The organism is Paenibacillus sp. FSL P4-0081 (assembly GCF_000758565.1).
GTDB classification, from domain to species: domain Bacteria; phylum Bacillota; class Bacilli; order Paenibacillales; family Paenibacillaceae; genus Paenibacillus_AQ; species Paenibacillus_AQ phytohabitans.
Map to the genome: position 1 here is coordinate 7,580,858 of NZ_CP009280.1, position 57,671 is coordinate 7,638,528.

Here is a 57,671-nt window from a genome sequence, read left to right on the forward strand (position 1 = left end):
CTCCTCGTCACTGGACGCAAGCGAATGCTCCAGGAAGCGGCGGGACTCCCCGTACTGCTCCATCTCGAACAGCAGCAGACCGCAGTCCAGGGCCAGATCATATTTCTGCGGCATCGGATAGAAGCCTTTCCACATCAGATCAATCCCGCGCTGCAGGTCCAGCAGCTCATCATCACTGGCATCCGGCAGCAGAGCGGAGATACGCTCCGCACTCTGGATGAACAGCTCGGCATCATATCCGCCCAGCCGCCAGAAGGCCAGGATCTGCTGCATGCCGATCGTATCGTAATTCTTATCGATCCACACCTTCAGACTGAAGAAATCATCCGGTCCGAACCGCTCTACAAACCGCCGGTAGGCCAGACGGGTATGGGGATGGAGCATCGGCTCTTCAAGCATCAGAATGCAGCCGACATTCAGATTCTTATAATGATGCTGCGTGAACTGGGACTGTGCGCCTTTCCGTTCAAAATAATGCACCAGCGCATGGTAATTCGCCGTGAGTGAAATACTGCCGTGATGAATCAGCTTCGGCGGCTCGGCGAATTCCCAGTTCTCCAGCCGGTGGTCGCCTTTGTCTGCGGTAAGCAGCAGGAAGCTCCCCTGGGAGAGCGCCCCGAGCCGCTCCATACAGGAAATGGCAGCCGCCGGGAACAGGATATGCGAATCCTCCAGCTTGTCCAGATAGAATGAAATTACTTCATGGTACTTGTATGAAGGGTCCTCATAGCCTTCGGCCCGCTTGTAATGATATTCCGGCACCAGATCCCGCAGTACTTCGGACGTGCTCATCGAGCCGGATTGCTCGGGATATTTTAACGAAACCTCACATTCATAAATCTTGCCTTCATCAATATAGAGCAGCTCCTGCTGAATACTATCGAAGAAGTAGTTGGCGATCACCATCAGCGGCTGCTGCAGTCCGCCGGGCTTAATCACCATTCCGCTCTGCGTCAGGGACAGCTCTGTATCCTGCACCGCATCAAAGCGGGCGAAATCAAGAATCCCCTGCTCCACAAAAGGCTTCAGCCCTTCATGCTTCTGCCAGCCCTCAATATTCTTCCAGGGCAAATCGCTCATGACGTAGCGGAAAGGGGGCAGCAGCACTCCGGCATACTGAATCAGCTCACACAGCTGCTGCAGGACATGGAATGCCAGGCGTCCGACACCTGCGCCAAGCTCCAGAATAATAACCGGTTCTGTAGTATGCCCCTTCTCTGCACGGTCCTGCAGAAACCCGAAGATCATCTCCGCATACGCTGTTCCGATCATCGGATTGCTTGTAATGTACTGCGGGACCTGGTCATTCGCCCAAGCCTGCAGTCCCAGCTGCTCATAATACCTGCGCTGCAGTTCCCATATTGGCGCTTCACTGAAGCGGTAGCGTTCTTGTCCGTCTATTGTCATTAGTTCAAACCCTGCTCTCTGATTATCGTACGGAAATTTGTCCGGTAGTCAAATATTATCACATTTCGCTCAGCCCTTCATAACTCATAAGTGGCATACTGGCGCATATATTTCTTGGAGTGCTGTACGATCCAGAAAGGAGCTTAAGCCATGAGCCCTGCCGAACCCGGTTCTTCAAGCAAGCCCGTTATCCCCCAGCCTATCCGCAGTGACGGTGCTGGCAATGTCGACCTCGGCCCCCGCGATATTCTGCGCGACCGGGAGAATCCCGATATGTTCGTCCCGCCCTCTACAGATAACGGGCTGATCCCCAATCTGAAATTCTCATTCTCCGACGCCCATATGCAGCTGAACTTCGGCGGCTGGTCCCGGGAGGTTACCGTCAGAGAGCTGCCTATCGCCACCACACTTGCAGGAGTGAACATGAGCCTGACCCCGGGCGGAGTACGCGAGCTGCACTGGCATCAGCAGGCGGAATGGTCCTATATGCTGCTCGGCAGCGCCCGGATTACCGCCGTGGACCAGAATGGCCGGAACTTCATTGCCGATGTCGGCCCGGGCGATCTGTGGTACTTCCCTCCGGGCATCCCGCATTCAATCCAGGGGCTTGCCGAGGGATGCGAGTTCCTGCTTGTTTTTGACGATGGAAGCTTCTCGGATCTGAACACCCTGTCGATCTCCGACTGGTTCGCCCATACGCCGCCCGAGGTCCTGTCCGCCAACTTCGGCGTACCCGAATCTGCATTTGAGTGTATTCCGAAGGAACAAGTGTATATATATCAGGATCAGGTGCCCGGCCCCCTGGAGAGTCAGCGAGTGGAGTCACCTTATGGAGAGATTCCGCTGAGCTTCAAGCATCAGCTGCTGGCCCAGCCGCCGCTTCGGACGCCCGGAGGCAGTGTGCGGATTGTCGACTCCAGTAATTTCCCCATCTCCCGGAATATTGCCGCCGCGCTGGTGGAGATTGAGCCCGGCGGCATGCGGGAGCTGCACTGGCATCCGAATAATGACGAGTGGCAGTATTATCTGACCGGGCAAGGCCGGATGACGGTCTTTGGCGGGGACGGCGCAGCGCGTACATTTAATGTCAGAGCCGGCGATGTCGGCTATGTGCCTTTTGCCCAGGGACATTATATTCAGAATACCGGGACAGACACGCTCTGGTTCCTGGAAATGTTCCGGAGCGACCGGTTCGCCGATGTCTCCCTGAACCAGTGGATGGCGCTTACTCCCCATGAACTGGTCAGCAGCAATCTGAATGTGGGGCCGGAGCTGATGGATGCCCTGCGCAAAGTGAAATGGCCTGTGGTGAAATACCCGGATCAGGGACATGAGCACGGACATGAGCACGGACATGAGCTTGGGCATGAGCTTGGGCATGGGAAGCAGAAGGAGTAGCGCGTGGTTTTGCCCAGTTTGAGTCTGGATTGGGCAGGTCAGTCTGCCCTATGGCCTTATCTTTACCCCAACCAGGCGGCTGAAGTGAAAATCCATAAGGTCAGCTGTATAGACCGGCCTTAATGTTGTACATTCTGCAACTTGAACATCTGAATATCCGGCTGTTTGGGAGAATTGTTGCACAAAATACAATAATATCCTCCATTAAGAAGCTGGAGCAGTAATAATGTTGTAATTCATACAACAATTTTGCTCTAGAAGCAATATCCGGAGAAAATTGTTGTATTTTCTGCAAGATTTTAATGATCGTCCTATAATTAATGGGTAGCTCCAATTGTTCGAACTGCATTCATTCCAGAACAACATAAAAAGCGGTCAGACACCCGTCTGCACCGCTTTTTGTTCTTAATCATCAGTTTGTGTTTCATTCCCGTATAGGAAACCTCTATTCGCCCGTCTCAGCAAACCGCTTGATCCGCTCGCCGACTGCATCTCGGACCCGCTGAAATACCGCCCACTTCTCTTCCTCACTGCCCTGCGCTTTGGCCGGGTCATCGAATCCCCAGTGCTCCCGCCGTACCTGCGGAGGCGTCACCGGACATTTATCGGCGGCATCCCCGCATAATGTGACCACAAGGTCTGCACTGCTGAGCAGCTTCGGATCAATAATATCCGAGGTCTGGGCCGAAATATCGATCCCCACCTCGTTCATTGCCTGTACTGCCTTGGGATTCAAGCCATGGGCCTCAATTCCCGCACTGTACACATTCCAGGCGTCCCCGAGAAATTGTTTTGCCCAGCCCTCCGCCATTTGGCTCCGGCACGAATTCCCCGTGCACAGGAAATAGATCGTCTTTTTGCCCATGTCTGATTTCTCCTTCAGGATTAGATTAGAACAGCTTCAGTTGCAGATACAAACCTAACAATGTGATAAATAACGTCGGAATCGTCAGAATAATTCCTGTTTTGAAATAAGTGCCCCAAGAAATCTTTACACCTTTGCCTGATAGCACATGCAGCCACAGCAGAGTAGCGAGCGAACCGATCGGCGTAATCTTCGGACCCAAATCGGAACCGATGACATTCGCGTAGATCAGAGCCTCATTAATGAGACCTGTCGCCTGCGCGTTATCAATGGCCAGCGCCCCAATCAGCACCGTTGGCAGATTATTCATCACTGAGGAGAGGATCGCAGCGAGGAAGCCCATCCCCATCGTTGCTGCGAACAAACCGTGCTCCGCCACCTCACTGATCATCTCTGCAAGCACATCGGTCAGTCCGGCATTGCGCAAGCCATACACCACGACATACATGCCAATGGAGAAAAAGACAATCGCCCACGGCGCGCCTTTGACCACTTCCATCGTCTTGACGTAGGGACTGCGGCGGGCCATGAGCAGGAAGCAAACCGCGATTACACCTGCCACTACAGAGACCGGAATGTTCAGAAATTCACTGACAAAATACCCGGCCAGCAGAAGCGCCAGCACGCCCCAGGATAACCGGAACATCCGCTTGTCCTTAATCGCCTCCTCCGGGAGCTTCATCCCGGCAGTGTCGTACACTTTGGGTATACTTCTGCGGAAGAACAGGTACAAGACCAGAATACTGGCGGCGAGCGAGAACAGCGTAGGCAGCAGCATACGTCCTGCATACTCCGTGAAGCTGATGCCGAAGAAATCGGCGGATACAATATTGACCAGATTGCTGACGATCAGCGGCAGCGAAGTCGTGTCGGCGATGAAGCCGCTGGCGATAATGAAGGGAAACACTTTTTTCTCATCAAAATTCAGCGCCCGGACCATCGCCAGCACAATCGGTGTCAGGATCAGCGCCGCCCCGTCATTGGCAAACAACGCCGCTACCACTGCGCCCAGCAGGATGACATAGATGAACATCAGCGTACCATTGCCGCGTGCCGCCGCTGCCATATGCAGTGCCGCCCATTCGAAGAATCCAACACGGTCGAGTATCAAAGAAATCAGAATAATAGCTACAAAGGCCAGCGTGGCATTCCACACAATCAGCGTCACATCGCGGACATCCCCGAAGCTGACCACGCCTGCCGCCAGGGCCAGCAGCGCTCCGCCGCAGGCTGACCAGCCAATGGATAACTTACGCGGCTGCCAGATCACAAAGATTAAAGTAATAACAAAAATAAGGCTGGCTAGGACAACCATAATCCCGCCCTCCGTTTGACCCGCAGCAACATTTCCCGCAGCACTCCCCAATAGATAAATTTATATATAAGAGTAACGCCAGCCTGTCCTCCAGACGTTCTCATCGATCTAGTATTATATCAGTCGCAGCAGGCAGTAACCCCTGTCTTATTCAATGACGACAGCAGAGTATGTGAATCCGGCAATCCATGCAGGACGGCCGTGATATGCGGCTTGCCCTCCACATTCAGGGAGTAATGCACCCACTGCCCGCGTTTACTCTCCTTCACCATCCCCTTATCCTTCAGTTTACGCAGATGCTGGCTGATGGCCGGCTGTGAGATCTCAAAGAGTTCGACGAACTCACAGACACACCATTCCCGCTCCTGCAGCAGTCCAAGCATCATCAGGCGGGTCTTGTCCCCCAGAAGCTTCAGGTCATCAGCCACCTCGTTAAGCTTATCCATCGCGGTTCAGCCTCCTTAGTATATAAGCCAATGCTTATATACTAAAACAGTCTTATCAAAAGGACAAGAGGTAATATTTCGATTCTATAGTTGCACTTTACAAATATATAAGCTATAACTGAAATATGAGGTGAACTTCAATGGAAAATGCACGCGAGCTCTTTCAGATCATGACCCGCCGCTTCGGTCTGCTTAACAAAAACTGCTGCACCGTAGGCGGGCATGACATTTCTCTGGCCCAGAGCCATCTGCTCTATGAAGTACAGCGGAGGCATAATCCGTCCATGCAGCAAATTGCGGAAGTGCTCGGAACGGATGTTACAACCTTCAGCCGCCAGGTGCAGGCACTGGTCAAAATGGGACTCGTCCGCAAAAGTCCCGATCCCTCCGACGGCAGGGTGTTTATATTGTCTTTAACAGAGCAAGGCTCATCTGTTGCCGGAACCATCGACCGGCAAATGAATGAATATCTGGAGGAGGTCTTCTCCTACATGTCTGAATTTGAACAGGAAACGGTACTGCGATCCGTAAAGATCTTCAATGAAGCTATGGGGAAATCAAGCAAATGCTGTGCGCCTGTCTCAGGCTGATTTCTTCCGCTACATAGTTGCAATTTGCAATTATTATAAAGGAGTGATGAACTTGAACCAGCCTACTCATGATGGAATCCGCCAAAATGTAAGAACCCGGTATCAGCAAATCGCTGTTACTGGCCGCTCTGCTCCCTCCGTTTGCTGCCCGGAGGAGGCTTCCTCCGCCTGCTGTTCGGCACCAGCCGATTTCAACAGCATTTCCGCAAGTCTTGGTTATTCCGGCGAAGAATTGAACGCTGTACCTGAAGGCGCGAACCTTGGACTTGGCTGCGGCAATCCGCAGGCGATTGCCGGACTGCAGCCTGGAGAAACCGTTCTGGATCTTGGCAGCGGCGGCGGCTTCGACTGTTTCCTGGCTTCCCGCCAGGTGGGAGCGTCCGGTTCTGTCATAGGCATAGACATGACCTCTGAAATGATCAGCCGGGCACGTGATAATGCTGCCCGGGGACATTACGCCAATACCAGCTTCCGGCTGGGAGAAATCGAACATCTGCCTGTCGCCGATGCCATCATAGACGTCATTATCTCCAACTGCGTAATCAACCTCTCTCCTGATAAGCAGCAAGTATTCAATGAAGCGTTCCGGGTGCTGTTGCCTGGCGGAAGGCTGGCAATATCCGACATCGTCACCACTGCCGAGCTGCCTCCTGAAATCGCACAGGATTTGGGCAATCTTTATTCCGGTTGCATCTCAGGAGCCTCCTCTGTGCCTGCCCTGCAGACCATGCTGGCAAACAGCGGTTTCATCCGGATATCAGTCGAACCTAAGGATGAATCCCGCGCCTTCATTAAAGACTGGGTTCCCGGTGCAGACATTGACCAGTATATTGCCTCAGCAGTAATTACTGCTGTGAAGCCATAATTCGCAAGGTACCTTAGGAGGCCGATAATATGCTTTCGACATTCATGATTCGTCCCGCCACCTTCCAAGACCTCACCCACATCCTGCATATCTATAATCAGGGGATTGAAGACCGGATCGCTACACTGGAAAGCTCAGCTAAAGATTTGAATGCGATGTCTGACTGGTTCCAGGAACATCAAGGACGCTTTATTATACTCGTTGCCGAAGCCGAAGACAGTGTTCTGGGCTGGGCTTCGCTCAATCGTTATTCCCACCGCTGCGCTTATGACGGTGTCGCCGATCTCTCCATTTATATTGAACGGGCCTCCCGCGGCCGCGGCATTGGCAATCTATTACTGCATGCCCTGGAGGACAAGGCCGTAGCGGCTGATTTCTATAAAATTGTGCTGTTCACTTTTCCCTTTAACCCAATGGCTCAGGGCTTATACCGCAAAAGCGGTTACCGTGAGGTTGGCGTCTTCGAGAAACAGGGGAAACTGGACGGCCGGATGATTGATGTCATGATTATGGAGAAGCTGCTGCTATAACAATATTTTATATCCTTAAGTACTAACCTTCTCTGCCGGTTCATAGGTTAGATTATGGGGAACGCAGCAGCTTCTTGGAGAGGAGATGCAGGTCCGAAGAGCCATCCTAGCCAGTGGATTGGAGGCCGGACCACCATGAGTACAGATCAGCTCATCGCATTGCTCGTTCTCATCATTATGATCGTACAGCTTGCTGTCAAAAAGGATAAATCCTAAGGACAGCAAACAGCCAAGCGGATCGGGGGGTCATCCCGGTTCGCTTGGCTGTGTTTGGCTGGGCCGCTGATCCGGCCGGTTATTTCACAAAAATGCGAATCTGATGTTCACCCGTACGCTTCATTACCCGGTACCCGGTATCCGCTGCCGTTGCCATGCCGTTATCGTCCGGGCGGCAGTAGCCCCCGGCTACACAGGTACCGTCATCACGGACAAGCAGCTTGCCGACAATTCCTACAGCTACCCATTCTTCCCTGTCCTGGCGGGAAACATATTCCCGGGAGCCATCCCATTCAGGGTTAAGCACCGGTTCTGATTTCTTACCCGCCTCACGGACAATATCGCCGTATTCATTTCTAACCTCAGCGACCTCTACCTCGTGATACAGAATCCGGTCCCACTCATCGGTTACGAACATGCCGTTCCAGCGCAGGTCACTCGAATCGGCAACGATAGCCGGTCTGGCGCTGATGACACCAAGAATATATTCATCCCCTGCCTTGGCTTTGCGGATTCTGTCACTGGCCCCATCAAACGTAACGAAATAACCTGCGTCAATGGTGAGCCCGTCCGAGGTTTCGAACATTTCTGCATAATCTGCTGCACCTGGAGACATCAGCGTACCATCCAGATAAATATTACCCGTAAGCCCTTCAATCACTGCCGAGTTAAAGGTAGGGCCGACCGCCAGCCCGTTGGCCAAATGCCACGAATACGGAAACCGCGTTGAGCCGTTCTGGCCCATGATATGGGCGCCTGTATGCTCCGCGAGAACAATCGTCGCTTCCCCCTCGGCATGGGAGTTCGGAGCAAAAGCCTGGGTCTGGAACCCTTCCGCATGGGAAGCCTGGCCGGAAGCAGTAGTATCCGCACCTTCGGCATGCGCATAAGGCGCATTCGCCAATGTACCGACTCCCTCGGAGTGGGAAAAGGAGCCGCTGGCTTGTGTGTTGGCCCCTTCGGCATGGCCGGAAGCCCCGCTGGCTGTAGTCTGGAAGCCCTCGGCGTGCGAGGCTGTTCCGCTGGCCGTTGTATTCTGCCCTTCAGCGTGCGCACCCACATTGCCGCTGGCCGTTGTTGCTAATCCTTCGGCATGGGAAGCCGAACCGCTGGCCACTGTATTCTGCCCCTCGGCATGCGAGAAGTCGCCAAGAGCTGAGGGCCCGGCGGCTAGGGTGATGTCCGCAGTGCCGCCCTCCGCATGTGAGGCGAAGCCCATGGACGTGGTTCCTACTCCCTCGGCATGCGAGCTGGCGCCGCTGGCAAAGCTTGGTGCCGGATTATCCAGCGGATCGACACCGCCGCCTTCTACGTGGGAGGCCCGGCCGCTGGCTGAATTGCCTTCTCCTTCCGCATGGGCGTTAATGGCTGTCGTCTGCGTCGAAGTATTGAAGCCTTCTGTATGTGAACGTGCGCCCCAGGCCTGTGTGCCGAACCCTTCAGAGTGGGCTTCGAGGCCGGCAGCCAGTGTCGTCGAGCCTTCCGCATGTGAGCTTTCGCCCATTGCGTTGGTTAAATAACCTTCTGCATGTGCTGCTACTCCGCTGGCTATAGTAGAAGATCCTTCTGCATGTGCCGTATCATTCGTTGCCTGGGAGAGATAGCCTTCCGCATGCGATGCGCTTCCGCTGGCAATAGTAGTATTGCCTTCTGCATGCGCGGTATCTCCGCTGGCAAGTGTAGAGAACCCTTCAGAATGAGCGGCTGCACCGCTTGCTGTTGTATTGAGCCCCTCGGCATGCGCAGCAAAGCCGCTCGCCGTATTCCCTACTCCGCTTCCCATCCTGATCACCGCTTTCATCGTATTACAATATATTTATGTCTGCGGACGAGCGGCGGTAACGGCGAACGTGGCCAAGTTATAGATCACTTTCCATCTAAATTTCACTTACTAAAGTTGAGAAACATTATAAAGTATAGTAGAATGAGTACATGAAGAAGGGGGCGGATTGATATGGCCGAGGAGAAACAATTGATGGAAATAGGAATAAGCACGTTTTTGGAGACTACGCCTGATCCGGTAACCGGCAAGGCCATTAGCCATGCGGAGAGACTGCGCGAAGCCGTAGAAGAAATTGTGCTCGCTGACCAGGTGGGCCTGGACGTATATGGCATAGGTGAACATCACCGGGCCGATTATGCAGGCAGTGCTCCGGCTGTAGTTCTTGCCGCAGCGGCAGCTACGACCAAGCGGATCAGACTGACCAGCGCGGTCAGCGTCTTGTCTTCAGATGATCCGGTCCGGGTATACCAGGATTTCGCCACTTTGGACGGAATATCGAATGGCCGGGCAGAGATTATGGCGGGCCGCGGCTCATTCATTGAGTCCTTCCCGCTGTTTGGCTACAGCCTGGATGATTATGATGAATTGTTCGAAGAGAACCTGGAGCTACTGCTGGCGATCCGCGCTTCCGAGAAGGTCACCTGGCGCGGCGGCCATCGTCCGGCGATTAATAATCTTGCCGTCTATCCCCGCGCCGTCCAGGATCCGCTTCCCGTCTGGGTGGCCAGCGGCGGCAATCCTGAATCTGCCGTGCGGGCCGGAACGCTCGGCCTTCCGATCGCTTTCGCGATCATTGGCGGTATGCCGGAACGCTTCGCTCCGCTTGTCGCCTTATACAAGGAGGCCGCTGTCCGGGCGGGACATAATCCCGACAAGCTGCAGATTGCCACGCACTCCCACGGCTTCGTAGGTGAAACTAACGAACAGGCAGCCGCCTTGTTCTACCCGTCCACCGCAGCCCAGATGAATGTCATCGGACGCGAACGGGGCTGGGGCGGAACCTACAACCGTGCGGCCTTTGACGATGCCCGCAGCCTGCGCGGCGCACTCTATGTCGGCGATGCCGAATATGTAGCCGAGAAGATCCTCCTGCTGCGCAAGAATCTTGGCGTGACCCGCTTCTTCCTGCATGTGAATGTAGGCACCATGCCGCACCGCGAGGTGCTGCGCGCCATTGAGCTATTGGGCACCAAGGTTGCCCCTATCGTGCATCAAGAATTAGCCCGTACCGGGGCTAAATAACTGATAATGTGACCCTAATACGCCAAAAACACTTCAGGCGCTTAACTGCTCTTGAAGTGTTTTTGGCGTATTCTTATGCTCTGCTGAATTAAAGAAGCGGTGTTACTGCGGACTTAACAATTTACGCATCACCGCTGCCACATCTGCTGCATTCGTAATCGGGAGGAAGTGATAGCCTCTGCCGATTATTTTCACATCCGCATCAGGGTGGGCAACCTTGAAAAGCTGCATTTTCTCCAGACTGAATTCATCCATACTCTCTTCTGCCAACAGCAATATCAAAGGAATATCAGCCGCTTGCTTCAGGCAATAATCGGTGGCAGTTACTTCCTTGCTCAGACGATCAAGGGCTTGTTCACAGCTATGATGTATGTAAGAATCATCCAACAGGTAGAAGTTATTCATTAAATAGTCCTTGAATAATTGTCGTTCAGATTCAGCAAGCTTATCCATCGCCAGGACGGTTTCATCCACTGTCTGTTCAAGCTCCTCCAGACTATCAATGACGGGTAACGTAATCTCCCCCTCATCCTCATCCCTGTCCGCAAGAAAATAATATCCGCCATCGAGCAAAGTAAGTGATTTCACATCAGCAGGATACTCCGCATAAAAAGCCTCACATATCCATGCGCCGATAGAATTGCCTACGAGATGCGCTGCCGGAATTTGCAGATCATTCAGAATCTTTTTTATCTCCCGTACAAAAGCTCCAATCGACACATCTGCCTGATTGTCCTGGTTATGTCCTGGCAGATCGATTGCTATGAACCTGTAATCTGCCATTTGCGCAGCTAAATGAGCATATATTTCCTTTCGTTCACCAAGCGCCGGAAGCACCACAACCGTTCTATCGTTGTTCTCCGCATTGTAGACAATATACCGTTCCATTGTTCTTCCTCCAGCCCTACGATACTCCCTTACTGCACTAACGCCTCAATCACAGGATACGAGATCAGTTTACGGTCCCTGTAGGTTGCAGGAATCACGTCACTCTTCGAGCTTAGAATCCCATCCTGCAGAAGTACAGCTTTGAACCCTCTTTCCATAGCCCCGTTATAGGTGAACAGTACACAGTGCTCAGCGGCATATCCCGAGAGAATCAGCAGATCAATGCCCTGCTCCAGCACAATCTTTTCCAGATCCGTCTTCCAAAAAGCATTCGAATATTCCTTCATCACTCTAAGATCCGTCTCCTTAATTTCAATGCCCGGAATAATCTTGAATTTCTCCTCATCGGAAGGCTGCATCCCCTCGATGTCCTGGATATGAATCACCGTATGATCTTTGGAGCGCAGCAGCTCCGAGACATAGTTAATGAACTCGCAGGCCTGATCTATTACTTTCTGTTCCACCTTGCCCAAATGCACCTCTTGCAAATCAATAATCAGCAAACCGATTTTCATCCATTCTTCCTCCCTATAAGCTAAATAAAAGGAACTTCACATCATCCCTCCAATTGTACAATAAGCCCTGACTCATCCGATATTTATTTTTTTGACAGCTCCAGTTGCCCTTTTATGAATGCAGCTTTCAAGACAAAGAGACTGCCCGCGGCAGCCTCTATCACTTTCGTTCACAAGTCTTATCTTGTAATCCATCTCTACCTCCGTATGAAATACTGCTCCCGGTCCAAATCTGGAAGGAGTGCCGGATGCACAGGCTTCCATCCAAGCTGCTCTTGGGTCCAGATGCTCGAAGCTGGGATATCCAGCGCCACAAAGTGAGCCAGCCAGCCGAAATGCCCTCCTGCCTCTTCAGGGGGAATGCTGACTACAGGTACCCCGAGCCGGCGGCCGATTACGCCGGCAATATCACGGACCGGCACACCTTCATCGCCGATTGCATGCAGCCGAACTCCGGCAGGAGCTGATTCCAGCGCCAGCCGGTAGAGATGTGCGGCATCCAGCCGGTGCACAGCTGGCCAGCGGTTTGCGCCATCGCCCACATATCCCGAGATTCCTGTAGTACGGGCCATATTGATTAGGCCCGGAACAAAGCCGATGTCGCCATCACCATGCACGGATAGCGGGAGCCGCAGCACCGATACGCGTACGCCCTGCGCTGCCAATGCAAGGGCCGCTTCCTCCGAGGCCGAGCGATGCTTCACAGAGCCAGGATAGGGTGCATCCTCTTCTGTTCCCAGCTGACCCGGCGTTAGATGCCCGATCACAGAGGTTACGACTAACGGCCGGCCGGACTGCGCAAGCTCGGCCCCTATTGCTTCGACCGCAAGCCGGTCTGACTCGCCTGCAGCCGTAATATCCGAGAAGTCGTGAATGAACGCGGCATGGATAACACCATCCGCTCCAGCCGCTCCCCGCCGCAGGCTGTCCAGATCATCCAAAGAACCGCGGTGTATGGCGGCCCCGGCAGCAGCAAGCGCAGCTGCCGCCTCATCCGAACGGGCGAGGCCGAGTACTTCATGCCCCGCATCTATCAATTCACGTACAATGGCAGAGCCGACAAAACCAGTAGCACCTGTGACAAAAACACGCATATTAAATTCCTCCAATAACTATTATGTGGTAGAACTGCCCGGTGCACCCTGGCGGCATAACCGGTTGCCGCCGCGCGTACAAGGCTACACTCATTATAGTCTGCGCATTACCGGAACCTTTGCCTGTTCCCTTTCACTTTTTGCCCGATCCTACAAGAAGGGCGAACTGGTCTTATGACCGCACACAAAAACCCGCAGACCAAGCGGCTGCGGGCTTCCCGAAGGAATGGTTCAGTCGGTTCTGTGGGTTTGCTGACGTAATCTGGCGATATCTCTGCTTGGCGGATTTCCGAAGAACCGGCTGTAATCCCGGCTGAATTGGGAATCACTCACATATCCGACAAGCCGGCAGGCAGTGGTCGCGTCCATGGCACTGGCTAACATCAGACGTCTGGCCTCATGAAGGCGAAGCGCTTTTTGATATTGCAGCGGGCTCATGGAGGTGACGGACTTGAAATGCACATGAAAAGAAGATGGACTCATATGTACCAGCTCTGCCAGCTCAGCAACCTTCATCTGCCGGGAGAAGTTGCCCTGCAGCCAGGTTATGACCTTCGACACCCGCTGCATATCCGACTCCGCGAACCCCATCTCCACAACCTGGGCGCCAATCGGACTGCGCAGAATCCGGATCAGAATTTCATCCAGAACCAGCGGGGCAAGCAATTCAGCATCACCGTCATTGTGGAGGCATTCCACCAGTCTCGCCACTGCGTTAATGATACTCAGATTGACATCAGCAATGTAACCTTTACTCATCTGACGTACCGGGGGCAAACCCTGGGGGTATAGCTTCAGGACCCATTCGCTAATCCGCTGCGGATCAAGCTCCAGCCTCACGGCAAGATAAGGCTCAGATGAACTGGCCTCCATGAGCTGCATGGCTAACGGCAGGGCTACAGGCAACAGAATCATCTGCGATTTGTCAAAATGATAAACCTCCTGCCCGATCATGACATCCTTTGACCCTTGGGCCACGATTATAAACGAGGTGGAATAGAAGGTTTTGATGGTATCCCTATCGGTACGTGAATACCGGCTGACATAGAGCCCGGGTATGCGCTGGCTAAAGGTACCGTCATGAGGAACAAGGGCAGAGATCAGCTGGACCAGTCTGGCTGTTTCTGCCTCAAGCAGCCTCTCTGCATTCCCAGGCTCCGTTGTCACCGCGTATTCATCTTGCAGCCTCATCATGCAGCGGGCAACTCCTTTGTTTTAAGCATGCTATAAAGTACATCCGTATGGACAAGTAACGTTTATTATACACACTAATGGATGGATGTGAAAATAAAAAAACTCCCGATAATGTTGTGCATTATCGGGAGTACGCCTGTTGATTAGCCAAAATAAGTAGCAAAGAAATCGCTCATTCCGTAAATCTTCTACACCTCTGCAGATCTCCGCAATGTGGCGGCCTCAAGAAAAAGTCTACTACGTTTCCATAACCATAATTTAGCTAATCAACAGATCTCAATTTGGGATGATTCTGAGTGGGTTTATTCTTTGACGCCACCCAGTGCTACACCCGCGATAATATACCGGGATAGCAGGAAGTACACCACAAACAGCGGCAGTGCCGTCAAAGCCAGACCCATGTAGATCGAGCCGAACGACGTCTTGTATATATCCCCGCGAAGCAAGCTGACCATGATTGGCATCGTATACTTATCTTTTTGGGTAAGCAGGATCAGCGGCATGAACAGGTTGTTCCAGTTCCCCACGAAAGCAAAGATTGCCTGCGTCGCCACTGCCGGAACCATGAGCGGCAGGATAATCCGGTTAAAGGTTTTGAATTCACCGGACCCGTCTACGCGTGCTGCTTCCACGATCTCTATCGACAGCGTTGCCAGCAGATATTGGCGCATAAAGAACACTACCGCCGGCGCTGCAATCGCAGGCAGAATCAGTGGGAGAAAGCTGTTGGTCCAATGGATTTTATACATGAACTGATAGAATCCGATGGCACTTGCCTGAGAAGGAATCATCATTACGCACAAAATAAAGGTAAAAAATGCCCCGCGCAGCTTCCAGCTATAGGTCACAAGACCATAAGCCGCCAGGGAGGAGAAATAGACCGTTAAGAGAGTTGCTGAAGAAGAGATAATAAATGAATTCATGAACCCCTGAATCGGATCGAAACTCTTTTCGAGCAGTACCCGTAGGTTGTCCATCATATGTGTCGAAGGAAACAGTGAGATACCGCTTTGAATTTCTGCCGAAGAGCGGGTGGCGTTTACAAACATGATCCAAAACGGAAGAACGCTGAGTACCGCCAGACAGATACAGACGATATAGACAATCGTCTTGTTGATCCTCCGGGTGACGTTTCCGTCTTTTTTATTATTGTTCATGTGATACGCCCCCCTTATGGCTGCTCTTGGCGGATTTCCGGTGCATTTTTTCGATTTTTTTAAGTCTTGCCGCGTCACGGTCACGCATTAAATAGAACACAAGTACAGACAATACCCCTGAAATCAAGAACATAATCATACTCGCAGCAGCAGCGCGATTGTATAAATAGCTTCCCTTAAAGGCTTGCCCATAAATGAACATGGACGTGGTAAGCGTAGAGTCATCCGGTCCGCCCGCAAGGAAGAGCTGCGGAATATCAAACATGGTCAAGCCACCGACCATAGATGTAATCAGTGTGAATAGTAGAATTGTACGTAAACTTGGCAGCGTGATCCGGAAGAACGTTTGAACTCCGTTTGCACCGTCAATCGCTGCAGACTCGAAGAGCGCGGGATTGATACCCATAACACCTGCGATCAGAATGATCATGGTGTTCCCGTACCACATCCAGAACTGGATGAACGCCACAATGCCCCGCGCTGTCGTCTTATCCTGAAGGAAGTAGATCGGAGCGTCGGACCAACCCATCATTTCAAAGAAACTGTTTACTGGACCCATTGGATAGCCAAACAGAGTACTGAAAAGCAAGGCGATTGTACCCGCAGTAATAATATTAGGCATATACAGCAGAACCTTGAAGAAACCTTGTCCTTTTATTTTGAGACGCTGGTTCGTAAACCATGCAGTAAGCAAGAGTGCAAGAAGAATTTGGGGAACGAAGTTGACAATCCAGAGTATCCCGGTGTTAATCAGAGATTTTCGGAAAGAGGCGTTACTAAGGATCAAATCTTTGAAATTCTGAAAAGGATTATCCAAAATATGTATTGGTTTTGGTATTAATCCCTGCAAATCGGTGAACCCGATGAATGCGGTGTATAAAATAGGATACAGCGAGAAGATCAGAAATGCCAAAACAAACGGAAACGTAAAAATATAGCCAAATTTAGAGTAGTTCACACCATTGCGGCGCATGCTCTCACCCCTTTAGTTGATATGAAGGGGCGGGATGACTCCCCCGCCCCTTCGATTGCTTTTTATTCGCTATCGATATTCAGTTGATCTTTGACTTGCTGTTTGAAGGTTTCGATCGCTTTAGCACGGTCTTTGTTGCCTGCAGTATATTCGCGTACTTGATCACGCCAGAGCTTGTTGATCGTTTCGTCGAATGCAGTCAAGTTCTTACCGGAAGCGTTGGCATTAGCTGGAACAAAGATATCGAAAATGTTCTGTCCGCCAACCAATTCCAAATCACCTTTAGATTTATCCATAACAACGGAGGAAGCAACGCTGTCCTTCGCACCTTGCTCGCCAGCTTTCATTGTTCCGTTAGCCCAGGAGTACTGGAGTCCGGTTTCAGAGGTGTCGAGTGTTACCCACTTGATAAAGTCGGCAACGGCTTGTTTCTTGGCTTCGTCCTTAACTACATCTTTGTTAGCGAGCAACCAAGTGCCTCCCCAGAAGAAGCCTGTTGGTGATTCAGTAACTGCCCAGTCACCCTTTGTTTCTACTGCATGTTCGCTTAACGTATAGTTAATGAGCCACGCAGGACCGAAGAAGCCGAAGACCGGTTTTGCACCAGTACCGTTCATATCAGCGAACCAGGCTTCTTGCCAGTCTGTCGTATCGTTGTAATAGTCATTGTCTTTCAGCTTCTTGGAAAGATCGAGGAACTCTTCGCGCTTCGGATCAATATGCAGCTTGCCATCGACAATCCAGCCTTTATCAGAACTGTTCTCGACCGCGTGCCAGATATCGCCGTCACCAGAAACTGCGGCATATCCTTTAGCTTTCAGCTTCTCTGCTGCACTGAAGAATTTATCCCAGCCTGGACCGATTTCAGTCTTGATAGTAGCCGGGTCATCTGTTCCAAACACATCCTTGGCAAGCGAGCGGCGATAGATAAAGGCTCCGCCTGTTGCCTGATAGCCCAGACCTTTCAGCTGACCGTCTTTGCTGCCGATATCAACAGAATATTGAGCGATGCCTGCGTCCTTAACCATTTGATCGGTAAGGCCCAGGTCAGCATAATTGGCGGCAAAAGTGGATGCATCGCCTTGTGTATATTTGAGTACGAATGCCCCTTCAGTAGCGTAAATATCTGGTGCATCTTTTCCGCCAGCGGCCAGCGCCTGGTCAAGAGCAGGCTGATAGGCTCCATCTGTAGTTGCGACAATCGTAGTTTTGAATTCCACATTCGCTTCAGGATGCAGCTCCATGTACTTCTTGGTCATGTTTGGAATCTCGTCCGTGAAGCTCCAGAGATTGATAGTAACTTTCTCACCAGATCCTGCTGCTGGAGCAGTTGTAGCCTCTGCAGCAGTATTAGCTGCTGGAGCAGTTGTTGCGTTTGCACCGGATGAGCTTGAATTATTATTGCCTCCACACGCTGCCAGAGCAGATGACATCAAAACCAGTGTAGAGATCCCCGCTAGAACACGCTTCATACTTTTCATACTTTGCCTCCCCTTTTATATTCAATCCTCGGTTTTATGTAACCGCATTCATATTATAGTGCCAGACTCTCTCAGACATAAGGAACCCCTCATTGGGAAAAATACCACTATTTTTGGTTCCTGCTCTGTACCAGGCATAAAATAGCGAAATGGAACAATCAGTTAATTACTGCATAAAAAAACAGGCCACCGATCTTACCGGTAGCCTGGCATCATTACATCTCATCGAATAACCAAATCAGTATACAACTCCCAGTGACAGTCCTAATCTTTTTCACTATACTATAATTAAATTAGTTACTTTATTTTTTAGTTCGATATCATAAAAGAATGAGAGATGAGCGCATTGGAAGAATCAAAGTTTGAGAGTAGCTGTATTGATTCAATATCTGAGGTTTTACAGTTTCTTTCAGGAAAATGGACTTTTCTGGTGATGACACAGCTTCTTAGGGAACCTCAGCGTTTTAACCAACTCCGACGGAATTTAGGTAACGTCAATACGAAGGGCCTAACAGATACATTACGGAATTTAGAAGAACATCAAATGTTAAACCGCCAGGTCTTTCCAACGGTACCCGTAACCGTCGAATATTCAATTACCGATAAGGGAAAAGCCTTCTCGAAGGTATTTGAGCAGATCAATCACTGGAAAAATGAATGGGATTCTCCTGTCCAGCAATCCTCATAAAAAGGACAATTCGTTAGACAAACTGTACGATATCTTTCATCGGACGTCTTTTTTTAGAGCGCCCTTCCCGGACGCGATAACCGAAGGCTGCCATGACACTTAAGCTATATTCATTCTGTCCCAGAAGTCCTTTCTTTTGAAGCAGGTCATTAACGGCATCCAGATTGAAGCCTTCAATGGCGCATGAATCGATTTCAATATGCGCCGCTGCCGTCATCATGTTTCCAAGTGCAATAAATGTCTGTTTGGAGGACCAGTCCAGCAAAGCTCTTTCTGAATCCAAATGCAGGTCATGATAAAATTGGGCATATGCCGGCTTCATTCCCTTGTAAATTTCCAGAGGCATCTCCAAGGTTTGAGTTTGCTGCTCTTTTAAATAAGGAGAATCATAGGTAAGGTCCTTCCTGGCTAAAATCATAACAAAATGACTCGATGTGGGCAGCTGCCGAACTGCGCCATATGCATATGGAGCCAATTCATTTCTGAATTCCGGGCTCTGCACAACAATGAATTTCCATGGCTCATTTCCGCCCGAGCTTGGAGATAGCCGGCCAGCCTCTAGGATAAATTGAAAATCCTCTTTAGAAATTTTTCTCTCCGGGTCAAATTCTTTGGTTGCATGCCGATAGTTGAAGGTTTCCAGCATCTCTGTTTTTCTTGCAGATGTATTCATTTCTCCTCCCAGTTAGCCAGCGGATCCATCCGGAACCGGGTTAAGTTTAAACTGCTGATTTTCCATACACCATCTACACGCTCGTAGGATTCTCTATATTGACCATACCCGTTATGTCCTGGAGGCGAGTCGCCCTTATCAGGAAAACTCAATAAATCTTCCATTGCCCAAACACCCTTCGCGTGATTCTCATCTATCCAATCAATCTCCGGCATATGTCCATGGTGAACGGAAGGTGCCTTTCCGACTAGATCGTTTATCACTTTACTGAATTCTTCCCCGTTTTTGAACACATGTCCATCAGGTTCGAGTTTGACCTCAGCTGTGAAAATTTCTGCTAATTCAGACCAGTTCTTCTCATCCACAAAACGGAAATAGCGTGCTTTCAGTTTTTTTATCTCTTCGATGCCCTCCAGCCGTTGAACTTTCCGTTCCAGCTGATGGAGTTTATTCATAATAATCTCCGGCCCGTTCATGACTGCCTGCTCATGGTGCTGCTTATCTGTCATATAATTGTCTCTCCTTCTTTGGCATTCAATTGCCTCGAGACAAACTATAGCAGGTAATTATTATTTTCATAAGGAGGCTATTTTTTTATATATACTTTAGAAAAGTAAAGTCTTTGATGCCTGTACTACCTTTCAGTCCAGTCATGCTACAACCCGATGTCCGCAGGCGTCTTTGCCTGTAGTATCCTTTTCAAGAGCAATCCGTCACTGGGATAAAACTTTCCATACCGGACAAAATCTCTTGGATATAAACTAACTATTATTGTCCATGCATTCAGAACTATGAATAGCAGCGGAAGATAATAATTATGTTCACTGCCAATGCCAAGCGTGAAGTAGATGATGCCAATTACAGACGTCTGGAACATTACCCCGCCGAGAGCAAAAATAGAATGACGCAGCCTGCTGGCCTTTTTGCCGCTCTCTATAAACGTTAACCCGCCAAATCCGTAGCAGAATATAAAGGATGTGCCGAAGATATCTGCACTCCACAACTGTTTCCGGTCACCTATGACCACTAATTTTATTGGGTACCCCATTAACTTCCCTGCCAAATAATGTCCGAGTTCGTGTACGAACGTGTCCAGATATTTAAACAAAGTCAGTATGACCGCACCGAGTACCCCATGCATGACTGACGGCTCAACCATGGATAACAAGAGGATGAATACTATAAACAACATAATATAAAGAAAAGTCCGGTTCAACACGGTTTCCTGCCTTCAAGTTATTTTAATCTACCAGTGTCATCAGAATTGCAGTAAGATTACTGCATCTTAATAAAGTGATTAGCACATTCTTAGAGACTTCTGTTGCCTATTGCTATTTTAGATCGCTAATAACTTCTTCTTAATATCTTCTTTAGTTATTTCCCCACTACAAATAGTTGAATTTCTATTTTCCAACAAGTCACAAGCTTTATCCTTTTGCCCGTTTTTAGCATATAGGAAGGCCAATATATACATTGGCGATGGATTATGTATCTGTCCTAACGAAGTGTTCTTTTCAATTTGCCCTTTGCCATTTCAGTCCGAATTGTATTAGTCTCGGTGATATTAATTGATCTAGTATTAACTTCTGCGGTTCACCCACAATAGGCTCCCCCTGGTAGTTGATTTTTTTGATTTCAACCTTTTTAATCACAGGAATAACTGTTAGAACTTGAGCGCGAGTCTCCTAGCATACACCCTGCAATTTCAAACCCTATAGCTTTAACTAGAATCAGTCATGATTCCCTCACGAGAACTTATACCAGAATATCCGATAGTCAAAATCCGGCTTCATCCCGATTGCTTGAGCTATACGGATAGAGCCTGTGTTCTCCGGAGTACAGTCCCAGTAAGGCCGGATTCCTTTTCGTCTGAATTCTTGTAACAGTGCAGTAGCCACTGCCGTGCCATAATTTCTTCCTCTGTATCCTTCCAGGGTCTCGATATCAATCGCATGCGTCTCTTTTGCAATAAAAGCCGAGAAACACAAACTCACGACCTTGTTATTATACTCGGCATAACACCCCAGTCCCTGCTGAAGGAAAACATCTGCCGACTCCCAGTAATGCAGTATTTTCTCTTCTACAAATGAATGGTTCTCTAATCGCCTTGACGTAAGCAGCTCCCTGTCGATTGACCGGATCGTTATTTCATTAGCTTGAAATTCCACAGCTCCCGCTTGCTCTCCTGCACAGAACACATGCTGATTTTCCGCCGAAATATTACGGTCCCCGAAGATGGCACTTAGCGTTTCATCCCAGGTATCCATCTCCGCACCGATCTCGACCCAATTGATCCCTTGTTTCTGTAGCTCAGGTTCTATAACGGTTCGCATGTATTCGCCCAGCTTCTCTGCAAACACTGAACTCCACGCATCACCAACGACTTGAAACCCCTGCTGTCCCTGAATCCAGATTAACGCTGCTGTTGGTTCTGTCGGATGATCTGCGTAGACCCTACCCGGGTTCATCCCATCAACTATAGCCTTGGCCTCAATATTTTTACATGGATCTGTGAGATGCCGTATCTTATAAAAGTCCTCTTTATTAAGCTCTGTGATCATTGTCAGTTCCTCCGGTCCTTACAAATAATGCTTTTCAATTGCTTTTTTGAATACATCTATGGGTTTTTCATAATCTATAGGTTTGTGAATTATTCTGTTCAGCCATTTCATATGCTCTTCCTTACTCGCATGTTCTCCTTGTGCATGATCATTAAAGAAGGTTACTTCTTTCATTGTTCCTAAGACACTTCTATTGTTGGTTCTTGCTATATTGATCTGCTGGCTGTCTTTCATATACGATTCAATTAACTTCGGTTCAATTCCTTCACTTACCAGATAATCCCTCAATTCTGTGCGGAACTTATCGGTTAAACTATTTAACTGAGCCGATCTTACCCCGTTAAAAATCACACTCAACCGGCTTAGATCATTGATGAGGAGGATATGCTTCCGTCTATTTACCCATATCATATTCGTGTGCCAACTGAATAACGGAGCGGTTAGCTCATTCTCTATCGGTGCAGCTTTCATTTCCTTCAATAAAGCCTGCGTGAATCTTAATACAACCATTTTGCACTTCCTTTCTTAACGCTTACATGCTTCCCATTCATCTGTATTCGGGAGTACCCCCGCACTATCCTCTCTGCAGAACGGAAATCAGGCCGCCCTCAACTGAGGACGACCCGATGTTTTCACACTTATTTTTCCTTAATGACCAGCAACTCCCATACAAATCAGAACGGTCCCTGCCCAAAAGGACAAGCCAATCTGCTCTCCGAGTAATAACCACCCCAGGAAAGCGCCGCAACGAGCAGGGATATCCCGCCGAGCTGAAGCGATGGATCAATGTCCGCATTTCCGACAATAATACCGACACCGAGCGTTGCTAAAATAACGGAAAAGGCCTTTTTAAAGGTGATCTTCTCTTTCAAAATAATCCGCGCAAACAGAACCATAAATGCAGGTGTCGCCCCGGTAATGATCGCACCCATTTGTGCGGTAGAGAGCATCGTGCCTATCTCTTGGGTTACGATTGAAATGGTATTTCCAATCACGCCAATCATGACAATTAACAGGATATCCCGTTTCTCGATACGCCACGATTGTCTGGTAATAATACCAATAAGGAGCATGCAATAACCGCAATTACATAGCGGATCCATACTAATTCAAGCGGCGGTACAACGTCCACCACGTATTTTACAACCACATACATCCCGCCCCAGATGCTGGCATCGAGCGATAAATACTAAGAACCTAATAAAGTGTTTTTCATGTTTTGTACCCTCCGTTGTTCCAGACATTCCTTGTCCTTAACGGAGTTGTAGTTTTCAATTTTTTCATTCTATTCTATACGAACAACGTCCATCTGGGTATAAGTATTTAACTGCCCTGAACGAGAAATGTTGAAACTTGTCATATTTTCTAACGTAGATTTGGACCATACAGAGAATGAAAAACTGGAGAGGAGCTTGTACCTGATGGAGTATTACCGCCGCAGTGTGACAGACACCCTGGAAGAAGTGCAGAGCCAGACCAAAGGGCTTACGTCTGCTGAAGTAGACAACCGGCTCACCAAGGACGGCTACAATGAGTTAAAAGGTAAACAGAAAGACCCGCTCTGGAAGCTGTTTCTGGAGAATTTCAAAGATCCGATGGTTATTGTGCTGCTCATAGCAGCAACAGTTCAGATTGTGATGGGGCATGTGATGGAATCCGTCATTATCTTTGTAGTGCTGATTCTGAATGCTGTGATCAGCGTTGTCCAGACCCGTAAGGCCGAGAGCTCGCTTGACGCACTGCGCAAAATGTCTGCGCCTGAAGCCAAGGTCATCCGGGACGGAGCCTTGCTGTCCATTCCCGCGAGGGAACTGGTCCGCGGTGATATCGTCTTCCTTGAGGCTGGCGATTACGTGCCTGCGGACGGACGGATTATTGAATCCGGGAGCCTGAGGATTGACGAAGGAATGCTGACCGGAGAATCCGAAGCCGTAGAGAAGCATATTCAGCCTATTGATCATGACGCTCCGCTTGGAGACCGGCGCAATATGGCCTTCAGCGGCTCGCTCGTTGTCTATGGCCGGGGAACGCTGGTCATTACAGGAACTGCTCTCGGCACTGAGCTTGGGAAGATTGCCGGTCTGATCGAGAGTGCAGAAGCGAAGCAGACTCCGCTTCAGCGCAAGCTGGAGAGCTTCGGCAAGAAGCTGGGCCTGGCCGTTCTCGGCTTGTCCATCCTCATCTTCTCCATTCAGGCTGCACGCGTCTGGCTCTCGAACGATACGGTCGACACGACCGAAGCGATTCTAAATGCCCTTATGTTCGCCGTCGCTGTAGCCGTCGCCGCGATTCCCGAGGCATTGTCCTCGATTGTAACCATCGTGCTCTCCGTAGGCACCAACAAGATGGCCCGGCAGAACGCCATTATCCGCAAGCTGCCCGCTGTTGAAGCCCTGGGATCAACCAGTGTAATCTGTACAGATAAGACCGGTACCTTGACACAGAATAAAATGACAGTTGTCGATTACTTCCTGCCGGAAGGATCGCAGGAGCAGTTCAGCCTGCAGGCCGATGAATGGTCGGAAGAAGCCCGCAGACTGCTGCATATCGCCGTACTCTGCAACGATTCCAACATTAACGAGGAAGGCAAAGAGCTGGGTGACCCTACAGAGGTTGCGCTGATTGCCTTCAGTAACAGCAAGAACCGGGATTACCGCGAGATCCGCGATAACTTCCCGCGCGAAGCCGAGCTGCCGTTCGACTCAGAACGCAAACTGATGACGACGCTGCATACCTTCGACGGCCAGAAAGCCCTGCTTACCAAAGGCGGCCCGGATGTCCTGTTCAGCAGATGTACCCACGTGCTGCTGAGCGGCCAGGAGGTCCCGCTGACACCGGAGGTTCTGGAACGCTTCACCGAAGCTAACGAGCAGTTCTCCAGCCGAGCCTTGCGGGTGCTTGCTTATGCCTATAAGACCGTGCCAAATACCGTCACCGAAGTAGGCCTTGAAGATGAGCAGAACCTGGTTCTGGTTGGCCTCTCAGCGATGATTGATCCGCCGCGCGAGGCGGTATATGGCTCCATTGCTGAATCCAACAAGGCGGGTATCCGCACGATCATGATTACCGGGGACCATAAGACCACCGCTCAGGCGATTGGTCGCGATATCGGACTGATGGCTGAGCATGAGATCGCGGTCACCGGCCAGGAGCTGGATGCCATGTCCGAGGAGGAGCTGGACAGCAGGCTGGAGCAGATTGGCGTCTATGCCCGTGTCTCTCCGGAGAATAAGATCAGAATTGTCCGTGCCTGGCAGCGTAAAGGCAAAATCACCGCCATGACCGGCGACGGAGTCAATGATGCCCCGGCCCTAAAGCAGGCCGATATCGGTGTAGCCATGGGCAGCGGAACTGATGTAGCCAAGGATTCCGCAGCCATGATCCTGACCGATGATAACTTCGTATCCATCGTCAATGCGGTCGCTGTCGGCCGGACGGTGTTCGACAACATCAAGAAGGCCATTGCCTATCTGTTCGCCGGCAATTTGGGGGCGATCATCGCCATCCTGTTCGCGCTGATCTTCGACTGGATCAACCCGTTTACCGCCATCCAGTTACTGTTCATTAACCTGGCCAACGATTCCCTGCCGGCCATTGCCCTGGGCATGGAGAAGGCTGAGCCGGATGTAATGAGCCGCAAGCCGCGGGACATTGGCGAAGGCATCTTCGCCGGAGGCATGATGCAGGCTGTCATTACCCGCGGGCTGCTGATCGGGATTGCCGTCATTGTCTCCCAGTATATCGGGCTGCAGCATTCCGATGAAATGGGCATCGCGATGGCCTTCACCACGCTGATTCTGGCGCGTACGCTCCAGACCTTCGCGGCCCGCTCCAACAGCCAGACCTCTGTGGAAGCCGGCTTCTTCAGCAACAAATATGTGATCGGCGCAGTGATGGTCTGCTTTGCCTTCTACGGCATTGCTGTCCTGCCCGGCGTCAGAGACATCTTCTCCATCCCCGCTTCCTTCGGGATGGACCACTGGCTCACAGCCACTGGCCTTGCCCTAGGCTCGGTCATCGTGATGGAGCTGGCGAAGCTTGTCCGCCGTGCATTGCCGTCTAAGCAGGCCGCATAGGCTTAGCTTAGGGGTGAAATAGCCAAAAGCCTGCACGCCCGGGAATGGGGGTGCAGGCTTTTTTATATAATAAATTACTTCTTCAAATGATAAGGCACTGTAGTGACAATAACATCGCTGCGGAACAGTAACCGGGCACGTATCAGCAGACTCGATTGATTATGAAGGATGTTATGCCAGCCTTTCTTCGGAATGAACTGTGGAATGATGACCGTTACCCTATGATTTAACTCTGCCGCCTTCCAATTGATCGTATCAATGAATTTGGTCAACGGTTGTACGATGCTTCTATATGGAGTATACAAAGTCACTAATCTTATTTCCGGCTGCCACTTTTTCCATTTCTCCTCGAATATTGCTTCTTCTTCTCTTTCGAAGGGCACATACACGGCGATAATCTGCTGCGGATTCAGCGATTTGGCATATTCCAAGGAGTTCATCACCACATGAGTGATTCCGGCAACCGGCACGATGATTACATTGCCTTCAATCTTAATCGTTTCCTCACAGGTCGTTATTCTGAGCTGGTCGGCAACGGCCTCGTAATGCTTATGAATCCGGTGGAACACCAGAAGGAGAATCGGCAAAAATACAAATACCGGCCAGACCTGTGTGAACTTGGTCAAGAAGAACATCATCGTAACAATAAGGCTGATTAGAGCACCAACGGTGTTGATGATGAATTTTTGCAGCCAGCCCGCCTGTTTTTCCCGGAGCCACTTAACCATCATCCCTGTCTGTGACAGCGTAAAGGGAATGAACACACCTACAGCATAAAGTGGGATCAACTGCTCTGTCTTCCCTTCAAATACATAAATCAGGACCATAGACAGAACACCCAGAATGATAATGCCGTTAGAGTAACCCAGCCGGTCTCCACGCATGGTGAACATCCGCGGAATGAACTTATCCTTGGCCAGATTCACAGCCAGTAAAGGAAATGCGGAATACCCGGTGTTGGCAGCCAGAATTAGTATTAATGCAGTGGTTCCCTGTATGAAGAAATACATCGCATTCCGGCCGAACGTTTGCTCGGCAATTTGCGACACGACCGTCACATCAGCACGGGGAGCTATACCATAGTAATAGGCCAGCACAACAATTCCTGAGAACATAACAGCAAGTAAGGCTCCCATGGCCACTAAGGTTTTGGCAGCGTTAGAAGCCTCCGGACTTTTGAAATTCGGAATGGCATTGGATATCGCCTCTACACCCGTTAACGCAGAGCTCCCGGAAGAAAATGCGCGCAGCAGCAGGAATAGACTGATCCCCGCTACCGGCGTGCCCAATGAGGTATGCAGCTCTGCCGGAACGTTACCGGTTAAAATGTTATACAAACCTGTACCAATTAGTATGAATAAAGCCAGCACGAATAAATAAACCGGATAAGCAAGTACGGAAGCGGATTCCGTTACCCCTCTTAAGTTCAGAATCGTAATCAGGATCACGAAGACGATAGCGATAACTACTTTATGCTCATGCAGGCTTGGAAAAGCTGAGGTAATCGCGTCCGCGCCGGCCGATATACTTACAGCCACCGTCAAAATATAGTCCACCAACAGCGATCCGCCGGCAATCAGTCCGGGGTATTTCCCCAGGTTTTCCTTGGATACCACATAGGCTCCACCACCATGCGAATAAGCAAAAATAATCTGCCGGTAGGACAAAATGAGTGCGGTCAACAATACCAATACGCCAATCGCAATCGGAATGGAATACCAGAAGGCAGCTGCCCCAATCGTAACGAGAACAATCAAGATTTGTTCCGGCCCGTACGCAACGGAAGACAAGGCATCTGAAGACAGTATGGCCAGCGCTTTCTTTTTATTTAGCTTTTGCTCCCCTAACTCAGTAGACTTTAAGGGCCTGCCGATCAGAAATCGTTTTAAAAATGAGATCACGGGTTTCACCACTCGCTTATTATTTTGTAAAATTCTTGATAGTGCAGCATCTGTACCCTACTCAGACACAACAAAAAGACCACAGAAGAATATTCCGTGATTATAGAGGCAAGGAACTGTTCGGATTCTGCGGAGTAAACTATAATTTACTTCCAAGTTCAGCCTATCATTTCCGGCATTAATATAGCGTTAAGGATTCCTCAAAGACATTAAGATTGCATTAAGATATGATGAAGTTGTATCCCATCATGCCTGTATCTTATAGTAAGAGAAGATTCCGGAAAATACCCAGTAGGAGCGCAAACCATGAATTTAAAAGAACAGTTGATCCTAATCAAAGAAAATGACTACCAGACACCTGCGGAACCCTTCCAGCTGGTACAAGAAATGATACATAACATCGGTTCTGGGATGCCGGGCTGCGTGATGATCTAATCTATACAACCTTATCCCATTGGATTCCCGGTAATTCGCTTTCTGAAGACGAGTTGGAGCAACTTCTCCCTGCCCTATTGGATACTGACCATTTGCACTATAAGCTTGGTGAAAGCAATACAGACTCTGTATTCACCCGGTCTTTCTCTATGCTGGTCATCCCGCTTCTCATCATGAAGCATAGGGAATCCCCCTTCCTCTCAAGAGAGCAAGTTCACCAGATCAAAGAGAAAGTGTTCTACAGTGTGCAGGAAGAGCAGGATTACCGCGGGTATGACGAAGAGAAGGGCTGGGCTCATGCCATAGCCCATGGGGCAGATGCATTAGATGATTTAGCCCAATGTTCCGAATTGGATCAGGCTGACCTCTTTACCATCCTCGACCTGGTTTACAACAAGATGACCATAACCGAACGGGTTTACTCCGATGGTGAGGATGAGCGGATGGTCAGACCCGTAATCAGTGTTTTAAACAGAAAACTGCTTAGTCAGACTGACGTAGCGCAATGGATTCAACGTTTTGGTGAGGTTGAGAAGAGCCCCGAATTCCTGCATGCCTTCAGGCAAAAAAATAATATTAAGAATTTCCTGAAAAGCTTATATTTCCGGGTAAAATTCTACAAAGCAGATGCTGCTCTCTGCCCGGTGATTGAGGATACTTTATATAAGGTAGAGAAAGTGTATTATTGCTGATTAAAGAAATCACAAATGGCTCCGCCCTTTGATAATAAGGGCGGAGCCATTTGCTTTATTTTTAGTGATTTTTCAATCTCTAATTAGTCAATCTCAATACTTCTTTAGTTCATTCTTGTATATTTCAAAGTTCTCTTCATCAAAACATACAAATACTACTTTCTTAATATTTGTTTCCTTATTTAATAAGTACTTAGACACTTCCTCTACGGCTATGTAGCAGGCTAAGTCTTTCGGATATTTGTATATACCTGTACTTATATTTGGAAAAGCAATACTTGTAGCTTCGTTTAACTCCGCTTGAGTTAATGAATTCCTGTAACAGTCTTTTAGCTTTTGTTCCTCATTGTTCAATCCGCCATTCCAAACGGGCCCCACGGTATGGATAACCAAACGGCTCTTCAAGTTCCCTCCTGTGGTAACTACCGCTTCTCCAACTGCACAGCCACCCTGTTGATTGCGGATCTTCATGCACTCTTCTAATATTGCTTTTCCCCCAGCTCTATGGATAGCACCGTCTACGCCGCCTCCACCCAACAGACTAGTGTTGGCAGCATTGACTATTGCTTCTACTTCAATTTTAGTTATATCTCCCCGGACCAACTGAACGATTGAGTCTTTCATAATAACTTCCATGAATAACCTCCAATAGTACTTCGTAAATAACCACATATGTAGAATATCCGCGGAATTATTGAGCTATCCTGCCCTTTCGTTGAACAAAGGCAGCCGACTATTAACCGACTGCCTTTGTGTCGATATATTGCATATCGGCCTATTCAGGAGGACTCAAATAATACCGGTAATACTTAAAATCATGTCGCTCATTCAATATATGAATCAGCAAATTTTGCTCATCCATAAGCTGGAATCCGCAGTATTCAAGAACCTTTTGAGATGGGATGTTGTCAAGCTCAACGGTTCCAATGATATAGGGAATATCGTATTTTCCCGCTATCCATTCAAGTGTTCCCTTTGCAGCCTCCTTAGCATAACCTTTCCCTCTTGCACATGGGAGGATTCCATAGCCAAATTCAGGTTCATGTAACTCATCATGTTCTTGTGCAGCGACCTGGCCAAGAATATCACCTGTTTCTTTTTCAAAAACACCTAAGCATAATGTTCCAGTTATAATACCCATATTTTTATAGTTAGAAAGGTGCCAATTAAAAAACTCTTTTGCCCTTGGCTTCTGCATTTGCCAACCTTCATACAAATCCAAAAGCTTTTCGAATTGCTCGAAATCATTATCGTCAAAAGTTCTGACGACCAGCCTTTCTGTTTCGATAAACTGTGTTCAAGTCACTCATTAATAAACCCTCACTTATTCTGTCTGAAATTAAAAAGCATTCACAATTACGGGTTACCATAATTAGAAATTTTTAGTTTTATCACTTTTCACGTTATTTTCCCCTGTTAGTTAATGAAGCATTTTCTCTTAACAATACTAATTGTTTAATAATTTGGGTTTGTCCTCCATCAAAAAAAAGCCGTCCTGAGATTTCAGGACGGCGCATGATGTCTGGCTTGTTGTCTGAAATTTTACATCAGACAATTCATAACTCTAAAGTATCCAAACTCTTGGACACATGTTCAGTAATAATCCCCTTACTCCACAGTAACACTCTTAGCCAAGTTTCTCGGCTTATCAACATCATGACCCAGAGCCAATGACGCGTAGTAGGCCAGCAACTGCAGCGACACTACGGACAAAGCAGCGGTCAGCAGCGGCAGAGTCTGAGGAATCACGAACACCTGGTCAACGGATCTGAGCAGATCGTTTTTGTGCTCTTCATGAGTAATCGCCAGGACATGTGCGCCGCGGGCTTTCACTTCTTTGATGTTGCTGACAGTCTTCTCAAGTACGGATTCCTGGGTTGCCAGGGCAATGACAGGAACCCCTTCTTCGATCAGCGCCAGTGTACCATGCTTCAGTTCACCCGCAGCATAAGCTTCGGAGTGAATGTAAGAGATTTCTTTCAGCTTCAGCGATCCTTCTTGGGCAACTGCGTAATCTACGCCGCGGCCGATGAAGAAGAGGTGCTTATGCTCAGCGATTTGTTCAGCATAGGCTTTGATTGCGTCTTTCTGAGCCAGGATTACTTCTACTTGCTCAGGCAGGGATTGCATAGCTGCCAGAATCTTGGCAACTTCAGGCTCGGACTGGGTACCGCGTACTTCAGCCAGGTACAGACCCAGCAAAGTGAATGCGATCAGCTGGGAAGTATAAGCTTTGGTCGATGCTACAGCGATTTCCGGGCCAGCCAGTGTTACCAGTACACTGTTGGCTTCCCGGGCAATAGAGCTGCCTACTACATTGGTGATTGCCAGAACATGGGCTCCGTTGGCTTGACCTTCGCGAAGAGCAGCCAGTGTATCTGCAGTTTCACCGGATTGGCTGACTACGATAACCAGTGTTTCCGGAGTCACGATCGGCGCACGGTAACGGTATTCGGAAGCAATGTCATTCTCTACCGGAATACGCACCAGGGACTCAATCAGGTTACGTCCTACGAGACCTGCGTTATAAGCAGTACCGCAAGCGACGATCTGGATATTTCGGATGTTCTTGATTTGTTCTTCTGTCAGGTTAAGCTCAGGCAGAATGACTTTGTTGCCTGCAGCATTCATGCGTCCGCGCATGGTATCGCGGTAAGCCTTTGGCTGCTCGTGGATTTCTTTCAGCATGAAGTGCTCATAACCGCCTTTTTCTGCGGTAACAGCATCCCAATCGACAGTAATCATTTCCCGAGAAATAAAGTTGCCTTCAATCGTCATTAATTCGACAGCATCCCGCGTCAATACAGCCATTTCGCCGTCGTTCAGAATATATACGTTGCGGGTATATTCCAGCAGAGCAGGAATATCAGACCCGATAAAGTTTTCGCCTTCTCCAAGACCGATAATCAGTGGGCTGGCCTGACGTACCGCTACCAGTTTATCCGGTTCGTATTCAGTCAGAACACCCAGTGCGAACGCTCCGCGCATGTAAGTGATCGCTTTTTGCACAGCCTTCACGATATCCCCATTATATTCACGCGCAATCAGATGGGAGATAACTTCGGTATCTGTTTCGGAAGAGAAATTAGCTCCTCCGGCAATCAGTTCTTCCTTCAGATCCAGATAGTTCTCAACAATCCCGTTATGAACTACGGAGAATTTGTGGGTGTTATCTGTGTGTGGATGAGAGTTCTCATCGGATGGTTTGCCGTGTGTAGCCCAGCGGGTGTGGCCAATTCCTGCGCTGCCTGTCAGCGGAGTTGCTTCGAGACGGGATTCCAGGTTCGCCATACGGCCCTGTGCTTTTACAACCTGCAGACCTTCCTTGGTGAATACGGCAATACCTGCGGAATCATACCCGCGATACTCCAGCTTCTTCAAACCCTCGACCAAGATCCCCTGCGAATTCTGATTACCAATATATCCCACAATACCACACATTATATTTTCCTCCGTCCAATTTTTCGTAGTAAGGGCGGCCATGAGGAAAGAAACGTGCCGTACGGCATGTTTTGAAGAAAAGCAAATATGTTGTTGTCCGTTACAGCTCAACAAAATAACCTGTCACTTGCATCTATAGTCATGAAAATGCACAGTCTTCTCCTCTGCCGTGGCAGAACCATCTGCGTTTCCTGCATATGCGCATACCCATGATTTGTACATTTCAATTGGCACCCACAGGAGCGTTGTGTGAGAGGTCGCCCTCGCATTTTCCGCTTCCATTTACGGCTCTGGTGCATCACCGGGAGGTCCCCGCCGAACATTTCGAACACCTCCACCTCGTCAGCTTACATCTGCCGTGATCCGTTCAGGCCGTTCTGCCTTAATGGCAGCTTCCGGTCTTCCCTTCTCCCCCGCGCAAGATCAAGCTCTGGCGCTTGCATTGCTTCAACCTTACTATCCCCGCTTTCCTTCTGGAATGACACTTAGTCTATTATATGCACCTTACATCGTTTTGGCAATGATGCGGCAAAGAAAACCTTTTTCATCCATTTCAATTGAAAACATCGTCAACACTAAAGGTTCAGCCGGTGAACAAACATTACTCCTCCGTCCACCGGCTGCCCATTCTTGCCTTATTAGCGTAATTACACCAGCTCGCGCTGAACCACTTCAACAATCTGTCCTACAAAAAGATCAAGCTCGGCCTTATCCGGTCCTTCCGCCATTACACGGATCAGCGGCTCGGTTCCCGAAGGACGCACCAATACACGCCCGTTGTCGCCCAGCTTGCCTTCCACTTCTATGATCGCGGCTTCAATCGCCGGATTGTTCGGATAATTGGTTTTGTCCAGCACACGCACATTTACCAGTACCTGCGGATACTTGGTCATCATGGACTTCAGCGTACTAAGCTTCTTGCCGGAAGTCTTCATCGTATTGACCAGTTGAATCGCCGTCAGAATACCGTCACCTGTTGTATTGTAGTCCAGGAAGATTACATGGCCGGATTGTTCTCCGCCCAGATTATAGCCGCCACGGCGCATTTCTTCCATGACATAACGGTCGCCGACCGCAGTCTTCGCTGTATTCAGCGATAATTTCTCTGTAGCTTTGTAGAATCCGATATTGCTCATTACGGTGGATACAATTGTACCATCCTTCAGCTTACCCGCACGGTTCATGGCATCCCCGCAAATGCAGAGGATAAAGTCGCCGTCAACCTCATCGCCGTTCTCATCGATAGCAATCAGGCGGTCGGCATCGCCATCAAAAGCGAGTCCCAGGTCCGCCCCGTGGCGCAGTACTTCCGCACGCAGAGTCTCCGGATGTGTGGAACCGAATCCGTCGTTAATATTAAGCCCGTCCGGCTCTGCACCGATGGAGATTACTTCGGCTCCCAGCTCTCTGAACAGCCGTGGCGCAAGCTCATAAGCCGCGCCGTGCGCACAGTCGAGTACTACCTTAATGCCCTTGAAGTTCTGGTCGATCGTTGTTTTCAGATATTCCAGATACAGATATTTCGCATCATTATCTACCCGGAGCGTACCAAGACCCGATCCGACCGGACGCGGCAGCTCATCCTGCTCGGCATCCATCAGCTCTTCAATCCGCAGCTCTGTTTCATCAGTCAATTTGAAGCCGTCTCCGCCAAAAAACTTAATCCCGTTATCCTCCACCGGGTTATGCGAAGCTGAAATCATGACACCGGCATCAGCCTTGAGCAATCTTGTAATATAAGCAACCGCAGGTGTAGATACCACACCCAGGCGGATCACATCCGCGCCAATGGACAATAAGCCGGCAATCAGTGCCGATTCCAGAAGCGGACCGGATATCCGTGTATCCATCCCAATTACGACCTTAGGCTTTTCCACATTTCCTGCCAGTACATATCCCCCGCAGCGTCCAATGCTGTATGCCATCTCTGCTGTTAATTCACGGTTTGCGACTCCGCGTACGCCATCTGTTCCGAAATACTTACCCATCTTTTTTCTCCTTTTAATACGCTGCTTCAGCTTAATAAATTATAGTATGATTGATTCTTTATTCCGTGTATATGAGATGCATAATAAATAGACGTGGTCTTGATCAAAAAGTTACGTTCCACCCGTACTGCCGGCGTTATTGCCGCCTGCTGCCGGTGTAGCTGCGTTCTCCGCAGGAGTGTGTGACGGAGTCGGGGTCGGCTCTGCAGACTCGTCAGTATGGGTAGGAGACGGCTCTAGGGGCGTCTCCTCAACGGCAGCCGGCTCAGCACTGGGCTCCGTAGTAGGAACAGCCGTGCTGTTGTCAGCTGCGGCAGAAGGCTCCGGTGTAGCTGGAGCGAGCAGTTCTACCTTTACCGTAAGCTGCGAACCGTCATTCTGCAGTGCTATGAACCGGGGAAGGGAGACCTGCAGCGGAATATCATGAATTCCAGCCGTAAGCCCGCCCACATCAGCAACCACACTGACATTATCCTGGTCCAGCTGGTCCAGCAGGGTAGGCGCACCCGATACCGTTAGATCCATGGAAGTGCTCACAGGATCTAATATAAGGGCTGTCAGCCCGTTGCCTACCCCCTCCAGCTTAATAGGCACAGCGGAGATCGTCCGCTGGGCGATCTCCGCTGTTGAGACCGATACATTCATGGCCGCAGGCTCGATCTTCCCGGTCCCCTCCGGCGGCTTCAGCTCCAGCTTCAGCTGTTCTGTACCGGCAGCTGTAATGGAGCTTAGATTAAGAACCGCCTCATAGGAGGATAGGTTCTGCAAAGTCTCCGCGCTGCCATATACAGTCACCATATCCTGTTCAGGCGTAACCCGGGACAGGACCAGTGAACCGGGCAGACTGCCGGTAAAGCTGATATCCAGCGGCAGTGTTTTGGACGGAAGCGTAATAGGCAGCTCTACACCCACTGTAGAAGGCTCGATCACAGCATCCTTCAGCTCGTTCCCTTCACTGTCATAAGCATAGAGCTTCAGCTTCTTCTCACTGACCGGCTCATTCTCGCCATCCAGCTCAATATTCCCCTGTACCTTCGCTACCCGTCCGAGTTCACTGGCCGGAAGGGTCACCTCTGCCGATAACGGATCAACCACCGGAGTCCCCACTTCATAGCCTGCTGCAGGCTCCCCCGTGATATTCAGAGTAACCGGAAAAGACTTGGTCGTCCGCAGCTCAATATGCACATTCACCTGATTCGGCACCATATCATCCAAGGTTACCCCACTCGGCGTCGAATACATTAAGGGAAGCGTATTGTCGCCGGGTTTCACATCACTAAGATCCAGCCACACCCGGTAGGCATCGGAGAACTTGTAGGTAAGATCGGACTTTTTGCCCCTTACCTCCATCCTGACGCTCTCTACATCCTTCGTCAGCACATAGGTATCACTATCGAAGCCTTCGATCTCCACTTTGACATTCTCGATGGTCTTCGATTCGGTATTAACCGTAGTCTGATTCGCCGGCGCCGTATCTACATGCACAATGGTCCAGAGAATAATACTGAGGGCAAGCGCAAGAATTTTGTTGAAGTTATTATTCTTCATCCATTTATCCATTGTTCTTAGTCCCCCTCCATTTCCAGAAAGCGGAACTTTTATCCTTCAGGAGTGAGCTTGCACTCAGCTCTTGATGCAGCTTCGAGATCAGCGACTCTTCCTTGATATCCCGGACGATTTGTCCGTTAATGGCCAGAGAGATCTGTCCGGTCTCCTCGGAGACGACAACAGATACGGAGTCTGCCACTTCACTAATGCCGATGGCGGCGCGATGCCTTGTTCCGAGCTCCTTGCTGATGAATGGATTCTCCGACAATGGCAGGTAACAGGCGGCCGCAGCAATCTGGCTCCCCTGCATAATCAGCGCCCCGTCGTGCAGCGGTGTATTGGGAATGAATATGTTAATCAGCAGTTCGGAGCTGACCTCAGAACGCATAGCAATACCGGATTCCGTATATTCGTTGAGTCCCGTAGACCGCTCGAAGACGATTAATGCCCCGATTTTGCGCACAGCTAAATAATTCACCGCTTTAATAACTTCACCGATTAATTTACTGATCTCTTCATCATTCTCGGCAGTCCGCCCGAAGAATTTCCCCCGGCCGAGCTGCTCCAGCCCCCTGCGCAGTTCCGGCTGAAAAATAATAAAGATCGCAAATACCCCAAACGTAAACATCTGGTTCATCAGCCATTTGAGCGTGTACAAATCCAATAGGGTACTGCCCCCCCAGATTACAACCAGGACCAGAATCCCCTTCAGGAGCTGAACGGCCCGCGTACCGCGCACCATATTCAGTACTTTGTAGATGATGTAACTGACAATCAGAATATCGATTATATCTTTAATGGACTCTTTCCATGTAAGGTCGGTAAAATAGCTCATTGCCGAAAACCCCCGTCATTTCAAAATTAGCTGGGTTTATGTAAATTGTCTGTTAGCACTTTATCATATCTAGGTTATAACGTTCAGCCTCCGGTTGCAAGTTTAGGGCTGAAGCAAATTGCAAAACTGGTGTTTTCAGGCAACAAAAAAGCGCCATCTTTCCGGAAAAAGAGGCGCAAATGAGTTTTCTGCTACAAGCGACCAACATTAGCTATCGGTAGGCAACTTCAGAGAACATGTTCGTCACTTTATACCAGAGCCAACTTACCGCTTGGTCTATGCTTTTGACTTGCCCGGAAATATGGGCGGTTGAAGCCTGATACAGCGAGCCGTCGATCACCGTCACATTGCCGTTGACTTCCCCGTATACTTGAGTTTTACCGTTCTCCACCGTCAGATCCCCGGAAATGATTTTGCCGGAGGGTACGATAACCGTATCCCCTTTGATAACAACCTGATCGAGGTCAGTCCCTCTGACTACAAGCTGTCTATCCTGATTCCAAAAAGTTACAGAACTCATCAGCATCACGAAGATAAACACAGAGGCTGCCGTAAGCGCCGGATGCCGTTTGATCCAGGTGATAAAAGCTCTTTCCTTCTTGGGTTTCGGTAATGAATTCATAATCCGGCCTACAAGATCCTCCGAGGCAACAGGGGTCTGGTGCATCAGGGAAAACATCAGCATATCGGTCTGTTCCAGTTCCTTGAACTTCACACGGCAATCCGTACAGGATAGAAGATGCTCCTTCAATTCCCTCTGCTGCAGTTCGGGCAAGTCGTCATCCAGGTAGTCGTGCATCATAGAGACGGCCAGTTTGCATTCCATAGGAGCCAATCCTTTCATGAGTGCTTATTTAATTCTTTCAAGACATAGGAGCAGGACGCATAAGACTTGCTTAACTTACATACGTCACTGCCATGCAGGAGTTTCATAAAAAAATAATCTATTTTTACAATTTGGGGCCTAATTTTTTACGTAAAAACTCACGTCCGCGATGCACACGGGTCTTGATCGTCGTCACGGGCATATCCAGCACATCACTGATCTCCTGAAGCGATAAATCCTGCAGATAGCGCAGTATCATCACCGACCTGTATTTCACGGGCAGGCTGTCGATGGCTTCATAGATGAGGCTCTGTGTCTCCGAGAGCAGCAGCTCCGTCTCCGGTGTCACATTGTCGCTCGGAATCATCGAATACCCGTCAATTCCCTCTTGATCGTTCATCTCGGCATCCAGTGAATACGTCGGGCGCCGCTTGCGCAGCCGGTCAATACAAAGGTTCGTGCCGATACGGTAGATCCACGTTGAGAACTTCTGTTTATCATCATAACGGTCCAAATTCCGGTACACGCGCAAAAAAGTTTCCTGAACAATATCTTCCGCCTCATGGCGGTTATTCAGCATACGGTAAGCCAAATGATATATTTTGTCTTTATATAGTTCCACAAGCTCGGCAAATGCCCTTTGGTCGCCCTTCAAGGCGAGCTTTGTCAATCTGCCTTCCAGATTCTCCACCTGTTAACTCCCCCAGACTTGCCGCCCTTGGTATCTCAGCTCTTGATCATCCACGGTACAAGCATTTAAATCGTAATTCAAGTTCTTGTAAAAATCAAGGTTTGTATTGTTACCTTCTATATATATTGTACTCTGAAAAGAGGCCGGGGGCTGACACGGGCGGCTGATTAGTCGCGGACTGCGCGAAACATTTGGACTTCCGGTCGCTGTTATTGGCAGATTTCCTGATTGGAACCGCAATTTGCGGTCGAAATCTGCCAATAAAGGCGAACGCTGCCGCTCCTCCAGTTCCAAATTTCCGCTCCGCCGTCTCCATCAGCCAGTGTGGACCTCTTTTTGTTGCCCAAAGTATATCTCAGGCAACAATGGGGTAGGGCAAAGTGCGCGAAGTTGCTTGGATGCAGCAGCTCCTACAAGGCGGCCACCAGGGCCTTGCTGTTTCCCGGCCCCCGTCACTGCAAAAACCCCGTTCAGCCTCCAGTATAGAGGCGAACGGGGTTTAGGAGGCGGCTTCGCCGACCTCAGACACAAACAAACCTTTTAAAGCGGCTTCGCCGACTTTGAAGATCAAGATCGGTTAGATCAAGAACGTAAGAGCAAGCGCTCGAGCTAAGGCATCAGCCGGTATTCCGAAGGCCGGCGGCAATACCGTTGATCGTAAGCAGCACCTCACGCAGCAGCTCAGCGTCATCGCCCTCCACATCGCGCAGGGCGCGAAGCTCGGCAAGGAGCTGGACCTGCAGGTAGCTGAGCGGATCAACATACGGGTTACGCAGGCGGATCGACTCCTGAATAACTGGAACATTATCCAGAATATCCTGCTGGCCGGTAATCTTCAGGATGAGCTCGGAGGTCAGCTTGAACTCGGCTTCGATCTGGCCGAAGATACGCACCCGCGCCTCTTCGTTTTTGCCCATGCCGGCATATTCCTTGGCGATTACGAGATCCGCCTTGGCAATAGCCATCTGCAGGGTATCGATCAAGGTCGTGAAGAAAGAGAAGTTGGCATACATATGCTGCATGATCTTCAGGTTCTCTTCTTTATCCTCATAGAAGCTCTGCAGTCCAGTACCGGCCGCATACCATGCAGGCAGCAGATAACGGCTCTGGGTCCAGGCGAATACCCAAGGGATGGCACGCAGATCCTCGAAGCGTTCACTGTTCTTACGCTTCGAAGGACGTGAACCGATATTCAGTTCCCCAACCTCCGGCAGCGGGGTTGATTCTTTGAAGTACGTCAGGAAATCCGGATCACGGAAGATCAGATCCTGATATTTGTTCAGGGAGACTTCAGAGATGCGGGCAATAATCTCATCCCACTTCGCTTCATACAGATCCGCCTGTGGCGATCTGGCATGAATCGCCGCCGTAACCAGAGCAGATGTCGCCTGCTCCAGACTGCGGTAAGCAATGCCTTTCATTGAATACCGGGAAGAGATAACCTCCCCCTGCTCGGTAATCTTGATACCACCGCCAATGGTGGAAGCCGGCTGGGCCAGAATACTCCGGTTCAGCGGCATACCGCCACGTCCGAGGGCTCCGCCGCGTCCGTGGAAGAACTTCAGCTTAATGCCGAATTCATCGGCAGTCGCTGTAATCTGCTTCAGGGCAACGCGCAGCTCCCAGTTCGCAGTAACCACACCACCGTCTTTATTACTGTCCGAATAACCGAGCATGATTTCCTGCAGATCATTCATTGCAGTAACTGCATCGCGGTAGATCGGCATGCTGAGCAGCGTATGCATAATCTGTGGTGCATCATGGAGGTCGTCAATGGTTTCAAACAGCGGCACCGCCTGCAAAGTACATACAACCGTACCGTCGTTGTCTTTGCGGAACAGGCCCACTTCTTTGGAGAATACCATGACCTCAAGAATATCACTGGCTGCTTCCGCCATACTGATCAGATAGCTTGTGATACACTGCTTGCCGTATTCCTCCTGCGCCTGGAAGATCGTCCGGTATACCGCAAGGCATTCCTCCGTACCTTCACTATAAGACTGGTAAGGGGATGTCAGCGGACGCGGATCATTCAGCAGCTTTTCGAGCAGCTCAATCTTTTGTTTCTCCTCCAGCTTAGAGTAATCCGGTGTAACATTCATTTTGGCCAGGATCTCCGTCATCGCATTCTCATGTTCTTGGCTGTGCTGGCGGACATCCAGGGTCGACGTATGGAAGCCGAACAGCTCCACTTGGCGGATTAGCTTCTTAATATAGGTGTCTGCTACATAGTCGGCATAGTGATGCCGCAGGCTGCGGTCAATCACGTTCAAATCATCTATAAATTGCTCTGGTGAGGAATAGCGCTCAGGCGTACCTTTTTTCTCATCATCCAGAACATTCTGTGTCTTGGAGATCATATAGCTGAGCTTAATCCGGTAAGGTTCATTATCATTGCGCCAGGCATCAACCCGGTTAAGATTGATAATGTTACGGTCCTTCTCAATGGACTCCAGCAGCTCCGGCGTCACATTGACGATGCTTGTACTAAAGCTCAGGTACTGCATTAATTCGCGCATAATCCGCTGATATTCACGAATAGCCAGCTTGCGCTGCAGACGCAGCGTCTGCAAGGTTACGGCCGCAGTCACCGAAGGGTTACCGTCACGGTCGCCGCCAATCCATGAACCGAAACGCAGATAGGTCGGCACATGCCAGTTCTGGCCCGGATAATATTTGCTTAGACATCGCTCAAGCTCTTGATACACATCCGGCAACACTTCAAAAATCGTCTCATGGAAATAATACATGCCATTGCGCACTTCATCGAGCACGGTAGGCTTGCGGTCACGTAACTCATCCGTCTGCCACAGGGTAATTACTTCATTCAGCAGCTTCTCACGGAGCTGTTCGCGTTCGCGGAAAGTCAGAGTCGGATTATCCAGTCCCATGACATCATCGGAGATCCGTTTGTGGATATCGAGAATCGCACGGCGCATGGCTTCCGTAGGGTGAGCCGTCATAACTAGTTCCAGAGACAGGCCGTTCATGATCTCATGAACATCCTCGTGGGAGAAATCCCGCTCGCGGAGCTCCTGAATCGCGCTTTCGATCGACCCTGGCTGTACGGTCTCCCCGGCAGAACGTTCATAATCGCGCTTACGGCGAATGCGGTGATTCTGCTCGGCTATGTTCACCAATTGAAAATAAATGGCGAAAGCCCGTATCACCTGATGCCGGTTCTCCGTATCCAGTGAACTAATTAGCTCTTTAAATTCATTGTGCAGTTCAGGCAAAAACAATGAGCGCAGCGATTTACTGGTTTCACGGATCTTCTCCACGATATCCAGCAGTTCGTTGCCGCCTTGGTGTACCAAGACTTCGCCCAGAATATTCCCCAGGAACCGTACGTCCCGCCGCAGCAGATTATTGGAGTTGCTTTTGCTAACGGTAGTCGTAAGTTCGGTCATGCTGCTCCCCCCATCCTCTTCCGGATCAATGCTCTTAACATTGTCTATTTGAAAGCTTTCCTCATATCATACAATAAAACCGCCCGGAAATCTTCAACTTTATTGCGCGGTAAAGCGATACAGCAATTAAGATTATACACCAATCCAGTTATTTATACAGTCAGAATTAATTATGTATCTCTTCCTATTTATATTGTCTGTTTTATGTAGTGAGTATGTAATATTATATGACGTAAAACAACAAAAAAACCGACTCCGCAGAGCCGGCCGTCAATTATAAGTCACGTTTCATTTCATGGTACTCCCTGAGCGGTTATTGAATGCCAATTCAAATAATCCTGTAGCAGACAGTCCGGCAAGCCCCCCTGCCCAGAGGCGAAGGGTCATACCGAGATCCGTAAAAGGATACGCTGCCGCTCCAACCAGCAGTCCAATTCCTAGTCCTACAAACGGGATAATGTTACGGGGCAGACGGGTGTTATTTTTGATCAGCTGTACCAAGGCCAGGATAATTACAGCCAGGATTGAGGCAAAGGCTAACACGTTGTTAAATAGTTCACTGTTAATCATGAGTTCGCTCCCTTCTGGTGGCTACTTGTAATATCTACTGTTTTTGTGGCCGGATTGTAGCCGACCTGTGCCCCAAGCGCTTCGGCAATAACGCGAACGGGAGCATAAGTAATGCCATTCTCCATTATTCCTTCTGTAATCTTCACACCGTTCACTTTTACCGTCGCTGTAATTTCACTCTTCACACTTTGTTCCTCCTTGAGCTTGATGCGTTCATACACCGCCGCTACTGCCACCGCAGCAGGCCTCGCTCCTGTCCGAAGTGCTGCCAGCGTCATTCCAAAGCTCAGCTGAAAATGCGGATAATCCTTGAAACTGGTCCAATCCCCGCCCCATTCGAACCCGATCGCCTTGGCCTGCTGCACCACCTCCAGCCAATCAGCCGTGCAGTCATTGTCCCCGCCCCTGTTCATATCCCAAGAAACACTTGAACCATTCGGAAGCAGCAGCGCAAAATCCACCGCCAGTCCATAATTGTGATAGCTATATCCGCCGCGTGCATTAGTGACAATCGCTCCCGGCTTGGTTCGTCCCTGGGCGTAAAGCGCATCCTGCTCGGCAGTCGTCCGCAGCCCCTGGGTAATCAGGATGGGAACACCGCAAGCATAGCAGCGTTCAATCAGCGTTGTGGCTGCGGTGAGTACAGCGGGATGAAGCCCGGATAGACGGGCAGCGGATTTATTCAGAACCTGAGTCAGAGTCAGCATGCGGATTCCTCCCTTTCCTGATCCCGGACAACACCATGAACAGATCCTGGCGTTTGGTGTACATTAACAGCGTCAGGATGACCAATCCTACAGTAGTGCACGTCTGGGCAATGGCCCAGGCTTCCGATTGCAGCAAGCTTAGCACAGCGTCCGAACCGGAAGTGCTGCTGAATCTGATCCAGAAGGCAACCGCCATCTTAACGGTATACGCCCCCAGAAAAAAGAATACTGCCAGCATAAACAAACTGACTACGCGCGCCCGGAGCCTTTTGCGGAAATACAAAAAAAGCGCAGCTATCAGCAGCAGCGCACAGATAAAGGATATGGAATACGCTATTAACAACACAATATCAATGATGCCCATCCTCTGCCCCCCGATCATAGATTAGGAACTCGGCGAACCCGTTGTTCCTGATTTCCTCTTGAATTTCTTTGGAGACATTCTTGTACCTTCGGATAGAGAGCGATACTCTCATTCCCGCTTGCGTCAGCTTCCGTTCTCTATCCCGGTGCAGGGGAGATAGTCGCTTGATCCACTCACTCAGCACGTTATCCCCCCCTGTCTTCTTCATTAATACCATCCGAATTCTTGTTGCCCGCTGAATGGTCGATCTTCAATCGCTGCAGCACTTCAAGTGTCGGCGCCATGAAGTCGGACCGCTCTTTGTCGAGGATGTTCTGCAGCCTGTCCCTGTCTTCCTCGGCACGCTCCAGCAATTCACGCGGCACCAGATTCCCCTTCACGATCGACCGCAAAAGCACAAGAAAAATCATCAGCAGAATCAAAGCGATGATGTAGGCCAGCCCATACTTATCCGCCAAAGGCAGCAGCTTCTCCAAATTCGCAACATCGTTGCTGTCCATTGCTTCACTCCCTTCTGAGTTGGTAAAAGAAAGCCCCCGGACGGGTCCGAGGGCAAAATAAAAACGCCTTATAGGGCGCCTGCTACTCTTTTTGTGATGTGGCTAGAATTTCAACCAGTTCTTCGGCTGTGATATATTTTGGGCTATACGTCTGCAGTTTGGTCTCTGTGACCTTACCCATAACCCACATATTAAGCAAAAACGGATACATTAATATCATCTCCTCCTCTATGCAGACCCATCACAGGCCGAAATCTAGCAGCGCCAGGATTGCGGCCTCGTTCGCCTCGGTACGCTGCTCCAGCGTTGCAAGCATCTCCGTCAGTGGCTTTTGATAGATAGGCTCCGTTGGCCCTCCTGACCCCATGTTAGGATCGGGATAGCTGAACTTAATTTTTAGTGTAGTAGGTTCAATCCGGTAACCGTTACAGCGCGCAAAGTCTTCGCTATACTCGCCATATTCTAGTTCTAGCACCCCCACTGTTTCCGGCGTTCTCTCTGCCAGCGCCTTATATGTTCCAAAGTCCTGTTCTTGCGTGGTCTCTATAACATCGCCGGATCTCTCCCCGGTGTCTTGTATAATGTTTCCTGATGTCAACTCATAATATAATCTGCGTCCTATTTGCATTGTCATTCTCCTTTCTTATCCCCAGGCTTCCCATGTGTAGGTTCCTGAACCGAATTGGCTGAAACTGCTTGTGGCTGAGAACCCATCATCGTTAACATAATAGTCTGCTGCATATCCACCGCCATTAGCGGTTGAATTACCTGTGAACGGGTAAGAACGAGATGAGTTCAGATAAAATATGAAATATGCGCTAAACCCAGGTATAAACAAGCAAAAAGATTGTGGACGGAATCCAAGCCCGCCCACTGCTAAGCTGCTGGCTGAAACCCATGTCGAACCTGTTGCATATTTTTTAGGCTGAACTGTCCCATATACGCCAAAGATCTCAGCTCCCTGTGCAATGTACCACGGCTGTAAATATCCGTTCACACTTTTAAGCTGATCAACACTAACCTTGATCTCCCCGGCTCCGGCTCCACCTTTCCGGTAACCTTCTCGAGGGTATACAGCAAGTGCCCCGTCTCCCCACTTGCCTACGGACAGAGCTGGATCGGCTCCGGCAGTGATAACCGGCATACTGCCTTGCATACCGAGAATATTAATATCAGAACGCACGTTACTTGCTATCAAACCAGGTGTGTCTGTACTAACCCAGGTAGACCCGTTATAGTAACCGGCAGGTGGTCTAAGGTGTACTACAGCGGATGTGTTACCAGCCTCACCCGGTCGCCAGTAGGCGGTGGCAGTGGGTGGTATGTTGCTATTTTCCGCAGATCTGTTCGGCATCGTCCCTGCTGTACCCGCAATAGTTGTTCCGGCTAGAACAGATGCAGCTGGAACCGAAACACCCGCCACCGTAATCGCTGCATCATAAATCCCCGCTGCCTTGACCTGTGCACTGGGACCCGGCGTAACCGTCCCTCCCGTTTGCACCGTCAGCGTACCGGTTACATCCCCCGCATCTGTTGCCGCCGTTTTTCCCGCGCGAATATCCCCGGCCACTGCGTTACCGGAGCCACCCGCGCTATCTGCCAAAAAATCCGTTCCTACCTTGCGGAACATATAGGGTTTGCCTGCAAGCAGTTTCCCGGCGGCGTACGCGATACCTTTTTGATCTTTTAATGGAATAGCTCCAAGACCGTTCACATTGAGTGTCGCGCCTGCTGTATTCACTAGATTCGGCACAATTGTAATACCGAATCCTTCTGGCAAACTTGCTGGTGCAGGAGTTAGAGTTACGGTATAGGCTCCGCCTGTACCTGCCGTTACTGAATAAGCAGGCTGCCGCACGTAGTCCACAGTAAGGGACTTCCCATTCAGCTGCCCCTGAATCCCCGAGGTCACCCCATCCAAATACCCGAACTCCGCATTAGACACAACACCCGTCCCGATCTTAGTCGCATCAATCGCTGCAGCGGCATTAACGTCCGTATTCACAATCACCCCCGGAGCAATCGCGGTAACACCATCCCCTGTGCTGGTTACATCTCCTGTATGATTGGGATGCACATAATTATTTGCCCCGGCAGCCACACCATCCAGCTTCGCCTTATCCGCTGCAGCCATCAGCCCGGCAGCGGACGCAGTAGCAGCAGCGGTGGATGCCTTGGCATTCCATGCTGTGCGCTCAGCAGCCGTGATATGCTTGACCGCATCTGCGGCATGATCCTGTACAGCCTTGACGGCTGTGTCCAGAATATCCATATTGCCGTTCAAATCCGTTATATCTACAATGTCTGTACCATCCGGCTTTTTCAGCCCCAAATTCCCCGTTGTTTTCATCGCTCACACTCCTATTCGTATACTCTTAATTCGTTCCAGTTTCTGGCATGTGCACTATTCCAGGTAAGCTTCATAACAGAGTCCCACCAGGTGTAGCTGTACACGAAGCTATAATCCAGATGTGCCGGTTTAATCTCCTCCATGATCTGGATCAGACCCGCCATATTGGCGGGGATACCCAGTGTGCCGACGAAACGCACCTCGAAGCGGTACGCTCCGGGCACCTCCACCACCTCAACATCCCCGCCGGAAAAAGCGGATGCCGTCCGCCGGATCATCTCTGGCGTGGTCGTTCCGCTACCCCGCAGCTTGGCCTTGATCATCTCCCGGCGGGTTGCGTAAGACTTACCCGTATCCGAAGTCAGCGCCAGCATCCGCTCCCAGCGGGACAGACTCCACGTTGCAGACTCCAGAGTCTTCTGCGCATCGCTGTCAGCCATCGCATAGGCAAGCTCACCGCACTGCGCACCGGCGCTCGCCTGAAGCTGCTCCATCTCGGGCACGTCCTGGTAATACTCCGGCAGGTACTTCATCAGATCCGGGACATTAACCTCCGGTCCTTCCCCCGCCACATCATCTGTCGAATACTCCAAAAGACCATATATACTGTCTCCGTAAGCCACGGCTACACCCCCTTAAGCTGATTCCAGGTTAGCGGACCTTTGGGCATATACTCATGCGTATGCGCCGCCGGCGGGAATACGGATGGCTTGCCGTCCACACCGGACCAAGGCACACTATCCGCAGCCTGCGCGTAATCGACCTTGCCGTTATTATTGGTATCATAGATGCTCTTCAGCATGTCGCCGGTGCTTTGGGCGGCAACCAGCAGCAAATTACTGCTGCCATTCCCAATGTAGAGCTTGCCTGTATCAGTGCAGTAGCCCAATTCGCCTGCGGCAAGCGTACCCAGCGCACTTTCCAGGCCGCGGCGGATTTGAATCAATGTCTTCAGTGCCATGGTCACCGCCCCCTAGAATGTTCCGCCATCTATACTGCCCACCGTCAGCCGGTTGCCGTTGCCCGCATCATACACAATGCTGCTTCCGTCCACATTGGCCGCAACACCTGCCGCATCTACAGTAATACCTTTGCCGGCGGTTACTGCAATCGCATCTGCACTTACCGTGATACCGTTGCCCGCTCCAACATTCAGCGTTACGGCATCCGCCTGTCCGCCGCCTGTGAGCCCGCTTCCTGCTGTAATGGTCTGCAGGGCTCCACCCGTACGCACCCAGGCGGTCCCGTTCCAGCTGTAAATTTTCTGCTCATCATCCACATAAGCCGTCCATCCGACCGCAGGAACATAATACACCCAGACCGCAGTCTGATACTCGGCGACCTGATTGGTTTTCCCTGCCCATACACCGGTAGCCCCAGCCGGGATGATGTACCGTTCACCTTCAACCGGGCTGGCCGGCGGAGCGGTCAGATTCTGATCCTTGACCGAGGCCTGAGGCTCGATATTATGCTTGGCCAGCTCAATCTCATTTTTGATTTTTTGCGCAGACCACAGATCCGTAATTGCCGTACCCGTATCATTGATTAACCGGTGCTTAGTGGCATCGTCAACATGGGTTTTGATCTCTGCTGCGGTCTTCGTATTGGTGCCGTCCGACACCTTATTGGGATGACCTGCAGTGATGTCCGCCTTGAGTACTTTGGCATAGGTAGTGCCGTCTGCGATATCATCCACGGTGCCGGTCAGATCTGTTAATTTCTGCGCATTCACCCGGCGCCAGGCAGCCCCGTCATCAAAGTACAAATAACCGCTGTTACTTCCGCTGCTCACATAATACAGCCGGCCCACTGACGCTGCCGCAGGACGCGAAGCTTCTGGACCGGACAACGCCCGCCCGACCATGGAATTGGAGGTACCGTCTCCGATATACATCTCCTTCGTGTCTGTACAAAAGCCCATTTCGCCGGCCTTCAGCGTCCCGTAAGTGGACAGCTCTGCCCGCGTACCGCGTTTCACTTGAATAGTTTGTGCCATTTTACACCTCTCTTTTGAAAGATCCGCCGTCAATCAGCCCGGCCTTTTTATAACGCTCCAGCTCACTCTGCGTGGCTGTCAGCCCTGTCTGCAGCTGATTCACATCATCCGCTTCCACCGTATCTCCCGGCGTTTCGTAAGTCACATACACTTCCGGCACATCGGCATAGATCTTAATCATCCGCCGCCAAGGCGCCTCGTCAGGAAAAGACACCGAGTAATTCCGCACCTCAGTCCCGCTATAGCGTGAGCCTGTATAGACGGATAGGGTCTGATTATTGATGTTATCGTGGGCAAGAAGCCCGCTGTATACACCGCCTGCAAGAAGAAGCTTCTCCTCGACGACATAGCTGCTGCCGTTTGCTTTTTTGTTCAGCTTGTCCTGAAAGACGTCAATCTGCTCCGGATATCCCATCGCTACACCTCCAGTACGACATTGCCGAATAGCGGCACTTCAGTTTCGTTTAGAGTCACATTTCCCGTCCCGCCGTTCAGCTTCAGACCGCTATAATCCATAACACCCTCAGTATCCAGCAGCAGCGATCCAACTACGGATTGACTGATATAGGTGGCGGCAAAAGCTTTCTCTTTGCGGTATTTCTCCAGAATCGCTGTAAAAGCATTAATGACCGGCTGCAGCGCATAACCCGCTGCCAGTGTAACCCTGGCAGTGACGTTAATGGTTTTGCCTGTGGCGGATTCCACCGTCACTACGGCTCCGACCGGAGCTTGTCCTTCGCCAAGACCCGGAGCAGGATCGATATACTGCTGCACTTGAGAGACCAGCAGCGCGGAAGCAGGCTTGTGCTCCGCGTTCACAATAACCACTTTTACCGTCTTCGGCCCGGACCATAGCGGAAAGACCCGCGCTCCCCCTACGCCCTGGGTGTCCTGCGCCCATTCCATATAATGATATTTATTGCCGCTAGTCGAAGGCCGTCTAGCCGAATCGAAGTACCGCTGGCGCAGCGCCTCATCTGACTCCGCATCCGTACCGGGAACGAGCAGTGCCGTAATCTCTCCCCGGGCCAGCCCCGGGATATAATCGATGGGCAGCAGCGTACCCGAGTACTGATTCCCCTCTGCGCCGGCGGTCTCACTTTCGAGACGGTACGTTCCGGGTGACAGCTTCTCCGCCGCGCTATAGTTGAGCAAGCCCAGCGAAAACCGGCTGCCCAGAGGAACATCCAGCAGTTCCCCTCCGCTGGTATAGAACTTTCCGCTCAGCTGCGCTTTTCCTGCGGGGTGACGGGTGATTCCCGTCCAGGCAATGCTGCGTTCCAGATACTCACCACCTGCTGTATCAGGGAAATACAGATTATTGCTGACCTCAAGCTCAATATACATCTGGGCCATTTCGGCCGCCGCCGGAGCGAGCGCATCATAAATAATGCTTCCCTCGCGCTTGTCCATCCCTTCCGGAACCCGGTCCAGCATGCGTTCGAGCAGGGCCTCATAGGTCTGATCTTCATACACCGGCAATCTCCTCCTTTCTCAGTTCAAAATTGCCGTAAACCGTGACAGCTGTGCAGCTGAAGCTTACCGTATCACCGTTAAAAAGAATTTCCACATCCTCAAGCTGCTGAATCCGCTCATCCTGAAGCAGCGCCTCACTTACGATTCTGCGCAGCTCCGGCCGGGCCAGCAGCCTGTCTTGTCCCAGTACGAGACTCCATTCCGTTCCGTAGTTTGGACTATAGATCAAATGCTCGAAGCGGGCGGTCTGCAGAACTTTAACCGCTGCCTGTTTCACTGCCTCCAGTCCATCCATACGTCCGGCTATCCGCTTGTGCTCAAAGTCCATCCGGTACGTTAGGCTGGGGCTAATGCCTGAAGCTGTTGCACTCCCCTCAAGAGCTGCCGTAACCGGACCCGATCTGCCGATTGCCGGGATCATAGGTCCACCAGCCGATCCAGAACGATATAGCTCTGCCCGCCCTGCATCCGGACGAGCAGCACGCGGTCACCCTCTGCCAGACCCCGGCGGAGCAAGATCTCTCTGCCCTCAAGCACTGCCTTGCTCTCCATCACGGACTCTGGCACAACCAGCGCCGGTCCAGTCAGAATGAACCGCTGCTCCACCTGGATCTGCAACGGCTGTGCCCCGACTACCGTTCCATAAGAAAAAGCCACCGGATTCGTATTCGATACGGCCCCGAGGCTTGCTTGTTTAATAATATCGAGCATGTCTTCTACACCACCTTAATGTCTAGGGACATCGTATGCTCCCCGCCTGAAATCTTATGGCTGCATTGGTCGACCAGAAACAGCTGCGTCTCAAACTCATCAAGCAGTACATAGATGAAATTCCCGGCCCGGACCCGAATATCACCAATCGCTTGTACAGAGAGGCTAAGCTTCTCGCGGTTATGCAGCTTGAGCAGATTGCCTGCCTTCTCCTGAATTTGTGCAGCATTCGCCTTGTCATCCGCCTTCTGGTACAGATGAAGAATCCCCCAGCGTTCTACATTTTCCTTATCCGTTGCCGGGAAAAACTCACGTTTGCCGGTTTCCTCATTGTCTTGATAGAGCAGGATCGTATTGTACGTATCATCGTCAATGCTTCTTTTAAGCGAATAATCATACAGATAATGACCAGCACCAAGGATCACATTCAGCAGCATTGCCTGAGGCGCACGCAGGGTCAGCTTTCCGAAATCATCATAAAAAGCCATCAGCTGGCCCATATACTGCAGCTCGCTACCGATGGCGCCCATAATAATATCAAGCAATTTTTTATTATCCTCGATCAGGGAGGGAATCGTGTACTTCGCCGGGTCCAGCACTCCGAGCCGAAGGCCATAGTCTGTTGCGACTTTGCGGATCAGCTCACTTGCAGTAATATCCTGCAGCACGTAGCTGCCGTTGCCCAGCAGATAACGGATCTGGTCATACGCCGTCAGCTTAATTTCCTGATTCGCTCCCGTATCGATGCTGAAGACGAATCCGTAGAATACATCAATCCCGTCTTTCCTGAACTGCACAATATCCCCGTTACTGATGCCGAACTTCGCATGCTGATAAATCCCGCTGTCCGCCAGCGTAAGCTCTAGTGTGGCAGGCTTTCCGGTACGCGTGGTTTTCCATGAGATATCAGTGGCAATCCCGGAAACATCCCAGATCGCGCCTTCTTTATTGATTACTATTAATTCCATCGCCATGGCCTCCTACGACAGCTTAATCACTCTGCCGATTTTAAGCTTCTTCAGTTCACTGTCCGGGATACTGTTAAGCTTTTGCAGAGTTTTGCTTTTGCTGCCGTCACCCAGGTGCTTTTGAGCAATGGACCAGAGGGTATCCCCGGCTTTGATCGTATAAGTGGCGGGGGCTGTCTTCTCGCTTGCCCGTTTCTGCTGCGTCTTCACTTCACCCTTGTTGTCAACCTTCATGGCTAACGCCTGGTAGAACACATATTTTTTGAGACCGATAGTATACTCGATATCCCCGGAAGAACCCGCACTCAGCTTCCAGGAGAAGCTTTCAATGCTGACCGCCATATTGATGCCAATGTCCCCGGTAAAAGTCTGCTGCGCCTGCGTATTCGCCTGCTTCAGCCAATCTGGAGTCTGCGTATCCTGCATATTCACCGCCTTCAGCCCCGAGAAAACAAACCGGACCGGCCTGCGGCTCAGCATCCATTTCCGGATCAGCTCCACATATTCATAGGGCTTCAGCAGCTTGCCGGCATTCTCTCCCGAATACACCACAAACGGATAATACTGAGCCGGAAAAATACTCTCAATGGTGATCTCCGTCAGCTTCGGATAGGCAATAGCATTGATCTCGCCAAAATCAATGACCGTATAGCTCTTGCTGTCGCCATTCTCTTTGATCTCGAGGGTCTCAGGGTTAACCGGAAGCCGGATCACCTCTTCATAGTTGTTGAAGCTAAGATAGAACCCATACTCTTCCACGTTACGTGTACACCCCCTGGGCCGTAGAGACAAATTCCTCTTTCAGCTTTTGCCCGATCTTCGTGATGATGGAGTCAATATCGCCGGAGTTATTAATATTACCCGTTGTTACCTGAACAGTTGGCGTCAGCTCAACAAAATTTTGAATCGACTGAATCTCCGCCAGCTCCCGCAGCATGTCCAGGTCATCACTTGAGATATCCACCTTTTCATTAATAGAACCTACTTCGCCCACTTTGTTGACGCTGTTGATGTTCGCTGCAGCGGCTTGAGCAGGATTCTGGGATTTATCATCTTTAGGCTTGGCCTGATCCAGCTTGGTATTGAATTTATTGACTACAGCTAATGTTTTGTCCTTGTACTCCTCTACAGCCTGGACGGTATCCACAAATTTTTTCTTTGGGGTATTGTATACATCCTTAGTTGATGTAGGCTCTACCAGGGTACCTTGAGCATTCTTAACCATATCACTGAAGACATGCGGATTCTCTGCTTCAAGAAAGTTAGGTTTGAAATCGGCCAGAAATTCAAAACCGGGGAATTTGCTTAACCACCCTGCCATAACTTGAATTCCCTTAAGTACAAAATTGATGCCTTCTGCTATGGCCTTTACGAAACCGCCTGCAAAGCTTTCAACACCTAACGCCATTTGGTAAATGAAGCCCAGGAAATTCGTTGCCAGGTCATAAAACAGCTTCTGAACCGCATATGTCGGATCAATAAACAAGTTACGGAAGAAGTCTGCAAATGAAACGAAGTTATTATAGAGACCGATAACAAAATTCTCTATAGTTGCCCTCAGCCAGCCAAAAGCTCCCCCGATAAAAGCCACTACCTCGTTTACGGACACACCTGCTTGTTGAAGAATATAGATAAGCAGCGCTACAGCCGCAACAATTAAAAGGATCGGCCACATGCCTACAAGCCACGCGGCAGCAAGATTATATAACTGCACAATCATTGCAGCTATGAAGACAATGGCAATGGCCGCAAGGATCGGCCCTACAACATCCCAGTTCTCCTGGAACGCTGTAAACATATACAAGATGCCATTTACAACTTCTCCAATTACAGTAGCTATTACCAAGAATGCATTCGCGATCAGATTTAGTGCAGTAGACATTCCTTCAGACTGAAATGCATTATTCAAGGTATCCAGAATCGGACGCAACGCAACGATGGCTTTTTGACCCATCATTTCAACTGCGCTATCCATGTTGCCCTGCAGCTTGTTCCATTTCCCCTTATCTTCCTCCGTTGCGTTCGCAGCTATCGCTTTCGTACCCAGAGACTTAACCTTATCGAACACACCGCCAAGGTCCAGTGAGCCCAAGGAGTCCTTCGTTTTGGAGAGGAATCCCGGCTCCGCTGCTTTCCGTGCCTTTTCTGCTGCCTTTTGTTCCTTTTCCGCTGCAGCTTCCTTCTTCTTGTTCTGCATATAACCTATGGCTTTATCCCCAACGTAAGTGATTAGTTCGAATCCGCCTACGTCCAGTGCCTTCATTATTTTTTGAACTTCACCCATGAATCCGCTTTTGGCATTCCGGACACCGTTATTATCCGGATCGTCATCGTTAGAACTGCCCGCAGAGCGGCGGGACCTGGAAGAGTCACCTTCATCCGCGATCCGTCTGGCCGCTTCCTGAGACTGCATGAACCCTTCCATGAAAGACTTGTTTTTCTCTTCATACACCCGCTCCAGTATCTGCTGCAGATCACCCAGCGAGTGGCTGGCCCGGTTAAAATTCTGGTTCAGCCGGTCCCACTGTGAGTTCACATTTTGCCAGACGGTTAATGCTGTTACGGGAACCAATGCTGTACTCGTAATTTCCATTCATTCACCCCCTTCATCTCTTCTTCCCCTTACTCCGGGCGCGCTCCCGCTTCTCCTTGTCCACGCGCACAGCAATCATGGCATAGATCGCCGCACGTTCGCGGACGGAGAGCTTCATCAGCTCATGCGGCAGAATATGCAGCTCGTGGAGGGCGTAGTAGGCCAGATTGGCCTCACCATCGCCCTCGTTGATTAGTTTTTTACGTCATCTACCAGCTCGTTCATATCTGTAGCGAAGCCGTTCAGGGCCTGTACCCGCTCACCAAGCGCCGCAAACTCACCGGGCAGCAGCATTTTGCGCAGCAGTGATTCGGCCCCCATCACCCCATAAGAGCGCTGCAGCTCGGTATTCTTCAGATCCGGATGCACTACGCTTGCTGTCATCAGCTTGGCCATATACTCATTGGGATCAATCTCCGTGGTGTAGGTGCCGTTCTTTCCTTTGACCTTGCGGGTTGCAGCTTTGCGGCATTCCTGGTTCTCATCTTCATTCATGCTGCGCAGCTTCCAGACGGCAGCTTTACCTTCCTTATCCTTGAAACGTTGCGAGACCACAAACTCCTCTGTTGTATCACATGCCGCATTTTGTGCAAAAAACAAACTTAATTCACTCATGTTGTTCCTCCCGGATTCTTATTGTGTATCAACAAAAGAAGAGACCCGCCGGCATATAATACGCCCGGGTCTTTCCAGCTGTTGTCTATGGATATGCCTGCTTAATCTTATTGGCCGGAATTTGCCGGGGCACTGAAGGGCTGAACCAATTCCACATCCTCAAAGGTAAAGCTGACCTCTTCCTCAAGCGCATCCGATTCCGTATCCAGCGAGGCCATAATGACACTGTCCAGATTAACATCCTTCAGCATGATGCGCTGCGCGCCAACTGTAGAGGACGGGTCTTCATTCGTCACAATAATACTGAAATATTGGTCAATCCCCGTCTTCATGTATTCCAGCATCATTTGGCGGAAACGGCTCGTCATATAGAAAATCGTCATCGTACCGCTGCCCGACCATCCGGTTGCCTTATGCTGCACCCCGCGGCGGCCAAGCGTTTTCACTTCCGCCTTCTGCTTCTCCACCGTGGCCTCCAGCGTTTTTACATAGAACATTTCTTCCGTCTGTCCGTTAATTGTGGCATAGGCCCGGCCCTCCTGGCCGGATAGCGTATCGCTGGCTTTCAAGAATGTCATCTTAAACCACCTTCACTTTCATATATACTTTTTCTACGGAATCCACCGGCTTCACAGCCACATCCAGTACAACACTGTCACTGTCCGCTCCCGGGGTAACTACAATATCGCTCTGTGCGTTGAAGTTCTCAATCGCCCCCAGGTTCTGCAGATCATTCATATAGGTAACGCACTGCGACCAGAACAGCGCACGCCCGTCTTCATTATTCGGCAATTTACCAATGAAGTAATTCTCAAAAATCTGTTTCAAATCTCCGGCGATTCCATCCAGCACGCGCAGCACACGGTTTTTGGAGAACGCCTTGCCCTTGTCTGGTGAAAAGGAAGTGAACGTGTTGATATCCTGCTCGACCACAGCCCGGCCGCCATTATACGTAAAGAGCAGTTCACCGTCTGTAAGCGCGGCTACGGTCTCGGAATGGCTGAAGCGCACATCCGCGTCAACGGCATCATCATAGGCCTGATAAGTCAGGGATTCGTTCACCGCAGCGGCGGCAGTAGCACCGGCTACCCAAGCCACGGCATGCGCTTTATCCACCACGGTTCCATCACTCAGCACTACACCGTTTGCCACACTGATAATGCCCTCATGGTCAGCCGTAGCATAATCGGACAATACCGCCTGGACCTTCTTGCCTTCCGTATTACGCAGACGCTTCACATAAGCGCTATATAGCGCCTTGAGTGTGTTATCATCGGATACCAGCCCCACAGTCTGGAAGTCCTGAACCTCCAGCGCCGCCAGGAAGTCGCTATGTTCTGCATTCGTTACCGTACCATTCGCACCGCTTACAAGCGGCATTCCAGCTGTTAATGTCAGCGCACCGGGTCCATTCGGCTTAAATTCTACATAGTCGTTCGCAGTCAGCCCGGCAGCCGCAGCTACTGTCTGCTTGTCCACCTCTGTATTCTCAAGCAAAGTCCGCACATCGAACTGAGCGTTGTCGTCGATATTCTTTTCGATAACGATCTTGAGTGCGTTTCCGCGTTCCCCGCCATACAGCGCTGTAGCCTGAACCCCGTTATTGGTGACAGTAGCCTTAACTCCCTGATTCAAGCGGTAGAGCAGCAGCGTACCTGCCCGTTTCAGCACCTCTCTTACCGGCAGCAGCTGCGAATCTGTCAGATCAAACCCTAGCTTCTGCTTGAAATCATCCTGGGCAGTAAGCTTAAGAATGACTCCAGCTTGTCCCCAAGGCAGCGTAAGCGCCAGGGCCGCCGTACCGCGTTCCCCCATTTTACCTGACACGCTTCCGTTCGAAGCCACATTTACATATACCCCCGGACGCACCTTGTTTTGTGTTGTCCATGTTCCTCCAGCCATTAGATAACCTCCTTATTTAGATAAAGCTCCATTAATTGCTTAACCTCTTCCAGGGTGTAGCTCCCGCTCTCTTGCAGAACTACTTCCAGTACATCTTTTTCCTTCGGCGTGTATACGACAGAACCCATAATCTGCTTCTTGCCAAAAGCATTCTGCTCTTCCCCGCCCCGCTTCAGCTCACTTGCATTCGTTTCCTTTGAACTCATTTCAGCCGTGCTCCTTCTGTGAAGTGACCCATCAGTTCTGACTCGCCCTGCGGCTGCTTCTGCTTCTGGAGATAGAGCATATAGTCCACTGTGAACAGCGGCCCATGTCCCTCTGCTCCTGCCTCCCATGACTGGCGAATCACACGAAAAGAAGAATTCCCGCTTTCCCTGGCCGCCAGCGCTTCACATAAGCCGTCCGCCATGCTCTCTGCATCCAGCAGACTTCCCTGCTCGTAGCGGATACCGAAGCGGTACACCGCCATATATCGGCCTTCCCGCTGCCGGTCGTACGTTGCTGAGATGAGCTCCGGTTTGAAGTATGCTGACTGCGGCTTGTCCCCTTCCACATAGACAGGTACATCCGGATAAAACTGTGCCAGCGCATCTGTGATGTTCTCCCGCAATTGTTGTACAGTCATGATTTCATTCCTCTCAAGATTAGTTGTGATAATCCCTCCCCCCTTCCTGGAATCACAACGGATACTATCCTGACAAGAATAATATCCGCTTGTATTAGGCAACTGCTGAAGGAACTTTCACCACACTTGTGCCTCAGCCACCAAGGGACTGTATCTTGTAGAGCATTCATGCTCCTGCGGTGTCCTTCTGCTTCATTTGCCATGTTATAAATATAGACCCTTTGAATCCTTGCGCAGACGCTATTATAGAGGAGAAAGGACTAACTTCCGGAGACCCTTGGGATGAAAAAAGGAGGTACCAGTGGTGCCGCAAAAAAAGCCGCATCACCCATTGGGCAACACGGCTTCGTGTACTTCTTATTATCTAAACAACCGAATCTCCAGGCTATTTCTGCGAAAAGGTTCAGCTTCAGCAGACAGTCTGCTATTTCTCTTTCCGGGTCCCTGATGTTTTCTCTAGCGAAGCTAATGACAACAACTGCAGATCTGCGAGCGCCAGCGCCATCTTATAGAACGCCTTCGACCTTATTTTCACATAAGTGTCCTTGCTCACCGGGGGATCAAACACAT

59 protein-coding genes and 1 pseudogene (2 of these 60 running past the window's edge) are annotated in these 57,671 nt (G+C 50.2%); 9 read left to right on the forward strand and 51 right to left on the reverse strand.

Going from position 1 to position 57,671, the window contains the following annotated elements; translation table 11 throughout:
* On the reverse strand, positions 1-1,407 hold the 5' portion of the coding sequence (locus P40081_RS32155; RefSeq protein ID WP_042140081.1) for a class I SAM-dependent methyltransferase. It extends 150 nt beyond the left edge of the window; 1,407 of the gene's 1,557 nt are visible here — the first part of the coding sequence; it begins with the start codon at positions 1,405-1,407; the stop codon falls past the left edge of the window.
* A gap of 150 nt (positions 1,408-1,557) precedes the next feature.
* On the opposite strand from P40081_RS32155, the gene P40081_RS32160 reads away from it, so the two are divergent.
* On the forward strand, positions 1,558-2,805 hold the full coding sequence (locus P40081_RS32160; protein ID WP_042140082.1) for an oxalate decarboxylase family bicupin: 1,248 nt from the start codon (positions 1,558-1,560) through the stop codon (positions 2,803-2,805).
* A gap of 445 nt (positions 2,806-3,250) precedes the next feature.
* Here the strand turns inward: P40081_RS32160 and arsC are convergent, their stop codons facing one another.
* The 3 genes from arsC to P40081_RS32175 form a co-directional block, all read right to left on the reverse strand.
* On the reverse strand, positions 3,251-3,670 hold the full coding sequence (gene arsC, locus P40081_RS32165) for an arsenate reductase (thioredoxin) (protein ID WP_042140083.1): 420 nt from the start codon (positions 3,668-3,670) through the stop codon (positions 3,251-3,253).
* Between the two features lie 25 nt (positions 3,671-3,695).
* The gene (locus P40081_RS32170) at positions 3,696-4,985 is read right to left on the reverse strand and encodes an arsenic transporter (protein WP_042140084.1); all 1,290 of its coding nucleotides are present in this window, start codon (positions 4,983-4,985) and stop codon (positions 3,696-3,698) included.
* Positions 4,986-5,104: 119 nt separating this feature from the next.
* A complete protein-coding gene (locus P40081_RS32175) occupies positions 5,105-5,431 on the reverse strand; it encodes an ArsR/SmtB family transcription factor (RefSeq protein WP_042140085.1) in 327 nt (108 codons plus the stop codon).
* Between the two features lie 140 nt (positions 5,432-5,571).
* On the opposite strand from P40081_RS32175, the gene P40081_RS32180 reads away from it, so the two are divergent.
* From P40081_RS32180 to P40081_RS32190, 3 genes are read left to right on the forward strand one after another with little or no spacing between them, the layout of a single operon-like run.
* Entirely contained in the window at positions 5,572-6,021 is a 450-nt protein-coding gene (locus tag P40081_RS32180) for a MarR family winged helix-turn-helix transcriptional regulator (RefSeq protein ID WP_042140086.1), read from the forward strand.
* A 46-nt stretch (positions 6,022-6,067) separates the two neighbouring features.
* On the forward strand, positions 6,068-6,886 hold the full coding sequence (locus tag P40081_RS32185) for an arsenite methyltransferase (protein ID WP_042140087.1): 819 nt from the start codon (positions 6,068-6,070) through the stop codon (positions 6,884-6,886).
* Between the two features lie 29 nt (positions 6,887-6,915).
* Complete coding sequence (locus P40081_RS32190) at positions 6,916-7,416, forward strand: arsinothricin resistance N-acetyltransferase ArsN1 family A (RefSeq protein ID WP_042140088.1); 501 nt, start codon at positions 6,916-6,918, stop codon at positions 7,414-7,416.
* A gap of 295 nt (positions 7,417-7,711) precedes the next feature.
* On the opposite strand, the gene P40081_RS32195 is transcribed toward P40081_RS32190, so the two are convergent.
* Positions 7,712-9,415 (reverse strand): peptidase G2 autoproteolytic cleavage domain-containing protein, encoded by a 1,704-nt coding sequence (locus P40081_RS32195; RefSeq protein WP_052422118.1) that lies wholly within the window; start codon positions 9,413-9,415, stop codon positions 7,712-7,714.
* Positions 9,416-9,607: 192 nt separating this feature from the next.
* Between P40081_RS32195 and P40081_RS32200 the strand changes: the two genes are divergently transcribed.
* Positions 9,608-10,657: an LLM class flavin-dependent oxidoreductase gene (locus tag P40081_RS32200; protein ID WP_042141705.1), complete on the forward strand. Its 1,050-nt coding sequence runs from the start codon at positions 9,608-9,610 to the stop codon at positions 10,655-10,657.
* A 102-nt stretch (positions 10,658-10,759) separates the two neighbouring features.
* On the opposite strand, the gene P40081_RS32205 is transcribed toward P40081_RS32200, so the two are convergent.
* From P40081_RS32205 to P40081_RS32235, 7 genes are all read right to left on the reverse strand, one after another.
* Positions 10,760-11,545 carry an alpha/beta fold hydrolase gene (locus P40081_RS32205; RefSeq protein ID WP_042140089.1) on the reverse strand — a complete coding sequence of 262 codons (786 nt, stop codon included), beginning with the start codon at positions 11,543-11,545 and terminating at the stop codon, positions 10,760-10,762.
* A 29-nt stretch (positions 11,546-11,574) separates the two neighbouring features.
* Positions 11,575-12,060 (reverse strand): cysteine hydrolase family protein, encoded by a 486-nt coding sequence (locus tag P40081_RS32210; RefSeq protein WP_042140090.1) that lies wholly within the window; start codon positions 12,058-12,060, stop codon positions 11,575-11,577.
* Between the two features lie 197 nt (positions 12,061-12,257).
* Positions 12,258-13,154: an SDR family oxidoreductase gene (locus P40081_RS32215; protein ID WP_042140091.1), complete on the reverse strand. Its 897-nt coding sequence runs from the start codon at positions 13,152-13,154 to the stop codon at positions 12,258-12,260.
* A 231-nt stretch (positions 13,155-13,385) separates the two neighbouring features.
* Complete coding sequence (locus P40081_RS32220) at positions 13,386-14,348, reverse strand: AraC family transcriptional regulator (protein WP_231575232.1); 963 nt, start codon at positions 14,346-14,348, stop codon at positions 13,386-13,388.
* 302 nt (positions 14,349-14,650) lie between these two features.
* Positions 14,651-15,505 (reverse strand): carbohydrate ABC transporter permease, encoded by an 855-nt coding sequence (locus tag P40081_RS32225; protein WP_042140092.1) that lies wholly within the window; start codon positions 15,503-15,505, stop codon positions 14,651-14,653.
* The gene (locus P40081_RS32230) at positions 15,495-16,478 is read right to left on the reverse strand and encodes a carbohydrate ABC transporter permease (protein WP_039300634.1); all 984 of its coding nucleotides are present in this window, start codon (positions 16,476-16,478) and stop codon (positions 15,495-15,497) included. The genes P40081_RS32225 and P40081_RS32230 overlap by 11 nt, the downstream gene beginning before the upstream one ends.
* Before the next feature lie 62 nt (positions 16,479-16,540).
* A complete protein-coding gene (locus P40081_RS32235; RefSeq protein ID WP_081970294.1) occupies positions 16,541-17,959 on the reverse strand; it encodes an ABC transporter substrate-binding protein in 1,419 nt (472 codons plus the stop codon).
* Between the two features lie 337 nt (positions 17,960-18,296).
* Here P40081_RS32235 and P40081_RS32240 point away from each other — a divergent pair, with 337 nt between their 5' ends.
* Entirely contained in the window at positions 18,297-18,647 is a 351-nt protein-coding gene (locus P40081_RS32240) for a winged helix-turn-helix transcriptional regulator (protein WP_042140093.1), read from the forward strand.
* Positions 18,648-18,660: 13 nt separating this feature from the next.
* Here the strand turns inward: P40081_RS32240 and P40081_RS32245 are convergent, their stop codons facing one another.
* The 6 genes and pseudogenes from P40081_RS32245 to P40081_RS32270 form a co-directional block, all read right to left on the reverse strand.
* Entirely contained in the window at positions 18,661-19,320 is a 660-nt protein-coding gene (locus P40081_RS32245; protein WP_042140094.1) for an NAD(P)H-dependent oxidoreductase, read from the reverse strand.
* Positions 19,317-19,829 carry a nuclear transport factor 2 family protein gene (locus tag P40081_RS32250; RefSeq protein ID WP_052422119.1) on the reverse strand — a complete coding sequence of 171 codons (513 nt, stop codon included), beginning with the start codon at positions 19,827-19,829 and terminating at the stop codon, positions 19,317-19,319. The genes P40081_RS32245 and P40081_RS32250 overlap by 4 nt, the downstream gene beginning before the upstream one ends.
* Positions 19,830-19,975: 146 nt before the next feature.
* Positions 19,976-20,536, reverse strand: a complete 561-nt coding sequence (locus P40081_RS32255; protein WP_197074308.1) for a site-2 protease family protein — start codon at positions 20,534-20,536, stop codon at positions 19,976-19,978.
* 529 nt (positions 20,537-21,065) lie between these two features.
* Positions 21,066-21,881, reverse strand: coding sequence for a GNAT family N-acetyltransferase (locus tag P40081_RS32260; RefSeq protein ID WP_042140096.1), 816 nt, complete (start codon positions 21,879-21,881; stop codon positions 21,066-21,068).
* 18 nt (positions 21,882-21,899) lie between these two features.
* The gene (locus P40081_RS32265; RefSeq protein WP_042140097.1) at positions 21,900-22,391 is read right to left on the reverse strand and encodes a DUF6933 domain-containing protein; all 492 of its coding nucleotides are present in this window, start codon (positions 22,389-22,391) and stop codon (positions 21,900-21,902) included.
* A 164-nt stretch (positions 22,392-22,555) separates the two neighbouring features.
* Positions 22,556-23,037, reverse strand: a pseudogene (locus tag P40081_RS32270) (DMT family transporter).
* A 265-nt stretch (positions 23,038-23,302) separates the two neighbouring features.
* Here P40081_RS32270 and P40081_RS32275 point away from each other — a divergent pair.
* Positions 23,303-25,957: a cation-translocating P-type ATPase gene (locus P40081_RS32275; protein ID WP_042140098.1), complete on the forward strand. Its 2,655-nt coding sequence runs from the start codon at positions 23,303-23,305 to the stop codon at positions 25,955-25,957.
* Between the two features lie 74 nt (positions 25,958-26,031).
* On the opposite strand, the gene P40081_RS32280 is transcribed toward P40081_RS32275, so the two are convergent.
* Positions 26,032-27,858 carry an APC family permease gene (locus P40081_RS32280; protein WP_039300618.1) on the reverse strand — a complete coding sequence of 609 codons (1,827 nt, stop codon included), beginning with the start codon at positions 27,856-27,858 and terminating at the stop codon, positions 26,032-26,034.
* Between the two features lie 306 nt (positions 27,859-28,164).
* On the opposite strand from P40081_RS32280, the gene P40081_RS39870 reads away from it, so the two are divergent.
* Positions 28,165-28,293 (forward strand): hypothetical protein, encoded by a 129-nt coding sequence (locus P40081_RS39870; protein ID WP_269323187.1) that lies wholly within the window; start codon positions 28,165-28,167, stop codon positions 28,291-28,293.
* A 92-nt stretch (positions 28,294-28,385) separates the two neighbouring features.
* Positions 28,386-28,985, forward strand: a complete 600-nt coding sequence (locus P40081_RS32285) for a DUF2785 domain-containing protein (RefSeq protein WP_231575233.1) — start codon at positions 28,386-28,388, stop codon at positions 28,983-28,985.
* Between the two features lie 93 nt (positions 28,986-29,078).
* Here P40081_RS32285 and P40081_RS32290 read toward each other — a convergent pair whose 3' ends face one another.
* From P40081_RS32290 to P40081_RS32450, 32 genes are all read right to left on the reverse strand, one after another.
* Positions 29,079-29,621 carry an O-acetyl-ADP-ribose deacetylase gene (locus P40081_RS32290; protein ID WP_231575234.1) on the reverse strand — a complete coding sequence of 181 codons (543 nt, stop codon included), beginning with the start codon at positions 29,619-29,621 and terminating at the stop codon, positions 29,079-29,081.
* A 139-nt stretch (positions 29,622-29,760) separates the two neighbouring features.
* A complete protein-coding gene (locus P40081_RS32295) occupies positions 29,761-30,273 on the reverse strand; it encodes a GNAT family N-acetyltransferase (RefSeq protein WP_081970296.1) in 513 nt (170 codons plus the stop codon).
* A 320-nt stretch (positions 30,274-30,593) separates the two neighbouring features.
* Entirely contained in the window at positions 30,594-32,426 is a 1,833-nt protein-coding gene (glmS, locus tag P40081_RS32300; RefSeq protein WP_042140099.1) for a glutamine--fructose-6-phosphate transaminase (isomerizing), read from the reverse strand.
* A gap of 647 nt (positions 32,427-33,073) precedes the next feature.
* Positions 33,074-34,414, reverse strand: coding sequence for a phosphoglucosamine mutase (glmM, locus tag P40081_RS32305; RefSeq protein WP_042140100.1), 1,341 nt, complete (start codon positions 34,412-34,414; stop codon positions 33,074-33,076).
* A 111-nt stretch (positions 34,415-34,525) separates the two neighbouring features.
* On the reverse strand, positions 34,526-35,974 hold the full coding sequence (locus P40081_RS32310) for a CdaR family protein (RefSeq protein WP_052422121.1): 1,449 nt from the start codon (positions 35,972-35,974) through the stop codon (positions 34,526-34,528).
* The gene (gene cdaA, locus P40081_RS32315) at positions 35,967-36,797 is read right to left on the reverse strand and encodes a diadenylate cyclase CdaA (protein WP_039294234.1); all 831 of its coding nucleotides are present in this window, start codon (positions 36,795-36,797) and stop codon (positions 35,967-35,969) included. Before cdaA ends, P40081_RS32310 begins: the two co-directional genes overlap by 8 nt.
* A gap of 211 nt (positions 36,798-37,008) precedes the next feature.
* Entirely contained in the window at positions 37,009-37,623 is a 615-nt protein-coding gene (locus P40081_RS32320) for a zf-HC2 domain-containing protein (RefSeq protein WP_039294231.1), read from the reverse strand.
* A gap of 124 nt (positions 37,624-37,747) precedes the next feature.
* A complete protein-coding gene (gene sigW, locus P40081_RS32325) occupies positions 37,748-38,314 on the reverse strand; it encodes an RNA polymerase sigma factor SigW (protein WP_039294228.1) in 567 nt (188 codons plus the stop codon).
* A gap of 617 nt (positions 38,315-38,931) precedes the next feature.
* Positions 38,932-41,724: a phosphoenolpyruvate carboxylase gene (gene ppc, locus P40081_RS32335; RefSeq protein ID WP_039294221.1), complete on the reverse strand. Its 2,793-nt coding sequence runs from the start codon at positions 41,722-41,724 to the stop codon at positions 38,932-38,934.
* 288 nt (positions 41,725-42,012) lie between these two features.
* Positions 42,013-42,294, reverse strand: coding sequence for a holin (locus P40081_RS32340; protein ID WP_042140102.1), 282 nt, complete (start codon positions 42,292-42,294; stop codon positions 42,013-42,015).
* On the reverse strand, positions 42,291-43,001 hold the full coding sequence (locus P40081_RS32345; protein WP_042140103.1) for a M15 family metallopeptidase: 711 nt from the start codon (positions 42,999-43,001) through the stop codon (positions 42,291-42,293). The genes P40081_RS32340 and P40081_RS32345 overlap by 4 nt, the downstream gene beginning before the upstream one ends.
* On the reverse strand, positions 42,973-43,365 hold the full coding sequence (locus tag P40081_RS32350) for a hypothetical protein (protein ID WP_042140104.1): 393 nt from the start codon (positions 43,363-43,365) through the stop codon (positions 42,973-42,975). The genes P40081_RS32345 and P40081_RS32350 overlap by 29 nt, the downstream gene beginning before the upstream one ends.
* Positions 43,352-43,573, reverse strand: coding sequence for a hypothetical protein (locus tag P40081_RS32355; protein ID WP_231575236.1), 222 nt, complete (start codon positions 43,571-43,573; stop codon positions 43,352-43,354). Before P40081_RS32355 ends, P40081_RS32350 begins: the two co-directional genes overlap by 14 nt.
* On the reverse strand, positions 43,551-43,865 hold the full coding sequence (locus P40081_RS32360; RefSeq protein ID WP_039294205.1) for a hypothetical protein: 315 nt from the start codon (positions 43,863-43,865) through the stop codon (positions 43,551-43,553). Before P40081_RS32360 ends, P40081_RS32355 begins: the two co-directional genes overlap by 23 nt.
* 241 nt (positions 43,866-44,106) lie before the next feature.
* Positions 44,107-44,493, reverse strand: coding sequence for a hypothetical protein (locus tag P40081_RS32365; protein WP_042140106.1), 387 nt, complete (start codon positions 44,491-44,493; stop codon positions 44,107-44,109).
* A 15-nt stretch (positions 44,494-44,508) separates the two neighbouring features.
* Positions 44,509-46,215 (reverse strand): hypothetical protein, encoded by a 1,707-nt coding sequence (locus P40081_RS32370; RefSeq protein WP_042140107.1) that lies wholly within the window; start codon positions 46,213-46,215, stop codon positions 44,509-44,511.
* An 11-nt stretch (positions 46,216-46,226) separates the two neighbouring features.
* Positions 46,227-46,838: a putative phage tail protein gene (locus P40081_RS32375; RefSeq protein ID WP_042140108.1), complete on the reverse strand. Its 612-nt coding sequence runs from the start codon at positions 46,836-46,838 to the stop codon at positions 46,227-46,229.
* A 2-nt stretch (positions 46,839-46,840) separates the two neighbouring features.
* Complete coding sequence (locus P40081_RS32380) at positions 46,841-47,176, reverse strand: hyaluronate lyase N-terminal domain-containing protein (protein ID WP_081970300.1); 336 nt, start codon at positions 47,174-47,176, stop codon at positions 46,841-46,843.
* Between the two features lie 12 nt (positions 47,177-47,188).
* Entirely contained in the window at positions 47,189-48,211 is a 1,023-nt protein-coding gene (locus P40081_RS32385) for a DUF2793 domain-containing protein (protein WP_042140109.1), read from the reverse strand.
* Between the two features lies 1 nt (position 48,212).
* Entirely contained in the window at positions 48,213-48,626 is a 414-nt protein-coding gene (locus tag P40081_RS32390; protein ID WP_042140110.1) for a hypothetical protein, read from the reverse strand.
* A gap of 2 nt (positions 48,627-48,628) precedes the next feature.
* Positions 48,629-49,687: a baseplate J/gp47 family protein gene (locus P40081_RS32395; protein WP_042140111.1), complete on the reverse strand. Its 1,059-nt coding sequence runs from the start codon at positions 49,685-49,687 to the stop codon at positions 48,629-48,631.
* A complete protein-coding gene (locus tag P40081_RS32400) occupies positions 49,680-50,108 on the reverse strand; it encodes a DUF2634 domain-containing protein (protein WP_052422123.1) in 429 nt (142 codons plus the stop codon). Before P40081_RS32400 ends, P40081_RS32395 begins: the two co-directional genes overlap by 8 nt.
* A complete protein-coding gene (locus P40081_RS32405) occupies positions 50,105-50,398 on the reverse strand; it encodes a DUF2577 domain-containing protein (RefSeq protein WP_042140112.1) in 294 nt (97 codons plus the stop codon). Before P40081_RS32405 ends, P40081_RS32400 begins: the two co-directional genes overlap by 4 nt.
* A 5-nt stretch (positions 50,399-50,403) precedes the next feature.
* A complete protein-coding gene (locus tag P40081_RS32410) occupies positions 50,404-51,366 on the reverse strand; it encodes an XkdQ/YqbQ family protein (RefSeq protein WP_042140113.1) in 963 nt (320 codons plus the stop codon).
* A 12-nt stretch (positions 51,367-51,378) separates the two neighbouring features.
* Positions 51,379-52,125 carry a LysM peptidoglycan-binding domain-containing protein gene (locus P40081_RS32415; RefSeq protein WP_042140114.1) on the reverse strand — a complete coding sequence of 249 codons (747 nt, stop codon included), beginning with the start codon at positions 52,123-52,125 and terminating at the stop codon, positions 51,379-51,381.
* Between the two features lies 1 nt (position 52,126).
* Complete coding sequence (locus tag P40081_RS32420) at positions 52,127-53,959, reverse strand: phage tail tape measure protein (RefSeq protein WP_042140115.1); 1,833 nt, start codon at positions 53,957-53,959, stop codon at positions 52,127-52,129.
* A gap of 192 nt (positions 53,960-54,151) precedes the next feature.
* A complete protein-coding gene (locus tag P40081_RS32425; RefSeq protein WP_039294170.1) occupies positions 54,152-54,574 on the reverse strand; it encodes a phage tail assembly chaperone in 423 nt (140 codons plus the stop codon).
* Positions 54,575-54,681: 107 nt separating this feature from the next.
* Entirely contained in the window at positions 54,682-55,152 is a 471-nt protein-coding gene (locus tag P40081_RS32430) for a phage tail tube protein (protein WP_039294168.1), read from the reverse strand.
* 1 nt (position 55,153) lies between these two features.
* Complete coding sequence (locus tag P40081_RS32435; RefSeq protein WP_042140116.1) at positions 55,154-56,476, reverse strand: phage tail sheath family protein; 1,323 nt, start codon at positions 56,474-56,476, stop codon at positions 55,154-55,156.
* Entirely contained in the window at positions 56,476-56,682 is a 207-nt protein-coding gene (locus P40081_RS32440) for a hypothetical protein (protein WP_042140117.1), read from the reverse strand. The genes P40081_RS32435 and P40081_RS32440 overlap by 1 nt, the downstream gene beginning before the upstream one ends.
* Entirely contained in the window at positions 56,679-57,101 is a 423-nt protein-coding gene (locus P40081_RS32445) for a phage tail terminator family protein (protein WP_042140118.1), read from the reverse strand. The genes P40081_RS32440 and P40081_RS32445 overlap by 4 nt, the downstream gene beginning before the upstream one ends.
* A 424-nt stretch (positions 57,102-57,525) precedes the next feature.
* On the reverse strand, positions 57,526-57,671 hold the end of the coding sequence (locus tag P40081_RS32450; protein WP_042141716.1) for an ArpU family phage packaging/lysis transcriptional regulator. It continues 337 nt past the right edge of the window; only the last 146 of its 483 coding nucleotides appear in the window; its start codon lies off the right edge, out of view — the gene reads right to left on this strand; the stop codon is at positions 57,526-57,528.

Excerpts from the sequence above, each read along its gene's own strand:
- P40081_RS32160 (WP_042140082.1), top strand. The coding sequence starts at position 1,558 with ATGAGCCCTGCCGAACCCGGTTCTTCAAGCAAGCCCGTTATCCCCCAG.
- arsC (WP_042140083.1), bottom strand. The coding sequence starts at position 3,670 with ATGGGCAAAAAGACGATCTATTTCCTGTGCACGGGGAATTCGTGCCGG.
- P40081_RS32170 (WP_042140084.1), bottom strand. The coding sequence starts at position 4,985 with ATGGTTGTCCTAGCCAGCCTTATTTTTGTTATTACTTTAATCTTTGTG.
- P40081_RS32175 (WP_042140085.1), bottom strand. The coding sequence starts at position 5,431 with ATGGATAAGCTTAACGAGGTGGCTGATGACCTGAAGCTTCTGGGGGAC.
- P40081_RS32180 (WP_042140086.1), top strand. The coding sequence starts at position 5,572 with ATGGAAAATGCACGCGAGCTCTTTCAGATCATGACCCGCCGCTTCGGT.
- P40081_RS32185 (WP_042140087.1), top strand. The coding sequence starts at position 6,068 with ATGAACTTGAACCAGCCTACTCATGATGGAATCCGCCAAAATGTAAGA.
- P40081_RS32190 (WP_042140088.1), top strand. The coding sequence starts at position 6,916 with ATGCTTTCGACATTCATGATTCGTCCCGCCACCTTCCAAGACCTCACC.
- P40081_RS32195 (WP_052422118.1), bottom strand. The coding sequence starts at position 9,415 with ATGGGAAGCGGAGTAGGGAATACGGCGAGCGGCTTTGCTGCGCATGCC.
- P40081_RS32200 (WP_042141705.1), top strand. The coding sequence starts at position 9,608 with ATGGAAATAGGAATAAGCACGTTTTTGGAGACTACGCCTGATCCGGTA.
- P40081_RS32205 (WP_042140089.1), bottom strand. The coding sequence starts at position 11,545 with ATGGAACGGTATATTGTCTACAATGCGGAGAACAACGATAGAACGGTT.
- P40081_RS32210 (WP_042140090.1), bottom strand. The coding sequence starts at position 12,060 with ATGAAAATCGGTTTGCTGATTATTGATTTGCAAGAGGTGCATTTGGGC.
- P40081_RS32215 (WP_042140091.1), bottom strand. The coding sequence starts at position 13,154 with ATGCGTGTTTTTGTCACAGGTGCTACTGGTTTTGTCGGCTCTGCCATT.
- P40081_RS32220 (WP_231575232.1), bottom strand. The coding sequence starts at position 14,348 with ATGATGAGGCTGCAAGATGAATACGCGGTGACAACGGAGCCTGGGAAT.
- P40081_RS32225 (WP_042140092.1), bottom strand. The coding sequence starts at position 15,505 with ATGAACAATAATAAAAAAGACGGAAACGTCACCCGGAGGATCAACAAG.
- P40081_RS32230 (WP_039300634.1), bottom strand. The coding sequence starts at position 16,478 with ATGCGCCGCAATGGTGTGAACTACTCTAAATTTGGCTATATTTTTACG.
- P40081_RS32235 (WP_081970294.1), bottom strand. The coding sequence starts at position 17,959 with ATGAAAAGTATGAAGCGTGTTCTAGCGGGGATCTCTACACTGGTTTTG.
- P40081_RS32240 (WP_042140093.1), top strand. The coding sequence starts at position 18,297 with ATGAGCGCATTGGAAGAATCAAAGTTTGAGAGTAGCTGTATTGATTCA.
- P40081_RS32245 (WP_042140094.1), bottom strand. The coding sequence starts at position 19,320 with ATGAATACATCTGCAAGAAAAACAGAGATGCTGGAAACCTTCAACTAT.
- P40081_RS32250 (WP_052422119.1), bottom strand. The coding sequence starts at position 19,829 with ATGACAGATAAGCAGCACCATGAGCAGGCAGTCATGAACGGGCCGGAG.
- P40081_RS32260 (WP_042140096.1), bottom strand. The coding sequence starts at position 21,881 with ATGATCACAGAGCTTAATAAAGAGGACTTTTATAAGATACGGCATCTC.
- P40081_RS32265 (WP_042140097.1), bottom strand. The coding sequence starts at position 22,391 with ATGGTTGTATTAAGATTCACGCAGGCTTTATTGAAGGAAATGAAAGCT.
- P40081_RS32275 (WP_042140098.1), top strand. The coding sequence starts at position 23,303 with ATGGAGTATTACCGCCGCAGTGTGACAGACACCCTGGAAGAAGTGCAG.
- P40081_RS39870 (WP_269323187.1), top strand. The coding sequence starts at position 28,165 with ATGAATTTAAAAGAACAGTTGATCCTAATCAAAGAAAATGACTACCAG.
- P40081_RS32290 (WP_231575234.1), bottom strand. The coding sequence starts at position 29,621 with ATGGAAGTTATTATGAAAGACTCAATCGTTCAGTTGGTCCGGGGAGAT.
- glmS (WP_042140099.1), bottom strand. The coding sequence starts at position 32,426 with ATGTGTGGTATTGTGGGATATATTGGTAATCAGAATTCGCAGGGGATC.
- glmM (WP_042140100.1), bottom strand. The coding sequence starts at position 34,414 with ATGGGTAAGTATTTCGGAACAGATGGCGTACGCGGAGTCGCAAACCGT.
- P40081_RS32310 (WP_052422121.1), bottom strand. The coding sequence starts at position 35,974 with ATGGATAAATGGATGAAGAATAATAACTTCAACAAAATTCTTGCGCTT.
- cdaA (WP_039294234.1), bottom strand. The coding sequence starts at position 36,797 with ATGAGCTATTTTACCGACCTTACATGGAAAGAGTCCATTAAAGATATA.
- P40081_RS32320 (WP_039294231.1), bottom strand. The coding sequence starts at position 37,623 with ATGGAATGCAAACTGGCCGTCTCTATGATGCACGACTACCTGGATGAC.
- ppc (WP_039294221.1), bottom strand. The coding sequence starts at position 41,724 with ATGACCGAACTTACGACTACCGTTAGCAAAAGCAACTCCAATAATCTG.
- P40081_RS32340 (WP_042140102.1), bottom strand. The coding sequence starts at position 42,294 with ATGATTAACAGTGAACTATTTAACAACGTGTTAGCCTTTGCCTCAATC.
- P40081_RS32345 (WP_042140103.1), bottom strand. The coding sequence starts at position 43,001 with ATGCTGACTCTGACTCAGGTTCTGAATAAATCCGCTGCCCGTCTATCC.
- P40081_RS32350 (WP_042140104.1), bottom strand. The coding sequence starts at position 43,365 with ATGGGCATCATTGATATTGTGTTGTTAATAGCGTATTCCATATCCTTT.
- P40081_RS32355 (WP_231575236.1), bottom strand. The coding sequence starts at position 43,573 with ATGAAGAAGACAGGGGGGGATAACGTGCTGAGTGAGTGGATCAAGCGA.
- P40081_RS32360 (WP_039294205.1), bottom strand. The coding sequence starts at position 43,865 with ATGGACAGCAACGATGTTGCGAATTTGGAGAAGCTGCTGCCTTTGGCG.
- P40081_RS32365 (WP_042140106.1), bottom strand. The coding sequence starts at position 44,493 with ATGCAAATAGGACGCAGATTATATTATGAGTTGACATCAGGAAACATT.
- P40081_RS32370 (WP_042140107.1), bottom strand. The coding sequence starts at position 46,215 with ATGAAAACAACGGGGAATTTGGGGCTGAAAAAGCCGGATGGTACAGAC.
- P40081_RS32380 (WP_081970300.1), bottom strand. The coding sequence starts at position 47,176 with ATGGCACTGAAGACATTGATTCAAATCCGCCGCGGCCTGGAAAGTGCG.
- P40081_RS32385 (WP_042140109.1), bottom strand. The coding sequence starts at position 48,211 with ATGGCACAAACTATTCAAGTGAAACGCGGTACGCGGGCAGAGCTGTCC.
- P40081_RS32390 (WP_042140110.1), bottom strand. The coding sequence starts at position 48,626 with ATGGGATATCCGGAGCAGATTGACGTCTTTCAGGACAAGCTGAACAAA.
- P40081_RS32400 (WP_052422123.1), bottom strand. The coding sequence starts at position 50,108 with ATGATCCCGGCAATCGGCAGATCGGGTCCGGTTACGGCAGCTCTTGAG.
- P40081_RS32405 (WP_042140112.1), bottom strand. The coding sequence starts at position 50,398 with ATGCTCGATATTATTAAACAAGCAAGCCTCGGGGCCGTATCGAATACG.
- P40081_RS32410 (WP_042140113.1), bottom strand. The coding sequence starts at position 51,366 with ATGGAATTAATAGTAATCAATAAAGAAGGCGCGATCTGGGATGTTTCC.
- P40081_RS32420 (WP_042140115.1), bottom strand. The coding sequence starts at position 53,959 with ATGGAAATTACGAGTACAGCATTGGTTCCCGTAACAGCATTAACCGTC.
- P40081_RS32425 (WP_039294170.1), bottom strand. The coding sequence starts at position 54,574 with ATGAGTGAATTAAGTTTGTTTTTTGCACAAAATGCGGCATGTGATACA.
- P40081_RS32430 (WP_039294168.1), bottom strand. The coding sequence starts at position 55,152 with ATGACATTCTTGAAAGCCAGCGATACGCTATCCGGCCAGGAGGGCCGG.
- P40081_RS32435 (WP_042140116.1), bottom strand. The coding sequence starts at position 56,476 with ATGGCTGGAGGAACATGGACAACACAAAACAAGGTGCGTCCGGGGGTA.
- P40081_RS32440 (WP_042140117.1), bottom strand. The coding sequence starts at position 56,682 with ATGAGTTCAAAGGAAACGAATGCAAGTGAGCTGAAGCGGGGCGGGGAA.
- P40081_RS32445 (WP_042140118.1), bottom strand. The coding sequence starts at position 57,101 with ATGACTGTACAACAATTGCGGGAGAACATCACAGATGCGCTGGCACAG.